This window comes from Halobacillus salinus (genome assembly GCF_004684905.1).
GTDB lineage: Bacteria > Bacillota > Bacilli > Bacillales > Halobacillaceae > Halobacillus > Halobacillus salinus.
Genome location: NZ_SRJC01000001.1, coordinates 1,146,710 through 1,204,380, shown reverse-complemented (window position 1 = coordinate 1,204,380; position 57,671 = coordinate 1,146,710). Strand labels below are relative to the sequence as shown.

The window sequence follows — 57,671 nt, the reverse complement described above, 5'->3', positions numbered from 1 at the left end:
ACGGTGATGGCGAAATTGCGGTTACAGGTAAGACAAAGCATGTGATTGTAAAGAAAGATAATTTTCGCCCCGTTTCGATCCGGCGTAGCTTCCCTGATTGGCATGAAGCCTACCTTAAAGCCATGGAGAATGAAAATTAATGGCATTCGGGCTAAAGAGAGAAGAGTTGAAAGCTTGGAAGGAAAATGTGAAGAGTGGGAATATCTCTTTCCTGACTCACTTTTGGCTGGATGATCGGTTTCCAGGGTGTGACACTGTGACCAAGGTCGGCTGTTCTGATGTTCCAAAACTTATTGAGTGGGGGAAACAATACGGATTAAAGCCTGAATGGATCCACCGTGATCCCCGTTTCCCTCATTATGATCTTTTTGGAAATACACAATACCGAATTTTGCAGGCAGAGAACAAGAAAGATCAGATTGAAAGGTTTAATCTTAGACACGAGTAAGGCGCTTCTTAAAGCGCCTTATTTTTTTAGGAGGTTCACATGGATCCTTGCTTACCAGTACCAAGTATGATCCGTTCTGTGGTACAACCTATTGAAGATGCAATTAGACGTTTACTTTCGGATCAATTTGTCGGATTGTATATCCACGGTTCAGCCGTTACAACTGGCTTCGTACCGGATAGAAGTGATATCGATGTGCTTGTTGTAACAATTGATTCACTGAACGACAACCAGAGAAAAGAGCTTACAAACTTTTTCCTCGGTCTATCGGATAGTCCGTATCCTATTGAAATCAGTATAATCACAAAGGAGAGCCTCAGGAGTTGGTCGCATCCAAGCACTTATGAATTTCATTTCAGTGAAGCTTGGCGGGATGAGCTTTTACTAACTAGAACGTCGTTCTGTCCGGTAGGAGTGGATGGAGATTTGGCGGCTCATGTCACGATGGTGAGACAAAGAGGAGTAAGAGTATCTGGACCGGAGATAAAAGAAGTGTTTCCATCCATTCCAGAAGCCGATTTTTTGTCGTCTGTGGTCGATGACACGTTACAATCTTTAAAGACAATCGGCGATAATCCCAACAATGCAGTATTGAATGCCGTACGGCTATATAGCTATTTGAAGGAAGGAAAATATTTGTCGAAGGAAGAAGGAGGGAGATGGGCAGCAGAACAGTTTGGTGAACCTTTCCGGTCAACTGTTCATCATATTTGGTTAAGGTCTTTTAAGAGAAGGATGTACTTTTTAAGTGAAGGTGAGATTTTGGCATTGAAAGCAGAACTGCTACGACTTCTAGAGGGAGAACTAGGATATCCATTAGGGAGAGGCTGAGAGGAAAGGTATCAAATGGCTGTCGAAAAACAGCGAAGAACCATAACAAGATGAATTCATTTTTCAGCAGGACCTTCCACTTCAAACTTAGTAGCAACTCCGAACTGTAATAAAAAAAAACAATCAATAAGAGAATCAGCAAAGAATAAGGCCAACCCATCACTGGATTGGCCAAGCCTTATTACATATGACCGAAGAATTTCTCTGCTTTTTCTAAATAAGGTTCTTGTTCTGGTGTCATTTCATATTCTTCGACAATAGCATCAACAGGGCAGACCGAGACGCATGCACCACAGTCGATGCATACTTCAGGATCTATATAAAATTGATCTTCACCTTTTTCAATACAATCCACTGGACAAACATCTACACACTCTCCAGCTTGTTCTCCTTTACAAGGACTAGTAATAACAAAGGCCATAATTTCTACCTCCTAAAATTTATTCAGCGGGCGGACCGAACTTACCTGCGTGAAAGTCGCGGAACGCTTCTTTGATCTCATCCATGGAATTCATGACGAAAGGTCCGTACGGAACGATTTCCTCCCGAATAGGTTCTCCCGAATAGACTAATAGCTTGGTACGGCGGTGGTTAGACGAAAGCGATATATCACTAAGTTGATCAGGATTTCCTTCGTCTTTATATGTCAAGGTAGAGACATCATGCTTTTTGAGAGTTTTTTGTGATGTGCCAACATTCACTGAACCTCTTAAAACATAAAGAAATGCATTATGATTCTCTGGAAGCTGTAATGTATAGTCTGCGCCCTCTGACAACTCAATCTCTGATAACGTGAAAGGTACAATTGATTTCATCGGCCCTTCTACGCCTGCGATGTTTCCTGAAAAAACTTTTATCTGCCCACCAGAAAAGGAGACTACAGGAGCGTTCTCATTATATACGTTTTGATACATCGTTTCCGTGTCTCGTTTGTTTTTTGGAAGGTTCAACCATAGTTGAAGCGTGTGTGCAATATCATTCTCCACACCGTCTTCTGCGTGTCTAGCAGCCCAGCCTGCATTCATGTATTGCACATCACCTGGCTCTAGAATATCACGACCGCCTCCGTTATCAATGTGTTCGAGACGTCCATCAATTACATACGTAACGGTTTGGAACCCACGATGGGGGTGATCCGGGAAGGTGCCTCGCTTGAACCAATCTTCCGCCATCAAAATAAAGGGATCGAAATCTTTCCAACGATCTACAGGAAGCACCCAACCTTTTTGAACGGATGGAAACGGCATTTCTTCATATTCTACCGTCCATGAATTTTTTACATCTCTTTCTAAACGATTACTCATGCTTTGCCTCCTTACTTTGGTATTACAGAATTATTCTGAGTCGTATTGAAAATCCGGCTCGTCCCATTTTTCATTCAACTCAACTTGAAGGGAGTGGTCTGCGAAATACCATTCATCGTCTTCTTCAATGAAGAATGTGATGTTACCGACCTCGGTTTGGACGAGTGGTTCTTGTGGTTCTTCGAATTTAATACCTAATGAAAAGCCAGGCTGCAGCCCGCCAACTCCTCCGTAGCGGACATAAAAGCGGAGGCTCGTTTTATTTGTTACATCAAGTTCTTCTTCATACCATTTTGCTGCTTCTTCAGTGACTGTTAAATTCATTGTATCAACTCCTAATTCGTTTACGAATCGTTTTACCGTTAACCTAGGATGGTAAACATTTTATGAAAAAGCACCCTGAGAGAGCCCAGGATGCAGTTAGTGATTTTCTTTCTTATTTGGTACAGGATCGAACCCACCCGGGTGGAATGGATGGCACTTTAGGATCCGCTTCGTCGTTAAATAAAACCCTTTGAAAAATCCGAAACGTTGGAAAGCTTCCAACCCGTAAGCTGAGCATGTCGGTTGAAACCGGCAACTGGGGGGGAAGAAAGGGCTGATGCCTTTTTGATAAAACCGGATCAAGGCAATCATGACGTCCTTCATGTGTTACTTCAGTTCCTGCTTCTTATCATAGCTGAGAGATGCTACTGCATCGTGCAGGTGAATAGACTCTTCGTTTCGGCAAGTTACTTCAAAAGCTTCGACGAAATCATATTCATACAAGTCGGCTGCAACGAGACGGACGATATCTTCAACAAACCTAGGGTTCTCATAGGCTTGTTCGGTCACCATCTTTTCATCTGGACGCTTCAATACTGGATGGATACGTGCACTTGCATTGCTCTCAGCCGCTTCCAGGAGAGCTGCTTTCCAGTCTGTCTTCTGCTCGTCAAAGTCATCGGTTAACTTCACTGACATTGTAACGTTGCCACGCTGGTTGTGTGCACTGTACTCACTGATCTCTTTCGAGCAAGGGCACAATGTCGTGATGGTTCCAGTCAGGGTACAGGTAATGTCATGCCCGGTCTTTTCATCGTACTCGACCCGGATCGTGGCGTGTGCATGGTTCATGCCGGAAAGGTCAGAGTAGGGTCCTTTTCGCTCAAAGAACCATGGGAAACTAACTTCAACTTCTGCGTCTGATTCTTTCAGCCTGCCCGCTAATTCTTCGGTGAACGTTTTTAGCGTCGTAAGATCAATGGCAAAGCCTTCCCGGTGGTATTTATCAAGCTGTTCTGTAAATCGGCTCATGTTCGTGCCCTTGCTTCCTTTTGCGATGGATGAACCGAATGAGAATGTACCTATAGTTGTTTGGATCTCTGGTGTCATCGTGCTCGGTATCGAAATAGGGTGTTTAACATTCGAGATCCCGACCATGTCGATATCAAATAGAAAATCCTTTTTGGAATTTTGTAAGTCTGCCATTTTATTTTTATCGATCGGCTTTGTTCGTGGACCTGGTTCCACTGAGCCGAATAATTTATGACGTTCTTGCTTAGAAGGTAGTGATTTGTTTTGCTGTAGTTCTGTTTTGTTCATAACAAAGACTCCTTTCAGGCCTTTTTTCTATGTGTAAAGTATATAATATGTAAATCCTTATATACAATCGTTTGACTCAGAAGATGTGCTACTTTGAGCTTATTCTGTAAAGTTTTGTCGTTTCTATCCACCAAAGAGGCCTGTGTATCAATGTACACAGGCCGTTGTATTACATCCAGGTGATTTTGGGTTCTGTCTTATTCATAATTCGTTTGATATTGGCTCGGTGCCTATAGATGACGAAAAGAGTAAATAGTGCAATGATTATGGTCAATAAGTAATCCTGAACGACCAATGTCGCGATGATGCCAACAACACCACTTAGCATAGAAGCAAGGGATACGTATTTGCTCAAATAAAGTACAACAAAGAATGTGAGGAGCAAAACGGCAAAAACGAGTGGGTTCACACCGAGGACCACCCCTCCTGATGTCGCCACAGCCTTCCCGCCTTTGAAACCGGCAAATACAGGATACATATGACCGATGACGGCGAATATTCCAATGACAAGGGTAATGACATCTGCCCCTAATAGATAAGGTAAGGAAGCTGCCAATGTTCCTTTCAATATATCGGATAAGGTAACGATAATCCCAGCTTTGACGCCAAGAACGCGAAAAGTGTTTGTCCCACCTAAATTTCCGCTTCCATGTTCACGGATATCCGTGTTGTATCCGATTTTCCCAACAATGAGTCCAGATGGAATGGATCCTAGTAGATAAGCGATAAGTCCATATATTAGATATTCCATGTTTGTCTCAACTCCTTCTTGTCTTATTTTTAGTTTATCACGAGATATGAAAGGAAAGAACTGCATTCCAGCAAAGAAATAGAGCCGCTTTCCGATTTATTTTTTCTACAACATTCGGTATGATTGGACAGGGAGAGATGTTATGAAAAAGAAGAAATTAAAGGCCATCTTCCTCATCGGCATTCTGACCTTTTTGGTGATCGCAGGCATAGTAGTCGCCACTCTTTATCCTTTTCCTTCAAGTGAAAAAGTAGTGGGGATTAACGGTAGCACCTCTATCATCTATCAGAATGAAGTCGTGGAAGGTGCCGCAGTCACCACTTTTGATCGACAGTCTTATGTACCTTTTTCTTTCATTAAAGAGAAGGTCGATTCGAATATTGTGTACGATGAAGCATCACAGTCAGTCATCGTCACCATGCCGGAAAATGTGTACCAATTACCTACCGATGAATTGAAGTACTTCATGAACCAGAAAGAACGTTCTCTCCATTTTCCTGTTACCAAATCTGAAAATAATCAACTCTTTCTTGCAGTGAGTTGGTTAGAACAAGTGTATCCTGTTTATTTACATAGGACGAAGCATGCTTTGGTCTTCTATGAAAATGGCAGTAACAAGAAAATGGGGGAAATCAAATCTAGTTCAGAAGACTATCAGACAAATCTAAGAAAAAGTCCATCCGTGATGTCTCCTTATTATATCAATTTAGAACCTGGTGACAAGGTTTATATTATAGGAGAAGAAGGACGTTTTTTCCACGCCTTGTCGGAGAACGGGACGATAGGATACCTTCCTAAAGATTCTGTTGAGAATCTGAAGTCGCAAAAGGTAGACTCTAAAACCGAGAAGCAAAAGCGCCGAGACATTCATGAAATCGACGAGCCAATTCACGTGGCGTGGGATGCTTTCTACAACTCTGATGCTACTCCTACTGAAGTGAAGCCGGAACGTGGGATCGATGTTCTGTCACCTACTTGGTTCCATCTTATAGACGGAGAAGGAAATATTGAGAACTACGCCAAGAAAGAGTACGTTGACTCTGCTCACGAGAATGGTATAGATGTTTGGGCGCTTTTTTCAAACAGCTTCGATCCTGATCTAACGAAACAAGTCTTGTCCTCTTTCGAGAAGAGACAAGATGTGATCAGACAGCTGCTGGATTACTCGAGGGTCTATAACTTGGATGGCATCAATATTGACTTTGAAAATGTCTATTTGGATGATGGTCCATTGTTTACTCAATTTGTCCGCGAATTCACCCCTCTTGCTCACCAAGCGGGGCTGGTTGTTAGTGTCGACGTAGCTTTTCCTGATGGCAGCGAAAGGTGGTCGCAGTTCCTTGAACACGAACAACTTGCAGATGCATCCGATTATATGATGGTTATGGCGTATGATGAACATTGGGCTAATTCACCAAATCCCGGAAGTGTAGCAAGCCTTCCCTGGGTGCGGGAGAATATGAACAATCTATTAGAACTCGTACCGAACGACAAAGTCCTCCTTGGCATTCCTCTTTATACGAGGTTATGGACAGTAACAAAATTAGATAATCGGGAAACGGACGTGTCATCAGAGTCTATGACGATGGAAGAGGCGAAGAAGTGGATGGCGGACCGTAAGATTGAACCTGAGTTTGAATCATCCACTGGACAAAATGTTGTGACATATGAAGAAGAAAACAAAACGTATTATATCTGGTTGGAGGATAAAACCTCTCTCCAGACACGAATACAACTGATGAAAGAACATAACTTAGCAGGGGTTGCAACATGGAGTAAATCATTTGCTAATAAAGAAGCATGGAGAATTATCGACAGTGCCATGCAGCAGTAATCGAAGAAGCATCTCAATGGAGGTGCTTCTTTTCTCGTCTTTACTCAGAAAGTTGCAAAATGTTTTGGGGTAAGGAAATCTGGGTATTGTAATATTATTTTACTGCACTAAAGGAGGTTTTGGATGATTACGTTTAAAGATGTTACGAAGACGTTCCCAGACGGGACAACAGCACTGAAGGAAATCAACCTAGAAGTCAAAGAAGGGGAATTACTTACCTTAATCGGACCAAGTGGTTGTGGGAAAACGACTACGATGAAGATGATCAACCGATTGATTAAGCCTACTGAAGGAACGATCACGATACATAATAAACCGATTGAAGATTACAACATACACGAGTTGAGATGGAACATCGGCTATGTATTACAAGAAATCGCACTCTTTCCGCATATGACAATCGAAGAGAACATTTCCGTCGTGCCAGAGATGAAAAAGTGGAAGAAGAAAGATTTATCAAAACGGATCGATGAGTTAATGAATATGGTGGGACTGGATCCGACTGTCCACCGTCAAAGGAGACCTAGTGAGCTCTCAGGTGGTCAACAGCAAAGGGTTGGGGTTATCCGGGCATTAGCTGCGGATCCTGATATCATTTTAATGGACGAGCCGTTCAGTGCGCTAGATCCGATCAGCCGTGAGCAACTGCAAAAAGACATAAGAGAACTCCAGCAAAAAATCCAAAAGACAATCGTGTTTGTCACACACGATATGGATGAGGCCATGGCGCTTGGAGACCGTGTATGCTTGATGCAAAACGGGACGATCGTCCAGTTGGATACTCCGCAAAATTTAATTCTCCATCCTGCCAATGAGTTTGTAAAAGACTTTATAGGCAGCCGCAAAACACCTTGGCAGACGGCAGTTGATGTCATCATGGATCAGACAAGTTCAAAGGTCTATTCGGAGGTTGATTGGAATGGAGGCGCTGTTCCTTCAACAGGAGCATTCGCTCTAAAAGACGAGCAGGGAGAATTTGCAGGACTGGTCCATGAAGGAGAACGTCAAGATGCTCCGGTGATCGATAATAGCAAAACATTAAGGGAAGCGATGGATATCTTGAATGAAGCGTCCTATTCGCTGCTTCCTGTCGTCAAAAAGGAACAATTGATTGGTACTTTGTCGTATAAAGACATCGCCCTCTACTTGAAAAGCCAAGTGAAAGAAGAGAACGGGGTGGTGCAGTCATGAATAGTTTTATAGAAGTATTTGAACAACGACAAGGGTTGCTTGTAGAAACACTGTGGGAGCATTTCCAAATATCGATCATCGCTCTCGTAATCGCAACATTGATATCTGTTCCACTTGGTTTGTTGCTCACTCGAAACCAAAGGATCGCAGAACCAATTATCGGTGTAACGGCAGTTTTGCAAACCATCCCGAGCTTAGCGGTGCTCGCTTTTCTCATACCTTTTGTAGGAATTGGGCAGACACCTGCCATCATCGCTTTAACCGCTTATGGACTACTTCCGATTCTTAGGAATACGTACACAGGAATCAAAGAAGTGGATCCTGCATTAAAGGAAGCGGCTACTGGGATGGGAATGAACTCATTTAAGCGTTTAGCTAAAATCGAACTCCCACTTGCGATGCCGGTGATAATGGCCGGGATCCGTACTTCGATGGTGCTGATTGTTGGAACGACGACGATTGCTGCATTGATCGGAGCGGGAGGTTTAGGAGAAATCATCCTGCTCGGATTAGATCGTGGTGGCGATGCGAATCTGATACTGCTTGGTGCCATTCCAGCAGCGCTGCTTGCCATTATACTAGACGTGATTTTACGATTATTTGAACGTACTTCCGCTAAATCTGGATTCCGTTCTCTTGTCAGTCTACTAGTCATAGGTGCACTCATTGCAGTTGGACCGCTTGTCTTCGCTGGCAATCAGAAAAATGACCTGGTACTTGGAGCAAAACTAGGTTCCGAACCTGCAATCTTAATTAATATGTACAAGCTGCTTATCGAAGAAGAGACAGATCTTCAAGTTGGACTGGAGCCGAACTTTGGTAAGACAGACTTCGTTTTCAGTGCCTTGCAGCAAGGAAGCATTGACATTTATCCTGAATTTACAGGAACTGCTCTTGTAGCACTATTAGAAGAACAAGCAAACTCCAATGAACCTGATGAAGTGTACAAGCAGGCTGCGGAAGGTATGGCAGATACGTATGGCATGGCCTTATTGCAACCGATGGAGTATAACAATACGTATGCTGTAGCTACAACTCAAGAAATGGCGGAACGGTACAGTTTAGAGTCCATCGGAGACCTAGAACAAGTACAAGATCAGATTACCGCCGGGTTCACTCTAGAGTTCAAGGATCGCCAAGATGGTTATCAAGGGATGAAAGAGTTATATAACTTGAATTTAGGCGAAGTTAAAACAATGGACCCTGGGGTTAGACAGCGAGCAATTGAGACAGGAGAAGTAGATGTCATTGATGCTTATGCTACAGCAGGTTACATGGTAGATTTGAAACTGAAGGTGTTAGAAGATCCTAAGAATTTGTTCCCGCCTTATCAAGGCGCACCGCTCATGAGACAAGAGACTCTAGATCGTTATCCTGAACTAGAAGAGATCCTAAATCAACTAGGTGGAAAGATTACAGGAGATCAAATGCGGGAAATGAACTACCAAGTAGATTTTGAAGATCGAAATCCTGAAACGGTAGCAAGAGAATATCTGGTGGAAGAAGGATTGATCGAAGAATAGGAGGTCTTATTTGTGTCATTTCAAAACCCATCAAAAGAAACGATAAAAAATGTATTGGAACAATCAAAAACGATTGCAGTTGTTGGGCTGTCGGATAAACCTCATCGTACATCCTATCAAATAAGTGAAGCGATGAAGAACGCAGGGTACCGGATCATTCCGGTTAATCCTACCATTGAAGAGTGGCAAGGAGAAAAAGCCTATCGTTCTCTTCAGGAAGTGGAGGAAGAGATCGACATCATCAACGTCTTCCGTCGACCTGAGCACTTACCTTCTATTGCGGAGGAAGCGAAAGGTGTAAATGCAAAAGCTTTTTGGGGGCAGCAAGGAGTCATTCACCCAGAAGCTTGGGAGACGTTAAAAGACACAGAACAAGTTGTGATTATGGATGTTTGTATCAAAGTCGCTCATGCATTATATTGTTAAAAACTTGTAAAGAGAAGCTGTCGACATTTGTTGGCAGCTCTTTTTTTGCGTCAAAATCAATAATGACAAGGGTTCAGATATGGTATGATAGAAGGTAGACGTGAAAAATAAGGTGCGGATTGGTACAGAGATATTGAAGTATTCCCTTGTTTTTTGGAAGAATTATGTTTGCGAAACCGTATAAAATCGCTACAATATAACAAGCGATAAATATACGGCCGTTTACATAAACGAACGTTTGTTCTATTATGGATTTAGGTAGTTGAAAGGAGCCGATGGTAAATTGTCGAACCAAAATCAATCATATTCAGATGATTCCATACAAGTACTCGAAGGCCTGGAGGCGGTAAGAAAGCGTCCGGGAATGTATATAGGATCTACCGACCATAGAGGCCTTCATCATTTGGTTCATGAGATCGTAGATAACGCGGTCGATGAAGCGTTATCCGGCTTCGGAGATGAAATGACCGTTACGCTTCACAAGGATGGCAGCGTTTCTGTACAAGATGAGGCGCGAGGAATGCCGACAGGAATGCACCGGACAGGTAAACCAACTCCAGAAGTCATTTTGACCGTTCTTCACGCAGGAGGTAAATTCGGTCAAGGCGGATATAAATCCAGTGGAGGACTTCACGGGGTCGGAGCATCTGTCGTGAATGCGCTCTCGGAATGGCTGGAAGTAAGAATTTGTCGAGACGGAGAGAAATATTATCAACGTTTTGAAAACGGCGGGGTACCCGTCACTTCGCTTGAGCATCAAGGCGCAACACGTAAATCAGGAACAACTATCCGCTTCAAACCGGATGCAAGCATTTTTTCTGTAACGAAGTTCAACTTCGAAACGTTATCAGAGCGCTTAAGGGAAGCAGCCTTTTTATTGAAAGGTTTTCGTATCATTCTTGTGGACGAGCGACCTAGTGAGAAAGTGAAGGAAGTTTATCAGTATGATGATGGACTTGAATCGTTTGTATCCTATTTAAATGAAGAGAAAGATACCTTACATCCGGTCGTTTCATTCGAAGGAGAACATACTGGAATCGAAGCGGATTTCGCCTTTCAATTCAACGATGGATTTGCAGAAAACATATTATCCTTCGTCAACAATGTTCGAACGAAAGATGGCGGGACACACGAGTCCGGAGCAAAAACGGCTATCACTAGAATCTTCAATGATTATGCAAGACGTGCCCAGTTGCTAAAGGATAAAGATAAAAACTTAGAAGGTAATGATATCCGGGAGGGCTTCACGGCAATTATTTCGGTCAGAATTCCAGAAGAATTGCTTCAATTCGAAGGCCAGACGAAAAGTAAGCTGGGCACTTCAGAGGCACGTTCTGCAGTAGACGCCGTTGTAGCGGAACAATTAAGCTACTTCTTAGAAGAGAATCCGGATATCGCTTCTATGTTAATCAAGAAAGCGATCAAAGCGAAAGAGGCAAGAGAAGCGGCTAGAAAGGCTCGGGAGGATGCCCGCTCCGGCAAGAAGAAAAAACGTAAAGATACGTTACTAAGCGGTAAACTCACACCTGCTCAATCGAAAAATCCAGAGAAGAATGAGCTTTACCTTGTCGAGGGTGACTCTGCTGGTGGTTCTGCCAAACAGGGACGGGACCGCAAATTCCAAGCTGTTCTTCCGCTTCGTGGTAAAGTCATCAACACCGAAAAAGCGAAAATTGCAGATATTTTCAAGAATGAGGAGATTTCAACGATCATCCATACCATTGGAGCAGGAGTTGGAGGAGACTTCACTTTAGAAGATTGCAACTACGATAAGATTGTCATTATGACAGATGCCGATACAGACGGCGCACATATCCAAGTATTATTGCTTACTTTCTTTTACCGTTATATGCGTCCATTGGTAGAAGCCGGTCGTGTCTTTATAGCTCTTCCTCCTCTATATAAAGTATCCAAAGGAAAAGGCAAAAAAGAGCGCACGGAATATGCATGGGATGAAAACGGCATGAAAGAATTGCTAAAAGAATTCAAGAATGGTTATTCCATACAGCGATATAAGGGTCTTGGTGAAATGAACGCCGACCAACTTTGGGAAACAACGATGAACCCTGAATCTCGCACGTTGATCCGCGTAACAATTGACGACCTTGCCCGCGTGGAACGTCGCGTGACGACTTTAATGGGCGATAAAGTGGAACCTCGCCGAAAATGGATTGAATCCCATGTCGCATTTGGTTTAGAAGACGAAGCCAATATCTTAGAAAACGATAAAATCCAAGCGTAAAAGGGGGATATTCTGTTGGCTGAGGCAGAAAAGTTTTTAGATTTACCATTAGAAGAGGTCTTAGGGGACCGCTTCGGAAGATATAGTAAGTATATTATTCAAGAGCGTGCGCTTCCGGATGCCCGTGACGGGTTGAAACCCGTCCAGCGCCGGATTTTGTACGCTATGCACCAAGAGAAAAACACACATGACAAAGCATACCGTAAATCCGCTAAGACCGTCGGTACGGTAATTGGTAATTATCACCCACACGGAGATACATCTGTGTACGATGCGATGGTCCGCTTGAGTCAGACGTGGAAAGTACGAACGCCGCTAGTCGAAATGCACGGAAACAACGGGAGCGTTGATGGCGATCCTCCGGCAGCGATGCGTTATACAGAAGCACGTTTATCTGCAATTTCATCGGAACTACTGAGGGACATCGAGAAAGAAACGGTGGAATTCATACCGAACTTTGATGATACGCTGAATGAACCGACAGTACTTCCAGCAAAATTCCCGAACCTGCTTGTTAATGGCTCGACAGGTATATCTGCAGGATACGCGACGGAAATACCTCCACACAATATAAGTGAAGTCATTGACGCCGTTATTAAGAAAATTGATAAACCAACTGCGGATGTATCGGATCTCATGGAACATATCAAGGGACCGGACTTCCCGACAGGTGGCATCATTCAAGGAATCGATGGGATCAGAAAGGCGTACGAAACTGGAAAAGGTAAAATCGTCGTCAGAGGTCGGGCTGAGATTCAAAAACAGCGCGGTGGTCGTGAACAAATCGTAATTGATGAAATTCCATTCGAAGTTAACAAAGCAAATATGGTAAAGCGCATGGATGAACTTCGCATCGACAGGAAAGTAGAGGGCATCGCGGAAGTTCGCGATGAAACGGATCGTACCGGTTTGCGAGTAGTGATCGATCTGAAGAAAGATGCCAACAGTGAAGGTGTGCTGAACTACTTATATAAACATACTGATCTGCAAATATCGTATAACTTCAATATGGTCGCTATTCATGATCGTACACCGAAGTTACTGAGTCTGCCGACAATCCTTGATTCTTACATCGAACACCAGAAAGAAGTCGTAACAAGACAAGCACTGTATGATTTGAACAAAGCGAAGAAGCGTGCCCACATCGTAGAGGGTCTGATCAAAGCAATCAGTATTCTTGATGAGGTCATCGCGACGATTCGTAGTTCAAGTGATAAGCAGGATGCTAAACAACGGTTAATTCAAAAGTATGATTTCACAGAAGAGCAAGCAGAAGCGATTGTGACGTTACAACTATACCGCTTAACGAATACAGACATCACTGCTCTAGAAAAGGAAGCGGCGGAACTTCAAGAGCGCATCGCTTACTTTGAGAAGATCCTTGGCAATGAACGAGAACTTCTGAAAGTGATCAAAGCTGACTTGCGTTCTATGAAAAAACATTATAATGCGCCGCGTCTCACTCAAATCGAGGACGAAGTGGAAGAGCTGAAAGTGGATCTCGAAGTAACGGTCGCTAGTGAAGATGTACTCGTTTCCGTCACGAAAGATGGTTACATCAAACGGACAAGCCTTCGCTCTTATGCGGCTTCGAATGGAGAAGACTTTGCCATCAAGGACGGGGATCATCTGCTCCGGTTGATGGAGATCAATACGACCGATAACATTCTCATATTTACGAATTTAGGTAAGTATCTGTTCATTCCCGTTCACAAATTACCCGATATCCGTTGGAAGGACCTTGGGCAATATATAGCCAATATCGTACAAGTAGAAAAAGAAGAGTACATTATCGATGCGATTCCGGTAAGGGAATTTACAGATAATCGCTACCTGTTATTCTTCACGAAAAATGGTATGGTCAAAAAGAGTGAACTGAAACTGTACAAAGCAGCAAGACATTCCAAAGCACTGGTTGCAATCAACTTGAAGGGAGATGATGAAGTAGTCGATGTTCATGTAACAGATGGATCATCGGACATATTCATCGCTTCTAACCGAGCATACGGTCTTTGGTACAAAGAAGAAGAAGTAAACCCAGTCGGTCAACGGGCAGCTGGTGTGAAAGCCATCACCTTGAGAGACGATGAACACGTCGTATCCGGACAAGTGTTCGATGCAGAAGAAGATCCATCCATTTTGATCTCCACGCAGCGAGGGGCTGTCAAACGGATGCGGTTGAAAGAATTCGATACGACATCAAGAGCGAAACGTGGCGTTCTGATGCTCAGAGAACTGAAAAAGAACCCTCACAGACTCATTGACGTCCATCTCGTTCAACGCGAGGATGACTTGATTCTTAAGACGAACAAAGATGAGACCATGTTAGTCCACCCTATGGACTTGAAAGCGAACGACCGATATAGTAATGGTTCGTTTGTCATCGATACTGATGATCAGGGAATAGTTGAAGAGGCGTGGCGTAAGCCTGATTATGAAAAACCATTCGCCCCGCAAGATGAAGAGGAAAGTTCATAGAAATACTCAGAAAAGGACTAAATCACTAAGTGATTTAGTCCTTTTTTCATCATTCTATGGAATGCATTGAGGAAATAGAGTCTACCTTCCAACTTTTTACTCGTTTGTATTTTCAGAAAACTGTGATAAAATGAACCTATATTCAGCAGATTGGGGATGATGTATGAGAGATTTAAAAGAAGACATCATGGAAACATCGCTCGATTTATTCGATCGCTATGGTTTTCATGGCGTCAGTGTGAACCAGATCGTGGAAGCTTCCAACACATCCAAAGGCGGATTCTATCATCATTTCCAGTCAAAAGACGAGCTTCTCTTCGTCATTCACGACACGTTTATTACATATGTATTGAAAGAAGCTCAGGCAGCAAATGTCGTGCATTCGTCTCCAGTTGAGAAGATTCAGGCTATCATCCGTTCGTTTGTTCATGTGTTTGACTTGTATAAGCCGCATATATCCGTGTTTTACCAGGAGAGCATGTATTTGAAATCCCCTTATAACCAACAGATTAAAGAAAAACGTGATGTTTTCAAAGATCTCGTCTTTTCGGTTATCGAAGAAGGCCAAAGAAGCGGACATTTCAGAAAGGAATTGCCGCTTGAAATTACAGGAATGGCGATTCTTGGTATGGTGAACTGGATTTATAAATGGTATAAACAGGACGGCACCTACACAATCGATCAAATAGCAGATGTGTTCACGGACTTGGTACTGCATTTTCTGTTACCGGTTCGAGAAGATGTGGAAGTGAAGGGTGAAATGTTACACGTTCCTTTTTTTTACGAATGTAAGTAAACGCTTACAATTTATTTTTTGTATAAGACAGACCAACCAGTCGGTCTTATGTCTTGAGGAGGACACTCATGAATTTCGAATTAACGAAAGAACAAGAAATGACGAGAAAGATGGTTCGTGACTTTGCAGAAAACGTGATACAGCCAAGAGCGGTTGATATTGATCGCAATGCTGGCTTTCCGGAAGATATCTTTAAAGAAATGGGGAAATTAGGGCTTCTCGGAATCCCTTTTCCTGAAGAGTATGGTGGTGCTGGTGGAGACACCATCACGTATGCTCTGGCAGTAGAAGAAATCGGTCGTGTCTGTGGCTCTACCGGGTTGAGTTATGCAGCGGCTGTCTCGCTAGGAGCAAGCCCTATCTACTACTTCGGTACGGAAGAACAAAAGCGGGAATTCCTTACGCCTCTTGCCAAAGGAGAAGGCTTAGCTTCATTTGGATTAACAGAGCCGAATGCTGGATCTGACGCCGGAGGAACACAAACACGAGCAGAGCTAAAAGGGGATCATTACGTCATTAACGGGGAAAAATGCTGGATCACCAATGCTGAATATGCGCGGTCGATTACGGTTACAGCTGTTTCAGGAAAACGTGAAGACGGGAGGAACATTATTTCCGCCTTCATCATTCCGAAAGATACCCCAGGCATGACGATTACGAGCCCTTACGAAAAGATGGGGGTACGAGGCTCGAACACTTCTGAAATTATTCTAGAAGACGTGAAAGTCCCTAAAGAAAACATCTTGGGAGATCCAGAAAAAGGGTTTAAGCAATTTTTATACACTTTAGATGGAGGTCGAATTTCGATTGCTGCACTGGCGGTTGGAATCGCTCAAGCTTCTCTCGACCGAGCGCTCGCTTACGCAAAAGAAAGAAAACAATTCGGTAAATCTATCTCGAACTTTCAGGCGATTCAATTCAAATTGGCAGACATGGCGATGGAAGTGGAACTTGCGAGAAACATGGTATTGAAGTCTGCATGGTTGAAAGACGAAGGGAAGAACTTCACAAAAGAATCGGCTTATGCGAAATTATTTGCCTCTGAAACGGCCTTCCGTTCAGCAAACCAGGCAATCCAGATCCATGGCGGTTACGGATATATGCGAGAGTATGAAGTGGAACGTTATTTACGGGATGCTAAATTACTAGAGATTGGGGAAGGAACATCCGAAATCCAACGTCTCGTCATAGCCCGCCAGCTTGGATGCTAAATAATAAGGAGGAATCGGCATGGCTTTATTAGAGAAGACCGTAGGACAATTGCTCGAGGACCAAGCAAACGCTTACCCGGACCACGAAGCGTTTGTCTATCCGGAGAAAGAGCTTCGCAAAACCTACAGAGAGTTCAACGAATTAACAGACGAAGTAGCTAAAGGCTTGATGGCGCTTGGTATAGATAAGGGCGATCATGTTGCCATCTGGTCTGATAACAAACCGGAATGGCTTGAGTCTCAGTTTGCTTCAGGAAAGATGGGCGGAGTGCTTGTCACAGTAAACACGAATTATCGCGCACAAGAGCTCGAGTATTTACTGAAGCAGTCGGACTCTTCTACTTTAATTCTAGCAGAGGATTTCAGGGGAACTTCTTATATTGATATTTTAAAAGAAATCTGTCCAGAGCTTGAGTCGTCTGAGAAGGGTGATCTACAGAGCGAACGACTGCCATTTCTTAAGAACATCGTCGTCTTAAGCGAGAAGTCCTATCCTGGATGCTACTCGTGGCAAGATGTCCTGGACATGGGAATGACGATTAAAGATGAAGAACTGGCTGGGCGTAAAGCATCCCTTTCCCATAAGGACGTCATCAACATGCAGTACACGTCCGGAACGACTGGTTTTCCAAAGGGAGTCATGCTCAGTCACGACAACATCGTAAACAACGGAAACCAAGTTGCCGACTGCATGCGACTGACAGAAGAAGATCGCTTGTGCATTCCAGTACCGTTCTTCCATTGTTTCGGCTGCGTATTAGGGACGCTCGCGGCGGTCTCTAAAGGGGCTACGATGGTCATATTAGAACAATTCGAGGCGAAAAAAGTACTCCAAGCGGTAAAAGACGAGTCATGTACAGCCTTACACGGGGTCCCTACTATGTTCATTGCTGAATTGAACCATCCGGAGTTTGAGGAACTGAAACCGACGACGCTTCGAACGGGAATCATGGCAGGATCCACATGCCCGATGGAAGTGATGAAGAGTGTCATCGAAGACATGGGAGCGGAGGAGATTACAATCGCCTATGGTCAGACTGAATCCTCTCCTGTTATTACGCAGACGAAAGCGGACGATCCGATAGAAAGACGGGTGAAAAGCGTAGGGCGGACCCACCCCAATGTCGAGGTCAAGGTAATAGAACCAGCTACTGGAGAAGAAGTAGAACCTGGAATACCTGGAGAGCTCTGTACAAGAGGGTATCTTGTAATGGAAGGTTATTACAAGAACGAAGAAGCGACAGAAGCGGCAATCGACCCAGATGGTTGGCTTCATACAGGAGATATTGCAGTGATGGATGAAGAAGGCTACGTCGAAATCACAGGCCGTATGAAAGATATGATCATCCGCGGTGGGGAGAATGTGTACCCTCGTGAAATTGAAGAGTTCTTATATCAGCACCCTGATGTCTTGGATGTCCAAGTCGTCGGTATCCCCGATCAGAAGTACGGGGAGGAAATAATGGCTTGGATCATTCCAAAAGAAGGAAAAAGCCTTGAGGAAGAGCAAATACGAGATTTCTGCGACGGGCAAATTTCAAAACATAAAATTCCACGCTACATCCACTTTACAGATGAATATCCGATGACGGCTAGTGGTAAAATCCAAAAATTCCGGCTGCGTGAAAATGCGCTGGAGATGTTAAATACCAATAGAACTTGAAAGGAGTGATGTTGATGTTTAAGAAAGTATTAATTGCCAACCGAGGGGAAATCGCTGCGAGAGTCATACGAACTTGTAAGCAATTAGGGATCGCAACCGTTGCTGTATATTCAGAGGCGGACCAACAAGCACCTTACGTCTCTTTGGCCGATGAAAGTTATTTGATAGGTAAGCCACGAGTCAACGAATCCTATTTAAATATCGAAAAAATTGTAAGCGTCGCCAAACAGTCTGGTGCAGAAGCCATCCACCCTGGCTACGGTTTACTTAGTGAAAACACGGACTTCGCTAAACGGATTGAAGACGAAGGCATTACCTTTATAGGTCCTAGAGCAGATGTTATCGCAAAAATGGGGGATAAAATTGCTGCCCGTAAGGAGATGAAGGAAGCGGGCGTACCGATTATTCCTGGTACAGAGGAAGCGGTGGCATCGACGGATGAGGCGAAAACGGTTGCGAATTCCTTCGGGTATCCTGTCATGTTGAAAGCATCTGCTGGTGGTGGCGGCATTGGGATGCAGGCTGTCAATAATGATGAAGAGCTTGAAAAAGCCTTCGAAGGCAACTCCAAACGGGCCAAAGCTTTCTTCGGGAACGGCAGTATGTTCATTGAAAAACTGATTGAGAATCCTCGTCACATTGAAATACAAGTGCTTGCTGATGAGCACGGAAACAGTGTTTATTTATTCGAGCGTGAATGCTCCATTCAGCGGCGACATCAGAAAGTAGTTGAAGAAGCTCCATCCCCTGTTTTATCAGAAAAGACGCGTGAGGAAATGGGAGAAAGTGCAATGAAAGCTGTCCAGGCGTTGCAGTATACCAATGCTGGGACAATCGAGTTTCTAGTAGATGATGAGGAAAACTACTACTTCCTTGAAATGAACACTCGACTGCAAGTAGAGCATCCAGTAACAGAAGAGATAACCGGCATTGATTTAGTCGAACAGCAATTACGGGTTGCGAACGGTGAAAAACTGAAGGTGAAACAAAAAGATTTAACCATTCAAGGTCATGCTATCGAAGTCCGTATTTATGCGGAAGATCCCAATACATTCTATCCTTCTCCAGGACAACTGACGAAATTGCGTCTTCCAGAGGGGCCAGGCATCCGTCATGAACTAGCTGTTCATGGTACCAGTCAGATCACGCCTTTCTACGACCCTATGATTGCAAAGCTGGTCGTACACGGCGAAACCAGGGAAGAAGCGATCGAGCGATTGACGAAAGCGATCCACAATTACGAAATTGAAGGCATCAAATCAAACGTGACAATGCTGAAACGAATCATCACCCACGAAAAATTCAAAGAAGGCGAAACGAAAACAACATTTATCCAAGACTACTATCTACCAACGTTAACGAACCACTAAGGAGGAAATGACAATGACAGAAATCAAAGCATCTATGGCAGGAAGTGTATGGAAACTTGTAGCAGCAGAAGGAGACAAAGTGAACGATGGAGACGATGTCGCAATCCTTGAGTCAATGAAAATGGAGATTCCGATTCCGTCTGAAGCTTCTGGTACGGTTAAAGAAATCAAAGTAAGCGAAGGGGACTTCGTCAACGAAGGCGACGTCATAGCCATAATCGAGTAGGAGGTTCTTTATGCAGGCACTACCTGAACAGGTCACGATCAAAGAAGTCGGTCCACGCGATGGTCTGCAAAATGAATCCGTCGAGGTACTAACAGCAGACAAAATCGCATGGATCGATCAATTGTCGAGAACAGGATTATCCTATATCGAATTCAGCTCGTTTGTTCATCCCAAATGGATACCGCAGTTGAAGGATGCGAAACAAGTCGCACTTGGCATCGACCGGAATCCAGATATCACCTATGCTGCGCTTGTTCCGAATCAGAAAGGACTAGAAGGCGCACTAGAAACGGGTGTTGATGAAGTTTCGGTATTTATGTCGGCAAGTGAGACGCATAACAAGAAGAATATCAACAAATCGATTGAGGAAACGTACCCTGTGTTGAAACCAGTCATCGAAGAAGCGAAGAACGCCGGAAAAACCGTGCGAGGATATGTTTCAACGGTATTCGGTTGTCCTTATGAAGGAGATATTTCAGCTGAACAAGTAATCGATGTAAGCAGCCGACTCTTCGATTTAGGAATTGATGAGCTATCGCTCGGAGATACGATCGGAGTAGCCAATCCACTTCAAGTAGATCGGACACTGACAGAAATAAGAAGCCAGCTTCCCTTTGATCAATTGGCGATGCATTTTCATAATACGAGAGGAATGGCGCTTGCCAATGTCCTCGTATCACTGGAACATGGCATCACAACGTTTGACGCTTCTGTCGGTGGACTCGGTGGTTGCCCCTATGCCAAAGGAGCAACAGGCAATCTTGCGACAGATGACCTTATCCATATGCTCCATGAAATGAACATACAGACAGGTGTGGACCTTGAGAAGCTTACTGAAGCTGGACTATTCATCCAATCAAAACTCGATAAGTACTTACCAAGTCATCAAATGCAGATGTGTACGAAAGAAAGGGTGTAGTCGATTGGCAGAACTCGTCACATTAGAAGAAGTTGAAGAACATGTCTATATACTAACGTTGAACAGACCGGAAGCGGCCAATGCTCTCTCGACGGGACTCTTGGATGCCGTTCAGCAAAAGGTCGAACAAATAGAACAATCAAGTGACATACGTGCTGTGATTATCAAAGGCAGTGGAACGAAAGCGTTTTGTGCCGGGGCCGACTTGAAAGAACGGCGTGGTATGAATGATCAAGAAGTCATCCAGACAGTCCGTAAAATCGGAGATACAAACCGGATGATCGAGGAAATCCCCGTTCCGACCATTGCCATGATCAACGGCGTTGCGTTCGGTGGCGGATTGGAACTCGCACTTGCTTGTGATTTACGGATGATGAGTACATCCACCACTGTAGGACTCACAGAGACATCTCTCGCAATCATTCCAGGAGCGGGCGGTACACAACGATTGAGTCGCTTGATCGGACTTGGACGCGCAAAAGAAATGATTTATACAGCGAAGCCGGTTGAAGCAGACCGAGCTTATCAAATCGGACTCGTTGAATACATGTACGACTCTCAAATCCTTCAACAGGAAGCGATCGACTTGGCTTGTACGATTGCAAGAAACGGTCCAGTCGCAATGAAGCAAGCGAAGAAGGCGATCAACCAAGGGTATGAGACAGACTTGGAATCCGCTTTATCTATTGAACATGAGTGTTATAAAGAAACGATCCCTACCCATGACAGAATAGAAGGTTTACAAGCCTTCAAAGAAAAAAGAAAACCGATGTATAAAGGAGAATAGAGGTGAAGCCTACTATGACTACTATTAATGAAACGTTTGAAGAACGAGTAAAGAAGATTAAATCTGGTGGAGCGGAAAAGTACCACGAAAAAAACAGCGAAAAAGGCAAACTTTTCGTAAGAGAACGGTTGGAATTATTATTTGATGATGACTTATCGATAGAGGATGCCTTCTTTGCGAACTGTCAGGATGGTAAGCTTCCAGCTGATGGTGTCGTAACCGGTATCGGAAAAATCAACGGAGAGCAAGTTTGTGTAATGGCGAATGACTCTACAGTGAAAGCAGGTTCCTGGGGAGCTAGGACAGTCGAAAAGATCATCCGCATACAAGAAACAGCTCTGAAACTGAATGTGCCTATGCTATATTTGGTTGACTCTGCCGGGGCGCGGATCACCGACCAAGTAGAAATGTTCCCGAACCGCAGAGGTGCCGGGCGTATTTTCCATAATCAAATCAAATTATCTGGACGTGTTCCACAGGTTTGTCTCTTGTTCGGACCTTCCGCTGCAGGCGGTGCTTACATTCCGGCATTCTGTGACATTGTCGTGATGGTCGATGGGAATGCCTCGATGTATTTAGGCTCACCACGTATGGCAGAGAAAGTCATTGGAGAGAAAGTGTCACTTGAAGAAATGGGTGGTGCCAATATGCACTGTTCCGTTTCGGGGTGTGGAGACGTGTTAGTAAAAGATGAGCAGGAAGCAGTTGCTTTCGCACGTAAATACTTGAGCTATTTCCCATCCAACTATTCTGAGAACCCTAAGCGAAGAGAGCAACTTGAACCAGCTGAATTTGAAAAGAGCCTGGAAGAACTGATTCCAGAAAACCAAAATGCTCCTTTCGATATGTATCAGCTTATTGATCGCCTTATCGATGAAGACTCTTTCTGTGAAATTAAGAAAAAATTCGCTCCTGAGTTGATCACCGGCCTTTCCCGAATCGATGGCAGGTCAGTTGGAATCATTGCTAACCAGCCAAGAGCAAAAGGTGGCGTGTTGTTTCCGGATTCAGCGGATAAAGCAGCAAAGTTCATCCAATTGTGTGATGCTTTCAATATCCCACTCTTATTCCTTGCAGATATACCAGGCTTCATGATTGGTACTAAAGTGGAGCGAGCAGGAATTATCCGTCACGGGGCAAAAATGCTCTCTGCTATGAGTGAAGCGACCGTTCCGAAAATATCCGTCATTGTCCGTAAGGCGTATGGTGCCGGCTTGTATGCAATGGCAGGACCAGCATTCGAACCTGATGCCTGCTTGGCTCTACCGACTGCTCAAATAGCGGTTATGGGGCCGGAAGCGGCAGTTAATGCCGTTTATGCGAACAAAATAGCAGCACTTCCTGAAGAGGATCGTCCTGCGTTTATTAAGGAGAAACATGAAGAGTACAAAGAAAATATCGACATTTACAGATTGGCTTCCGAGATGATCATTGATGATATTGTAGAGCCGAACCGTCTTCGTATGGAGCTAGCTACTAGATTCGAAGCTTATGAGCGTAAAGACGTAACCTTTACGCATCGTAAACATGGTGTGTACCCAGTTTAAAGAAGCCAATCAGTAAATAGAAAAAGACAGAAGCAATTGATATGCTTCTGTCTTCTTTTTAGTTCAGAAATGTTTAGAGTGCTTAGGATCTTGAGCTTTGTTAGCAGCTCCATCAGAGGTGAATAACTCTTGAACTTGTTCTTTTTCGTTACTTCCTTTGCGCTTTTTTTCAAAATAGACATTCAGTGCAATCAACCCGCCGGGAATGACAAGTAACAACCAGTACATGAGCCTTGCCTCCTTCCTAAAGCTTAGCTAAACTATAACATAATCTGAATGAAATTCCATAAAAAGGATTGGGTGGGTAAAGGTGAAAGAAATTATTAATAATAGCCTTATGGAAGAATCAATCCGACTTTTAGGAGAAGCGACCTCTCTTCTTAAAGCGGAAGAGGTTTACCATGCTTACATAAACTCTTCAAAAGACCAACTTTTTCTTTATATCCATAACGGAATGTGTGTGGGGTGTGTAGGGTTGAAGCAATACAAGGAAGAAATCGTATTGAATCACATTGCTGTAGATGCGAATTTCAGGTCCATAGGAATCGGAAAGAGTATGGTGGAGTGGATAGGCGAGAATTTCAAAGCAAGTATTCTAATAGCTGAAACAGACAGAGAAGCGGTCGGTTTTTACAAGCAACTAGGGTTTGAAATCACATCACTCGGTGAAAAATACCCTGGTGTGGAGCGGTTTCGGTGTCATAAAAAAATAGAAAAACACGCAGGTTAAACGGCCTGCGTGTTTTTTAGTTATGGTCGATTTGATGTCAATCCTAAGGTGCGGATCTGATCAACAGCATCTGGATTCTCAAGTGCACTTAAATCTCCTGATGGTTTGTTCAAGTAAGCAGACTTGATTGCCCTTCGCATCACTTTCGCATTGCGGGTTTTTGGGAGATCGTTTACGGCAAACACTTTTTTCGGGGCCAGTGCTTTCCCTAACTTATGTTGAAGCAGAAGCCTCAGCTCTTCCATAATTACTTCCGTCGACTCCTTCTTTAAAACGACGAAGGCAACAGCTTCTTCTCCTTTTACATCGTGCGGGACACCTATGACACCTGCTTCAATTACTTCGTCATGCTCCACTAGAACAGACTCTACTTCAGCAGGACCTAATCGTTTACCGGCAACATTCAATACATCATCAGACCGACCGGTAATCGTGAAGAATCCATCTTCATTTTCAATAGCCCAGTCGCCATGTACCCATGTATCTTTGAAGCGGCTCCAATAGGTTTCTTCGTATCTCTCCTCATCTTCATGAAAGCCTTTTGTCATTCCGACCCAAGGCTTACGTAAGACGAGCTCACCTACATCACCAAGAACAGCATTCCCATCATCATCATATACACTTACGTCCATACCAGGTAAAGCTGCATTGAACGTTACGGGTTGAATCGGCTTCACTAATACATTACCGAGCATTCCTCCGGAAATTTCGGTGCCGCCGGAGTAATTGAAGATTGGTACCTGGGACTTTCCTGCATGTTTGAATAACCAGTGCCACGGTTCTGGATTCCAAGGCTCGCCAGTCGATCCAATCAACTTCAACGATTGGAGGTTGTGCTTGTCGATCCAAGATTCACCGTGTTTCATCATGGCACGTACAAGCGTCGGAGAAATGCCGAGATGGGTTACCTGATACCGCTCGACAAGTTCCCAGAGTCGGTCGGGTTCCGGATAATCCGGCGTTCCTTCGAACATGACAATGGATGCACCGTTCATGAGACCACCGTATACAAGGAAGGGACCCATCATCCAGCCCATATCCGTGTACCAGAAAAGCGTATCCTCTTGCTTCACATCCATACATATTCCGGCATCGAAGGCAGACTTCACGGGGAAACCTGAGTGTGTATGCACGGCGCCTTTCGGTTTGCCTGTCGTGCCGGATGTATAAATGAGCATGAACGGGTCATCCGCACGCTTTTCTTTCGTTTTGTAATCGTTTACATTTTTCCTGAGAGTTGTCCAAAGAATATCACGATACTCGTTCCAGTCCACTTCGCATCCCGCTCGCTCCACGACAATCACATGTTCTAAAGAGGGACAGAGATCGGCAGCAAGATCGGCTTCGTCTTTCATTCGTACTGTTTTTCCGCGACGATAAAACCCGTCTGCTGTGAGTAGGACTTTCGCTTTTGCTGCTTGGACCCGCGTAGCAACAGCTTCTGATTTATATCCTGAAAAAGCAGGGGAGAAGATCGCACCTATTTTAGAGATAGCAAGCATAGCAATGACGGTTTCTGGAATCATCGGCATGTAAATCGTGACGACGTCCCCTTCGTCAACCCCAAGTTGCTCAAGTCCATTTGCAATTGTATTGACTTCTTGTAGTAATTCTTTATACGTAAACGTAATCTGGTCTCCGTTATCTCCTTCCCAGTACAAAGCGGTGTTGTCTTGAGTGGAAGAGGAGAGAGCCCATTTATCCAAGGCATTGTGAACGACGTTCGTTTTCCCTCCGATAAACCAGTTCGGATAGGCTATTCCTTTAGAAAGATCAAGCGTTTCTTCATAATCATCGTACCATTCAATGCCTAATTCCTTCACAGCTTCATCCCAGAACCAAGCAAGGTCGGTAACGGACTTCTTGTGAAATGCATCATAATCGGTGAAGCCGTGTTTGTTCATCCATTGATACAATCGTGTCTTCTTTTTCTGTTCCTCCGTAGGAACCCAAGCAGATTCATATGTAGACATACACAACACTCCTATAAAAATATTCTGACTACTTCTATTATAACTGAATATCTATTCAGAAGCACGGCAGTCGAAAAAAGGATTTTCTACAAATTTTTTAAAAATATTGAAGGATTTGCGAAACTTTTATACCATGTTAATCGGTATGATAAGTACCGTTTAACAACGGAAATACATAAAAGGGAGTGGCACAAGATGTTAGAAGGTGCACTATTTTTAGTCATTTTATCAGTGATCGGCGTCGTCGCCGTTGTCGGTGGGCTTATAACGTTTATCGTATTCAGAATGAGATATAAAACGGCAAGCTCTAACGAAGCACTGATCGTAACAGGCCCGAAGCTTGGAGATCCTGAGAAGGAAAAGAACGTTTTTGAAGATGATAATGGGCGTTCCGTCAAGATTATCCGTGGTGGTGGGTACCGTTTGCGCATGTTCCAAACGGCGACACCGATTGATTTGACATCCTTCCAGCTGCAAGTAAACTCAGAGAAAGCTTACACGAAGGAAGGTATTCCAGTTCGTGTTGCAAGTACGGCAGTGATCAGTATCGGTAGTGAGCTTGAGATCATGGCGAACTTTGCTGAGAAATTCCTAGGGAAGAAGCAAGGGGAAAGGGAATCGGAATTGAAAGATGTCCTTAATGGTCATCTACGTTCGATCATTGCATCCTTGCCAATCGAGAAGATCTATAACGACTTCAAGGAAGTCAATACACAAGTGAAGAAGATAGCGGAATCTGACTTGAAGGGCATGGGCTTTGAAATTACTTCCTTCGCGCTTAATGACGTGGAGGACGTAGATGAAGAGAATGGTTATATCGATGCGTTGGGTCGTCCTCATATTGCAGAAGTTCAGAAGAAAGCGAATATGGCAGAGTCGGATGCAACGAAAGAGACGCGTATTTATCAGGCGAAAAACGATCAGGAAGCACAAGATGAGGAAAATCGTCGTCTGACAGCAGTCGCTGAATCAACGAACGAAAAAGAGATTAAAGAAGCGGAATTCCAGAAGGAAGCGAACCGTGCTCGTGCGAATGCAGAGCAGGCTGGAGAGATCGAGCGTCAGAAACTTGCACAACAAGTGAAAGAAGAAGAGCTTAAAGTTCAGTACATTGAGAAGCAACGTGCGGTTGAACTAGAAGAAGAAGAAAACAAACGTCGTCGTTCCATTGCAGACGCAGAAGCGTATGAAGTGACGAAGCGGGCGCAAGCAGAAGCGGATAATGAACGAATCAAAGGTGAATCGGAAGCGGAAGTTATTCGTCAGCGTGGTATTGCGGAAGCAGAATCGAAAGAACGAATGGCTAAAGCGATGAGTGAGTACGGCGAAGCGGCTATTATGGAAATGCTGCTAAGTGTACTGCCGGAGTATGCTGAAAAAGTATCGGCTCCGCTATCACAGATCAAAGATATGAAAGTCATTGATATGGGAGGTAGCGACTCTCAAGGTGGATCGGCTAAAATCACGAACAGCGTGACGTCTACGATGCTTGGCATTCAGGAATCTTTAAAAGAAACGACAGGAATGGATCTGAAAGCGATGCTTGAGAGTTACGTCTCCCGTGGTGCGGTGAACGCCTTTGACGATAATTCGTCTAAACGGTATCAGGAAGTATCCGCCACTCATGAGAAAGAAGAAGAGAGTGTAAGCGATGAAGAAATCAATGAAGACGACATAGAAATGAAGCAGGAAGAGGATAAATAATCCCAGTTTGAGGCATGTAAAGCGTAAAGGCTTTACATGCCTTTTCTTTTGAGGTAAGGTATTTTACGAGAAAAATTATTGTAATTATACATGACAATAACACTGTATTAATTGTTTATATAGGGATTTAATGATAAAGTCTAAACCGAAAGACATGCTTAACCTTGCATCAGAACGAATGTAATTCTATGAAGCAGAATAAATACAAGTAGTCATTATTATTTTGAAGTAAGGAGTTTTCACTTTGAAAATCGCCATCATAACCGAGACATTCCTTCCGTCAACGGATGGAGTCGTGACCAGATTAAAAGAAGCTGTGAAATACTTGAGAAGCCAAGAGCATGAAGTAGTAGTCATTGCTCCTGACTTTGGTGTCACAGAATATGAAGGGGCGATTGTAGAAGGCGTTAAAACGACGAAGATGCCTTTTTACCGCTATCGGGAATTCTCTTTGCCACAACGAAAAGTCAAAGACCTGCTACTGAAGCATGACCCTGATCTCGTGCACGTCGTAAACCCAGCCCTCGTTGGCGTATCCGGAGTGTACTATGCGGATAAGTTAAATTACCCTTTAATTGCGTCTTACCATACGCATGTACCTAAATATATGGATTATTACCGCCTTTATCCACTGAAACCTGCTGTATGGTGGTATTTCAGAAAGCTTCACAATTACGCTGATGTGAACCTTTGTACTTCGAATGCTGTTAAGAAAGAGCTCGTTGCAAAGAACTTTCACAATGTCAGCGTATGGGACCGTGGTGTAGCTGTCGATCACTACCATCCGCGCCATAAAAACGAGGCGATGAGAGAGCGTCTGACGGACGGAAAACCTGAAAACAAACTGCTCGTCTTTGTCGGTAGATTGGCTCCCGAAAAAGAAATTCACAAATTGCGTCCATTACTGGATGAGCGAGACGACATATCCTTAGCGATTGTCGGAGATGGTCCAGTCAAAGACGAACTTGAACAGACATTTGAAGGTACGAACACTACGTTTACAGGATTACTGCACGGAGAAGAGCTTGCTCAAGCCTTTTCTTCATCAGATGCACTGATTTTCCCTTCTGTAACTGAAACTTTAGGACTTGTTATTTTAGAAGCGATGGCTTCTGGATTACCCGTTATTGCTGCGAAAAGTGGTCCCACGATGGAACAAGTCGAGGACGGTCGCACAGGCTTGCTATTCGAAAATGAAAACACAGAAAGTATTATCCAAGCGATTAATCGCCTAGAAGACGAAGAACTCTATCAGCACATGTGCGAGAATGCGAGAAAAGAAGCAGAGAAGTACAGCTGGCAGAAGCCTTCGGAACAGATCCTGGATTACTATTTCGAAACGCTAGAAGTTTTTCAAAAAAACCAGGCCAAAACGTCAAAAAAGTCTAAAGTGAACGTCACAGAGTAAATGGACTCTGTGACGTTTTTTTCACCTTCCAAGTTCCTCTTAACCTGTCTTACTTCAAACTTAGTAGCAACTCCGAATACATATAAAAAACAATCATCAAGTCACCTTAAACCGTCGAAGATAGTCAACAAAACCACTAATTTTTTGATCATCGCTATTAAATAAGGCGAATATAGACGAGGTGGGAAGCTCTAAAAACGGTGTTTCAACTGGCAACAGTCTCCCTTCTTGAATCTCACGCCTAGCTGTGAAAAGGGGGAGGAAGGAGACGCCCATGCCCTCTAAGATGAATCGCTTCGCTGCATGTGATTGCGAGACCTTAACAAATCGATATGAAGAGACGTTATCTTTAATTTGTTGTTTTAAAGATGGCCAATAGGAGGGATGGTGATCTGTGAAGATTATGCTAGTAGCCATTATCTCAACTGGATCCAGTACTGGAGCTGTTTCGGTATCCCATCCATCATGAGCGATGACGAGGGATATCGGTTCATCTACTAGGTTGACGCACGACATATGTACCGCCGTAGATTTCAAACAAGATAGAGCCACATCTACTTTTGCATCTTCCACCAGCTCCTGCAAGTCAAATGACTCTGCAACCGTAATCTCCAATTCGACCTCAGGGTGATCCTCCGCAAATTTTCTTAATATGGCAGGAAACACACTATCGACTAGTAAAGGAGTAATCGCAATAGACAAAGAAGAGTTGTATCCCTGTTGCATTCTGCTCGTTCGATGCATCATATCCTCATAGTGAGCTATCAGACTTTGAGCTTCCGGAATAAAGCTCCTTCCGAACGATGTCAAAGTGATGCGTCTGCCTTCTTTTCTAAATAGGGACGCACCGAGAGATTGTTCTAGTAATTTGATCTGAGAGCTTATTGCAGGTTGTGTCATATGAAGCGACTCCGCCACTTTGCGGTAATTTTGAAGCTTTGCTGTAAGTAAGAATGTGCGCAACCATTTCAATTCCATAGTATCTCTCCATAAAAATTATTTATTGATTCAATAAAAATCTGAATATTTTATTTATTGAATTCCTATTTTACACTATTAACAAGACGATGAGGAGGGGTTGAAATGGAAGTAAGTCGTGGATTGAAAGGTGTAACAGCTGTAAAAACGAGCATTAGTGACATCGACGGGGAAGAGGGAGCGCTGCAGTATCGAACGACAGGGTTAGCGGAATGTATGAAACATTCGTTTGAAAAAGTGTCTCATTATATATGGGAAAATGAGTGGAGAGAGCAAAAGATTTCATTTGAGGAAAATCGCTTTCTATCTAATTCTGTAAAAACCATGATTCAGACACTTGCTGCAGATCAATCCCTGATTGCAACGATTCGATCTGCTGTATCAATGGTCGACATCTCAGTGGATGAATGGCCGGTTTCACGGAAAACTGCAGAACGGTTAACGGCCGTTATGCCAAGTATTGTAGCTTGTGCCTATAGGGCGAAGCAAGATAAATTATTCGTTGAACCACGGACTGATCTTGGCCATGTAGAAAATTTTCTCTACATGATCAATGGCCAAATGCCTTCTGAAGAACAAACAGCAGCCTTGGAATCCTATATGATTGCTACAATGGAACACGGTTTGAATGCTTCAACGTTCACAAGTCGGGTCGTAATATCCACACAGAGTGATGCATATTCAGCCGCAGCAGCTGCCATTGGAGCATTAAAAGGGCCATTACACGGTGGTGCGCCAACTGGAGTCATGGCTTATTTAGATAAAGTTAATAAGTCATCTGTAGCAACCGTGATTGACGAAAAGCTGCAAAATGGAGAGAAAATTATGGGTTTCGGTCATAGAGTTTACAATACGACGGATCCTAGAGCAACAGCGCTTAAAGAACAGTTGTTGCAAATTAGCCCTCGACCAGCCTGGGTTGATCGAGCCGTAATGATCGAAGAAGAAACGGTTGAACATTTGAATCAACGAAAACCTGGAAGAAAACTTTATGCTAATGTAGAGTTTTACGCAGCAGCATTAATGAAGGCGATCGGAATACCTGCTGAATTGTTTACACCGATTTTTTGCTGCAGTCGAATGGTTGGCTGGACAGCGCATATGATGGAGCAATCTAGAAACAATGTTATTTTCAGACCAAATGCAAAGTATGTTGGAGATCAATAATATTTCATTCCGTCTCACTATCAAGAGTATACTTAGGTATTGAGACGGGAAATGTTTTTATTTACTGACTTCCTATAATATAAATTATGTTAACTAGAATTTTAGCAAAAAAATTAGGGCATTATAATCTGCCCCTCTACCTAATATTTTGGAATGAACGCCTAAATTTTTCGTCTTTTCGCATCCATACGTGGAAGGTTTCTTCTTTTATATTTAGTTCTTCGCATATCATCCTTATAGAATAATTGTTTTTAATTAACTGTAAAAACCGTTCTTTTCTTTCTTTGATCGCTAGTGATGTATATAACTTATTTCGATCCTCAAGTTTAGTATCAGCCAAAGTCTCTCGTTCAAATTCTTTCCGTTTACGATTTAAGTGCAAACTGCTGGATTGATACATCCAGTTTGCAAAAATCCTAATTGATTTCCTACCACTTATAATCATTCTACTGTACTTAGATTGAGGTCTGACATAAACTCTAATACCCAACTTCTCTATATAATTTTCCAACTCTTTTAAGAACTCATGAGAACCACTAACGATACTCACATAGTATTTATCAAGATTTACATAACCATCTCCATCAAAATAGCCTCTTACGAAGTGACTAACGTATTCTTCTGGAATGTTTGGAAACACCAATGTGTTTGATTTTTCAGAGGTCATTCCATGGATTTGCATTAAATCATTCTTCATTATTTTACTATTGATATTCATTACATGGACTTTAGTTTTTGGGTTAAGAGTTATCGGGTGCTCAGAGTCCATTTCTTTTCTTATCTCTTCAAGAATGTACTTCTCTTTTTGAGCAAAGCTCACTAACTGCAGATTACTCGCTATATAGCCATCTGCAGCAAAAAAACCTAAAATATAGGCCATATTATTAGACCAAGTCTTGAAGAAATGTTCATTAACTTTGTATTTGCGCTTCCGACTCCCCCGCTCACGCATCTCCACTTTCTCTTTTTTTAAGATATCCCGTATGTACCTGGGAGACACATTCGCCATTTCAGCAATTACTACCGTTCTTTCACCAGATTCATACATTTGCTTTATTTCCTGATTCGACATACTCCGTTTACTCAACTTGTCCACCTCCATTTTTTACTAATCTCATTATACCGAACATACGTTCTAATAGCGAATTTTTAGCAACTTACCTAGTAAATCAGAGCATTTTAAAGAAAATAAAAGAAGACTCTTTGCTAAAAGAGCCTTCTTAGGATTATTTCTTGAGCATTTTTTCGATGGCAGACATATCAGATGGTACGTTTCCGTTGATGATCGCTTTGACAAGCATATCCTCTTTTTTCTTTGAAACTGGTTTCCCAGCAAGTTTTGATACTTTGTTAATGACTTTACGGACCGTCTTTTCATCTTGGAAGTCCGCGTTTTGAAGAGACTGTGCAAGCTTCATAACATCTTCCATTTTAACGCCTGTCTTCTTCTCTAAGTTTCCAAACATAAGATCACTCCTTTTCTAATGAAACTATGAGTATCTTATGGGTGGACAATGGAAATGGTATGAGCGTTTGTACTAGTTGTTCTTAATTTCTATGGAAATATGTAACTTTTCACAGGAACAGACGTCTAATTCAACAAAACCAAATATAGGAAGGTGATGGTATGAAAAAATCGCTTCTTCTCAGTGTATTCAGTTTAATTGCCCTGGGGCTAGTCTTATGGTTTGTTTCAACCAGTTCCCAAGGCATTGCAACCGAGAATGCTGACTCAAAGCAAGATGTACCTATTGATAAAACGTGGGAAGTTACCTTCTCAAATCCTATGGATCCAGCCACCTTTGGTGAAGACGCTGTTACTGTCACAGATTCCACAGATAACAGCGTGCCAATAAGCTATGAATTGACTTCTGACAACCGTAAGCTTATCATTCACCCGCCCGAAAATCTCTACATGCTTAATAAGGCGTATACGGTAACATTATCGGAAAACGTAAAAAGCGAGTCCTCCAAACCACTCAAAGACAAAGTCCTGTTTAGCTTTCATACGATCAGGAACTTACCAACTGTGAAAGATGCCAGCCACTTCAACAAGCTGTTAGCGTCAGATGAAGAAAAACGTACTCTTACCCCCTTTGGAGATACAGGCAGCGAAGCAGTTATTACCGACTCAGAAAGCAGCAAATCCGTATCTGAAACGAACACGCAGGTAGAAGGCGTCGCGGAAGCTGACACCATTAAAGCATCAGAAGGCTACACATACTTCATTAGAAATAATGAGGTAAGTATAACTAGCAATGACGCACCTAATGCAAAGCTTGTTACTACGATAAGAAACGAAAATTTTTGGCCGAGTCAACTATACCTTCAGGATGATCAGTTAGTCATTCTCGGTCATGGAGAGTTTGTTAACCTTCCGAAAACAAAAGAAAAGCGAATCTCTTCTCCATCCATTCGTTATGATGGATCTTTAAAAGTATTCGTATATGATATTAGCTCGCCGGAGAATCCTAGCTTGCAAAGAACGCTACAACTGTCAGGTAGGTACTTCACTTCCCGAATAGTCAACAACCACATGTACATCGTAGCCAACCAACTTACCAATCCATATCTGAGAAATGCAGAGAAACTGGACCTTAGGCCATTTGTGTTAGACTCAGCTGCAGGTGAAAAACTTGAGAAGGTCGACTACGATTCGATTCGTTACTTTCCTAACAAATCCGTGCATAACGTAATGACACTGGCATCCATTGATTTAACTAATCCAAACAAAGAAGCTTCTATCGAAAGTTATCTAGGGGCTTCCGAGAATGCTTATGTAACAAAAGATCACTTGTATATCACATCAACAGAGAGAACGTATAAAGAAAATGACTCCATGCTATTCGTTGAAGATGAATTTACTACTATCGAACAGTTTGACCTCGATGATGGAGATATCACTTTTAAGAATGAACAACGTGTTCCTGGAATGATTGCCAATCAGTTCTCAATGGATGAGAGAAATGAAGTATTCTCAGTTGCTACTACCACAGGAGGGTTCGGAGAGTCACAAAACCCTTCCAGCAACCACCTCTATACGTTCGATTTATCTCTAAATCAACTAGGTGCCGTTGAAGGACTAGCTGAGGGTGAGCGAATTTACAGTGTACGTTTTATCGATAATAGAGCATACCTTGTCACGTTTGAAGAGGTGGATCCGTTCTTTGTGATCGACTTACACAAACCCAAAAATCCGACCGTTTTAGGGAAATTGAAAATCCCTGGTTTCAGCAATTACCTTCATCCTGTTGGTGAGGATCGAGTACTAGGTTTCGGGCAACAAACGAAACTAGAGGAAAACCCGGATGGCGGAGAGCAAATCGTTCGCACCACTGGGTTAAAGATATCCTTATTCAATGTGGAAGATGTCCAAAATCCGATCGAGCAAGACTCCATCATTTTAGGAAAAGCGGGATATTCTGAGTTGAACTACAACCATAAAGCTCTTTATCAGCATCCAGAACAAGATATATTCGGATTACCAGTTCAAGTTATTAAGAAAGATGGTTCCTCTATGTTTAACGGCGGTTATATATTTGAATTAGGTGCAGAACGAAGGTTGGTTGAAAAGGGAAGAATTTCGCTTTTCACGGAGGGTGATGAAGATCAATGGGGTCACTCTCTAAAAAGAATGATTTCTGTTGGTAAACAATTGTACGCTTTTTCCGACCAAACCATGAAAGCCTTCGACCTGGATTCTCTCAACCTGATACAAGAACTTGAGTTACCCGTAATGGAATAGAAATAAAAAGGAACAAGGTCCCCCCTTGTTCCTTTTTGCTATATACTTTGCTTTAAAGAGTATCTCACTTCTAATAAATAATCCCATACTTTACTCTCCACTGGAGATGGAAAATCGAACTCGCGAGCAACCTCTTCCCCGACTTCCGAAAACAAGTCACACATGAGTAGAAGACCGTCCCACGTTTCTTCATAATCGGAATTTCTATATGTGCGCTCATATTTCTCCCATAAATCTACAGGGAGATAATCCTCCAAGTATTTACTAAGGCTTCCCAAGTTTACTTGGAAATTCGAGTGGATGCCGACATACCAGGCAAGCATCTGTTTCAGAGATTGTCTCACTGGACCTTCATAAGTTCCCCTGGCATAGGGCATCTGTCTTCTCCATAACCCTTTTGCAACATAGGTACTCACCCACCAAAATTCGTTGCTGCAGGCTTGAAACTCTTCTATATCTGGTTTTTTTATGACATAATCTTCTTCATTAGCTGCTGACACGTCTGCCCAAATACCATCCTTATCTAACAATACTTCTGTTAAACTGTCTATAGAGTCGTCTTCGGTTGGTATATGTAACGTGAGGTCGATGCGGTTTCCATCTGTGAACTGCATTAAGTAAGCAAACGAGTGGCTGCGTTTTTGCTCTTCATATAAAGAGTTTTCGTCGGGGCGCTGCATAATTAGAATTTCTCCGAAGTGATCCACCCAGGAGTGATCTTTCGTAAATGATTGAAATTCATTTACAATATAGACAATATCATAGTCTTGGAATCGATCTCTCTTTGCATTGGGGTTTGCACGTGAGCCGTTAAGCAGTACCGCCCTTATTCTGTCATCTTGCTTCGCTGTGCCGACGATCAGATCTAACATTTCGTGTTCACTTCGCATTCTCACACCTCATTTTTGCTAATTTCTAATAAAAAAACGTACACTACATAGATAAGGAGGATTTGTATTTGAGAAAATTCATATCGATTTTGTTAGCGGTAACCTGGATACTCCGATTGGTTTCAAGAAAAGTACTATCGCCTACTCTTCCCAATTCGACACTTAACCCCGGAGACCTTCTTTTTTCACCAATAGGAAAAAGAGAATCGAAATATATAGGCCATGTAGGGATTGTATCTACGGATCAGCATATCATCCACTCCATACCGTCAGGTTTAGTAAAAGATCCAGCTCCACTCTATTATAAGAAATTCCGTAGAGTTCATCTCTATCAGCCAATCCAACAGCAAGCAGGTCCATTGGCTGCCGAATACGCTGAGTCCTTGTTTCACCGATATCCGAAAGCAGCTTATAAAGTGAATACACGGTTAGGTGAAGATAGCTATGTACAGTATTGCACTAAAATTGTTTGGCAGTCCTATTACTACGGAGCGGGTGTGAACTTAGGGAATTTATCTGAGAATATGCGAGCTGTACACCCCGTCCTTCTAAAAAGGAAAAGCCAGTTAACGAAGAGGAATTAACGCTCTTCGTTTAACTGGCTAATGAATTGCTCTTCTGGTACGAGTTCAATAGAGTGCCCTTGTGCTAGTAAGTTTTCTGCCTGTTCAATTTTCACCGTTTTTGATCCATTTCGGTAGTTGTGATACGTCTTCTCACCAAGAATTACATAATTCGTTGTTGCTTCTACATTGGTTTGAACGTGACCGCCTTTTTGCTGGATGCGTTCTACTGCAGCTTGTCTGTTCATCCCTTTCAATCTTCCAGTCAGAACAAAGCTGGCACCATTAAATGGGTGCTCAGGGTCAGAGTGTGCAGCAATCATATCGGTTCCTTGGGGCTTTTTAGAGCGTTTGGGTGCGTTCTTACGAGCTGGCTCATACCCATTTTCATACATCATGCCATTTGCCGTCTGGCTCTTATCGACAAGCTCTTTAGCTGTAGATGCTCCAAGTTCTCTCGCTGCTTCTATGAATATTAAGGCAGCAGCACGTGCATCATCTAACGCTTGGTGGTGGTTCAGTTTGATCCCTAAGTGATCGGAGACAGCTTTAAGATTATATTTTGGCAGTCTCCATGTTTTTTTGGATATATTGACGGTGCAATTATAAGCTATCATTGGAAAAGGTAAACCATAGTCACTTAACACAGCACGAAGTACGGCCATATCAAATTTGGCATTGTGTGCAATGATAAGCTTACCTTCTACCATTTCCTTGATCTCACTTTCCCACAGTTCATGGAACTCGTAGGCATCTTCTACATCTTCCCTCTGTATTCCATGGATTTGGACATTGATAGGCGCAAAATAGTTACGTTTCGGTTTCACTAATCGGTAATATTCTCGTTTTAGTTGTCCATTTTCGTATTCGACCATCCCTATGGAACAAACACTTCCTCTTGAATTATTAGCTGTTTCAAAGTCAAGAGCGATAAAATTCATAATGTTCCCCTCTCTACCTTTTTCCTTTTACATCTCTTCTTTACATACCCAGTTCATACAGTCGTTTAACTATAGGCAATAAGAAACAAACCCACTTCATTCGTGAGAAGTGGGTTTTGTCATTTAATAGACTGAGAAGATATCATCGACAGGTTTGCGGGTTTTATCTTTTGGCTTCTGGTCAAAGAAGCCTAGGTTGATGAATCCTACTATTTTTTCCCCTGGTTGTACCCCAAGCATGTCACGTACTTTCGGATCTGTGATTTGTGGAGGTGTTTTCCAAACGACACCAAGATCTCTTTCCCAAGCAAGCAGTTGGAAGTTTTGAATCAAACAACTGATTGCTGCGAAGTTCTCTTCCCACTGTTTTTGACGCGGATCCTCATTCATAACAGCGAATAGGTAAGCAGCCGGTTGATTGAAGGCGACACGTTTCGTTTCTTGAGTATCTTTTGGAAAATGCTTAACGAATTCATCGATAAAATCATTTTTTCTTTCCTTTGAGATAAAGATAAAACGCCATGGTTCTCTCATACCATGAGTCGGTGCGAAACGAGCATCTTCTAATAGCTCTTTAACAAGCGAAGCAGGCACCTCTTGCTCTGTATATCCATTCTTAACGGAGCGGCGCTCTCGGATAATATTTGCTAAATCTGTTCTAGTCTTTTCCATAATCTCACCTACAATTTTAGTTTCTATCTAGATGATAATGTTTCTCAATTTTCCTGTCAACTCGACTTTCATAGACTTTTAGACATATTGATGTCTGTAACTTGGAATTGTAGTTTCTGATAAAGGTTGTAAGCACGTTGATTGTGACCGAAAACGTGTAAGGACAATTTTTCCGCACCTTGCTCTTTTGCGTAAATTTCCAGTGCTTGCAATGCTGCCTTGCCATAACCTTTCCCTTGCATAGGTTCGAAGATAAGGAAATTATAAATGAAAGCGTTCTTTTGCTTGTGTTCAGGATTGAAATTGACCCAGAAATATCCGACAGATTCATCCTCACGAATGATCGACAGGAATTGGTGATGGTCTGTGTTTAATCCATCAGGGAGCAAAGACGCGAAAGTTTCCTTAGATTTAGGAAGAGCTTCATCTTCCATCCATGTTCCAGCTTTCACTTTTTCTTCAGCATAATGCTGAATTTCTTCATCAATAATAGCATCATATTCACCTTGCTTCATGGGCGTTAATGTGACCATATGAGACCTCCTATGTATTTCCTTCTATCATATAACTAGGTGGAAAAAAGCTCAAATAAAAAAGGGAGCCATCAGACTCCCTTTCATCTCATTCAAACAAATCCGAATATTGCCCGTACCCACGTGACTCTAGTTCATCTCTCGGAATAAATTCCATTGCAGCTGAATTCATGCAATAACGAAGGCCTGTCGGTTCTGGGCCATCTTCAAAAACGTGACCTAGATGGGCGTCTCCGTATTTACTGCGTACTTCGGTGCGAACTCCGAAAATACCGGGATCATCTTTCGTCACAATGTTTTCGGATTCAAGCGGCTTCGTAAAACTCGGCCAACCTGTTCCTGATTTATATTTATCAGTAGAGCTGAATAGAGGTTCTCCTGATAATAAATCTACATAAATCCCTTCTTCTTTGAGGTCCCAATAAGGATTTTCGAATGCTTTTTCCGTTCCGTCTTCTTGGGTCACTTTATACTGTATTGGCGTTAATTTGGACTTCAAATCTGAGTTCGTATAAGTTTCTGTTTCTCCTTGATATGTTTCAATTGTTTTTGTATCCGAATCAGAGGAATCCTTACTCTCCCCTGACAATCGATTCACCGTCCAAGGAGCTATGGCTAAGATTAACACAATCAATAGGACGCCTATCCATATCATCGGCTTCTTCACTCTTTTCCCTCCTGTGAGGAATGATTAACCGTATTCTAACACTTACGAATCTCTTCATAAAAGAATCTGCTCCGATCGTTATGATTGTTTGAAGTTATGGGCATCCTGAAAGAAAACCAGCTGAAAAGGAGGTTCAAAATGAAGATTATGAAGTGCTGTTTTCTATTAGTACTGCTTTCCATATTATTGTTGGGATGCGGGCGTTATCAAGAAGCACCCCTCGACCAACAATTAGTGACACAGACTAATTATGGTGAGAACGAGGAGAAAGAACCCGATTTCAACTATGAAAAATTTCTGCTGCGAGTCGATTATGAAAAAGGTTTAAGCTATGAAGTGCTATTTGATCAACATCAAAAAATTGCCCAAATTCATGAATTGAAGGATCAAACTGTGTTCGGAACAGACGCGTTCGACCAACTTTCACCACATTTGATGGAGATGAGTTTTAATGAAGATACACAGGAAGACCAAGTGATAGAAGATGTCTTGCGAACGTTAGGGTTGAAAGAGTCATACAAAAGGTTTATGCTGGACGTCCAGTTTGCGAACGGCTTGCAAAAATCCTATCAGAGATAGACAAATAAGCCTCTGGATCAGTGTCCGGAGGCTTATTGATTGTTTTTTTATTTTTTGTTCGGAGTTGCTACTAAGTTTGAATCAAGAGTCGTGCTTGATTACGGTACGTCCTTCTTTTTGTTCGACACGATTCTCCTTCAGCAGTTTTCCTAGAGCTCTTTTAAATGCTCCTTTGCTGATCTGGAAGGTTTCACGGATCTCTTCTGGGTCACTCTTATCATGAAAGTCCATCACACCGTCATTCTCCACCAGGTAGTCATAAATTACTTCCGCATCTTCTTTACGGCTCTCCTGTTTTAATGGACGTAGGGAAAGGTTTAAGGTACCATCCTCTTTTACTGCAATCACCCTTGCCTCGACGGTCTGGCCGAGTCTTGGCTCTTCTTTACGTTCTGTTGGATGGATGAAACCACGGTGTCCATCACCTGTCAGAACAGCAGAACCGGCCTTGGTAGCCTTGTACACTCTTGCGACGACTTCTTCCCCCATGAGAGTCTCTGGTGCCCTCTCAAGGTCGTCCATTACCTCTTCTTCCGATATTGGCTCTGCCAATAGGCGGCCTTTTTTATCAACCTCTAAACTGACAAATAAGTTGTCTCCATTTTGTGGCCAAACGGAATTAAGAAGTGGTAGGTCATCAGAAGATACGAGCATTTCTTTACCTTCAAGTCCGATATCTACAAATACTCCCATATGGGGAACGACTTCTTGGACTTCTGCCCATCCGTACGAATCACGTGAGACGTGCGGCTCTTCCATCGTCGCGGTTAGTCTACCCTTTTTATCTAGGTAGAGAAAAACCTCAATCTCCTGGTCCAATTCAATATCTTCTGTAACCGACTCATCCGGCAGTGTCACTTCATCTTCAAATACATTAACAACGAATCCATTCGTGATTTTTTTCTTTACTATAGCTTGTTGGCTGGTGCCAAGATATTTTTGATTCATATTTATTCGCCTTCCTTCATTTCGCGAGTATCGCTTCCACACTCTAGTGTACACAAAAGTAAGACAGAAATCGACAAGGATCCTAATATGTACATGAAAAAAGGTACGGCAGCAGCCGTACCTTTTCTGGATGGTGGATTAATACCACCAAGAAGCTCCAATAATAACTAGGAGAATGAACAAGACAACGATTAGAGCAAATCCTCCACCATAACCTTCACTCATTTCGCATTACCCCCTTTCCTTCTTGTATATGAAAGGAGATGGTAATGTGTATGGGTGAAAGGATTAATTTTCATTTAGAAAGTGTTGAATGCATCTGAAATCAACTTATAACTTGTTTTTTTCTTTTCAAAGTCAAAGATGTTCGTAATGATCAGAAATTCGTCCGTTCCATAACGGGAGGAAAGCTCTGTCAATTGTTTATACACTTGGTCAGGATTTCCGATAATACACCTTTTACGGTTTGCCTTCATCTTAACTTTCTCAGTCTCAGAAAAGGACATCGCCTTAACTTCTTCAACAGAAGGTACTCTGGTTTCCAGGCCTTTTTCAACTTGAAGTAACCAGAGATCTTGGCTCAAAGCAAGCTCCTCGGCTTCTTGCTCCGTTTCCGCACATACCACAAATATACAAGCATTGGTCACTGGCTCTGGGCAATGTGGAGAAGGTTTGAAACGATCCCGGTAAGCCTGGAATGCTTCTTTAGCATGATCAGGGTTGATGAAGTGGCCGAAAGTAAAACCTGTTCCGTTAACAGCGGCGTGTTTCGCTCCACGTTCTGTCAACCCCAGTATCCATGCTTCTGGTTGTCTTGGTGTATCAGGCCTTGCATGTACACCGTAGTAATCATGACCTTTGGGTAAATCGTCATTCAAGTAATGAATTAGATCCTTCACTTGTCTTGAGAATGAGCTTAGCGGCTTATCGTACCCATCTGTCAATGCGGTCCTCGTCTTCTTACCGCCTCCCGGAGAGCGCCCCAATCCAAGATCGATCCGTCCCGGATAGAAAGCTTCTAACATTCTGAACTGTTCAGCTACTTTAAGAGGACTGTACTGTGGAAGGAGTACACCACCAGAACCTACTCTAATACGATCGGTAGCTGCAGCAATCTGCCCAATCAATATCTCAGGTGAACTACCTGCAAGTCCATTCGTGTTATGGTGCTCAGCAACCCAGTACCGGTGATAGCCCAATTGTTCTGTCCATTTTGCTAATTCAATGGTATCGTGAAGGGACTGTGTGGCAGTTTGCCCTTTCGGAATGGGACTCTGGTCTAATACGCTGAGCTTTAAGTTCATCGGTGATCCTCCTAGCGGTAAACTTCTTTCATGATTTTATTTAGAATATCGATTTGTTCTTCAAAAAGTATTTTATAACGTTTTTTCAATACATCGAACTCTTCTTTTCCGGCATCGGACAAGTAGTACCAATACACTTTCTGCCTTTTTTTATCGTGACTTTTATAATCTTCCTTACGGTACAATAAGCCCTCTTCCGTCATATCATGCAGGGTGTCTAGTAACGTAGACGGTGCAGGTATCCAGTTTTTTGTGAGTTTCTTGAATTCTTTCTTAAATTGTTCACTGATCATCGGTTGAGAGACTTGCAATAAGTGCATAATATAGAACTTCGTAAATTGAGCTGCACTCATATTCAGAGCGAAGCGCTTCGGGTTGTTTTTATGAGACATGACGCATCCTCCTCTATGTACCTTTTATACATATTTTACTATACACAGAGGGTTGGTTGTCCACTATTACGCACATTCGTTCGGTTGTTAATCATTCGTTCGGTTGTTAATCATTTGTTTGGTTTTATGATTCGGAGTTGCTACTAAGTTTTAAGAAAGAGCATTAATCGATGATGAAGCCAATTTTTCCGAAATTCTTGCTGTTCTGTAGGTATTGAAAAGCTTCTTGGTATTGATCCATTCGAAACATCTGGTCTAATTGAGGTTTGATGTCGTGTTCTGCTACATAGGCCAACATGGCTCTTAATTCTTCTGCGCTGCCCATTGTTGAACCAATCAGTTTGTATTGACCGTAAAAGAAGCTGCGGATATTGATGGAGACCTGGTCTTCTGTTGTTGCTCCGAATGTTACGATGGTCCCGCCTTTGCGAATAATGCCAAGTGATTTTTCGAAGGTAGCTTGTCCGATACTTTCAAGTAACAAATCCACTTGTTCTCCTTCTAATTCCTCTGTCCAATCACTGCTAGTGGAAATAGCTACATCCGCTCCGAGCTCAAGTGCTTTGTTGAGCTTTTCTTCCGAACGAGACGTTACGATCACACGCGCTCCCCTCGCTTTCGCGAAAAGCAAAGCATATGTCAGCACACCGCTCCCGATGCCAGGAAGCATGACCGTTTGCCCTTCTGATAAGTCTCCTCTTGAGAATAAGGCACGATAAGCCGTAAGCGCAGCAAGTGGCAGTACAGCCGCTTCCTCAAACGATAAATGATCCGGCTTTTTCTCTACATGGTCTTCCGTGCACGTGTAGTACTCTGCAAACGTTCCATGGTAAGGTAAACCAACGATCTCAAACCCCTCAGGAGGTGCCTCACTACGCTCCTTCCAACCAAGTCCAGGGTTTACGATCACTTCATCCCCTACAGAGAAACGAGTAACGTCCTCCCCGACTTCCTCGACAATTCCAGCAGCATCCGATCCAGGAATAAGGGCAGGATCCTCCGCTTTATGCCGCTTCGTTACAACAGCTAAGTCCCGGCGATTCAACCCTGCAGCTTTTACTTTGACTTTCACCTCGTTAGATGACACAGAAGGTGCTTTCATGTCCTGTATAGATAGGCCTTCCAATCCGTCTTTTCCTTTATGTACAATAGCTTTCATAAACAATTCCTCCTCATTCCTAACAGTTTGAGTCTAAGTCTATCAACAACGAATTAAAAAGGCTAGTTATACCTTTTGCACATAGAAAAACTCCACGCTGCATAGAGCGTGGAGTCCTTTGTTATTTACTTAGTACTTTTACTGTTACAGATCTTCTTCCAAACTTCAAAGCTTCACTTTTATTAGGGATGAAGACGTCAATTCGATTTCCGTTAATGGCGCCTCCAGTATCTCCTGCAATAGCCGTTCCGTATCCCTCGACATAAACCCTGGAACCTAATGGTATCACACTTGGATCAACGGCGATGACCTTCTGATTAGGATTTGCTCTCAAATCAATTCCTGTAGCAGTAACTCCGCTGCACCCATTACAGAAGGCCGTATAAGCCGTTGCTTCTGCAGTGAATGTATGGACCGCTTCACTTGATCTTGAAGGCTCATTGGTAGAAGAAGATTTCACAGTGGATTTCTTCTCATTTGAACTAGACTTCTTAGGTGCGCTTGCCTTTTTAGTAGGTGAATTCGATTGTACTTCAGCAGATGCTTGACCACTCATTACCAACCGATCTCCTGGATAGATCAACGTAGAGCTTAAGTTGTTCGCACTCATCAACTGGTTGACCGATACGCCGTTTGCATTAGCAATTTTTGATAGCGTATCCCCTCTACGTACTGTGTAAGCAGAGGATGTATTACGTACGACGTTAGCAGATATCTCAAGAGTCTGATTAGGATAAATAAGATTGCTGGATAAGCTGTTGCGCTCCTTAAGTTTCTGGACACTCACATTGAACTTCTGGGAAATGCCCCAAAGTGTATCTCCTTTTCTGATTGTATAAGAGTCTGCATGAACCGTACTACCCATTACCAAAATAAAAGCGACAGTAAAGATTAGTGAAAATATCATTTTTTTCATATTTCTGCCTCCCCCTGAGTTAGGTGCTATCCGGTTCGGATAACCTCTTCTGGGTACAAGATTACCAGAATCTAGATTTATAGGAAGAACAGTAGCATGACAGTTTCTTATCAATCGTGACACCTATATTTCGTCAAGATTACATGTCGACTATTGTACAAGATTATCTACTACAAGCGGACGCAATACCTGTCCATTCGTCATTTTCTGACTGCGAACCGTTTATGAAAAGTAACAAATTCGACTTTTGAAGAATTTATAAAAAAACAAAAAAAGTCTGCCAAAATAGGCAGACTTTTTGAAATTACATAGAAGCTAGCTGTTTTTGAACGTCACTATCCGCTAGATATTCATCATACGTCATCTCTTTATTCATGACCTTACCGCTTGGTGTAATTTCTACAATACGGTTAGCGATCGTTTGGACGAATTCATGGTCGTGTGAAGCGAAAATGACCGATCCCTTAAAGTTGATCAATCCTTTGTTCAAGGAAGTGATGGATTCTAAGTCTAAGTGGTTCGTCGGTTCGTCAAGGACAAGCACGTTTGCGCCTGAAAGCATCATTTTAGATAGCATGCAGCGCACTTTCTCGCCACCTGATAGGACACTTGCATTTTTCAATGCTTCCTCCCCTGAGAATAACATTCTACCAAGGAAGCTGCGCAAGAACGTTTCCGTTTCGTCTTCAGGTGAATATTGTCTCAACCATTCGACGAGGTTCAAGTTGGAACCTTCAAAGAACTCAGAGTTGTCTTTAGGGAAATAACTTTGAGATGTAGTGACACCCCACTTATAAGTCCCTTCATCCGGCTCCATATTGCCCATCAGAATCTCGAATAGAGTCGTTTTTGCAATTTCGTTCGCTCCAACTAGCGCGACTTTATCATTTGGATTTAAGGTGAAGCTGATATTGTCCAGTACCTTCACACCATCGATCGTTTTAGAAAGATTCTCTACGACCAGCATGTCATTACCAATTTCACGGTCCGCTTTGAAAGCAATATAAGGGTACTTACGAGAAGAAGGCTGAATATCATCTAAAGATATCTTCTCTAATTGCTTCTTACGGGACGTGGCTTGTTTGGACTTCGACGCATTGGCGCTGAATCGTGCGATAAATTCTTTCAGTTCGTTCATTTTTTCTTCTTTTTTCTTGTTCTGTTCTTGAGACATCTTCATCGCAAGCTGACTGGACTCATACCAGAAGTCATAGTTACCGACATAGACTTGAATCTTCCCGAAGTCCAAGTCAGCAATATGCGTACAAACATTGTTCAAGAAGTGACGGTCGTGGGAAACGACGATGACCGTGTTCTCAAAATCGATCAAGAAGTCTTCCAGCCACTGAATAGCTTTGATATCCAGGTGGTTGGTCGGCTCATCGAGTAGAAGCACGTCTGGATTTCCGAATAGAGCTTGGGCGAGAAGCACCTTCACTTTTTCAGAAGCAGCAATGTCCGCCATCTGTTTATCATGAAGGTCTTCTGAAATGCCTAGACCTGTAAGGAGACGGGCAGCATCAGATTCTGCTTCCCAACCATTCATTTCAGCGAACTCTCCTTCGAGTTCCGCTGCGCGCATTCCATCTTCTTCTGTGAAATCGCCTTTCATATAAATAGCATCTTTCTCCTGCATTACTTCATAAAGACGACTATGGCCCATAATTACGGTATCCAGCACTTTGTACTCATCATATTCGAAATGATTTTGTTTCAAGACAGCTAAGCGCTGATCTTTTTTAAGCGAGACGTCACCTGTCTGTGGTTCAAGTTCCCCGCTCAAGATTTTTAAGAAAGTAGACTTCCCTGCACCGTTCGCACCGATCAATCCGTAACAGTTACCAGGAGTGAACTTTATATTTACGTCTTCAAACAGTTTCTGATCACCGAAACGAAGACTTACATTATTTACGTTTAACATATAGATAATCCTCCAGTTAATGAATATACACCAAGACGATTATATCATTGTTCTTTAGCTTATGACAGGTGTCTGCTACGATTTAAAGTATTCCTGTTCAATCAACCATTCTTTGAACAATTCAAAGTCCTGTTCTACTACCGTTTGGTAATACTTAGACCAAACGCTCAGCTGGTGGCGGAACAGTTTTTTGCTCGAGCCGATCGCTTCGAGTATAGCCTCTTCACTATGATAATCCATTACCCCTTCATCAATGTCGACATCTGCCCTTGCATGGGCTTTAGCACTGATGGCAGCCATCGTCTTCATTGTTCGTTTTACATCTTTGTGGTCCTGCCAATGTTTATCTTTCAATTCCTTCGAGAATGGCGACCGCTCTCTTACATAAAAGTCCTTACCATGGAAGGAGAAGTAGCCAAGATAAGGGTCTTCTTTATGGTGCATGGCCTTCTGGGTGTGAATGACTCGTTTTCCTTGGTGTTTATTATCTTGCCAAAACTGCTCATCGTACGGGAAGAAGTAAGCAGGAATCGGTGTTCTCGCTTCTTTCGCCTCTAGAATGATGTCATCATGGTTCCCTTCTGCATCACTACCTTCGATCAATATATAGAATCGTTCAAGACCAGTCGAGCCGATTCCTGACCCTTTCTTCTTCACTACGTCCTTAATCTTATAAAAAGAATCCTCGTGCCTGTCATCCTGATCTAGAGATACGATGTAATCGTTCCATGCTGCAGATAAGTCGTTCCTTTCCTGCTTGGAAACAGAAGATAGTTTATCTTTTCCGATATCAAAGGAACGAATCGAATCATGGTCGACTACTGTTTGTTTATCCAGTTCATGCGAGTGCTTGCGCTTTTCTAATTTCTTAAGAGTTTTTTTGATTGGCCCTTTCGTGTTCTCTACTGTGAAGAAGAAATCTTTCGGGTCATCTTCCCCTTTATGAAAAGCCTCGAGCTGCTTCACATATCGTTTTAAATATGCGTCGACGAACTCATCTTGTTCTTCCTCAAGAAACTCGTGTTGAGAAGTCATAAGTCGGATGCTTGTTGCCATCCGCAGTACATCGTATAGGTAAGATCCTAAGTATCCCTCATCGAAGTCGTCCACATCAAAGACGATGTCGTGATCCTCATTCTGGAAGCCGCTGAAATTGTCAGCGTGCATATCCCCCATGATCCAAGTCGGTTTGTCCTTCGGAGTATGGAAGGCAAAGGGAAGGTCTGTTACATCGTAGAAAAACAGGTACGCACTCCCTCTGAAGAAGCTATAGGGGTCTTGACGCATTTTGTCATATTTTTTCTTCCGACTACCTTGAGACAACTTCATATGTTTTCCGTCGAATTGTTCCAAAATAGTATGGATCGTCTGCTTTCTCAGTCGTTGCTTGGTTGTAATAACTTGTTCTAGTTGGTGGTCCATTGTCGTCCCTCCTATTCGATACGAATCATTTCCCTTTGGCCATTTCAGGTAAACAAAAAGCGGCTGTCTTATGTAAGACAGCCGCTTCGTGCAATTATTTCTGTTTATAATATAAACTATTATTTTCGACTACTTGAAGCACTTTGTTTTCTTCTACCATTTTGCTCCCGCACATCGGACAAAGATTTTCTTCGTTTGTTCGGAAGTTATCTCTCATCCAGCAATTGCAATCGTCAGATTCACATACCCAGATTTTTGTTTCTTCTTCTTTAATTTCTGCCTGATTCTTTTTACCGAATGCCATCGGTTAAGCCTCCTCTAGACATAAATTATGTAAAAAAGACTGACATTCAAAGCCAGTCTTTTTTTATTTGGACTTACAATTTAGTTACGTTTGCAGCTTGTGGTCCGCGGTTGCCTTCTGTAATTTCGAACTCTACAGATTGACCTTCTTCAAGGGATTTGAAACCTTCTTCGTTGATCGCACTGAAGTGAACGAATACGTCGTCTTCTCCTTGAACCTCAATAAAACCGAAACCTTTTTCCGCGTTGAACCACTTAACTGTACCTGTTTTCATAGGAATGGATCCTCCAATATTTCTTAAAATTAATATGCGTTTTGCAAGATAGAAAAAATCACATATTATAAAAAGTACCAAATAGTTGATCACTCTTTATAATAGGTGATAATGTACCTTGGTATTCTCTTCCCTATAGACTACTTTACTATGACTCACCGGTGAAGTCAAGTTAGCGTCCTTAACAGCCTACATAAACAGTATATACGATACCTCTTCCATTTATACCATATTTTTATCCTCTTTCAATAATTCCACATGCGATTCTTTTTCCAGATGCTCCACTTGGTTGGGATTTATAGTCGTCCGGCCCCTCATGGATGATGACAGACTTACCTATAATATCTTTCACTTGAAAACGGTCCGTAAAGAAGATCATTCTGGCGCGCCCTTGATTGGAAAACAGTACAGGAAAATCGCCAGCGTGATTTCCGTGAGGCTGATTATCCGGATTCCAGTGACCACCAGCGCTACTAAAGGGTTCTTTACCGTCTCCGATTTCACAGACACCCTTCTCATGAATATGGAAACCATGAGGGCCGATTTGTTTGGACTTTGTTTTCTTGAAGCTCGGAAGCCCTTCGAGTTGAACAAACACTTCTACGCCATATGGCATCTGATAAAACTGCATCGTACCTTTTAAATTCGGTGCAAGAGGACTCGATAGAAAGTTCACTTTTGCCACCTCTGATGCATACGTTTGTCTATAAGGCTGTGCGTACATAAACCTATCCCTCCTTGTCGTTACAATGTATGTGATACTACTCCTCCATATGAATAAAAAAGACCCCCGAAGCGAAGAAGGAGGAAGGATCCTTCGCTTCGAGGGGGTGTGTAATAAGTGTATGTCACTTCTACATTAGTTAGAACGTTCCACTAAATGTTCTACCTGTTCTTGTGTCCTCTCAAGCTCAGCAATCGAAACAGGGTGACTGAGGCGATACTGAAGTCTGTCAAAACTGGATTCAAGTTGCTTCGACCATTCTTCAAGAGCTCGATTGTACCGCTCGTTCCAATACGTTTGATAGTATGTCCGAATCGTCAGTTCATCTTCATTCAGTACCTCTTTTAGTTTCGGAGCTAACTGAATCAGCAAATCTTCTTTCACCAGCTCTTTCTCATTCTTTTCAAAAAAGCTTTTCGTATTACGGAAAGACTTAGATAACGCTTGGATCTCTTTGTCTGTAAAGAAGTCCGCTTCTTTGAATGTAGGCACTGTAATCGGTTCCCAATCCGGCATTTGCAACGCCAATGAATCTTGTATGGTACGAAGGTCTTTCATCAAACGTTCCTTCTCTTCTTCCAAACGTTCTTGAATCATTCGCTCCAACCTTACACTGACCGCCCTTAGTTCCTGCTTTCTCTCCTCATTTACTTCTTCACTGAAATGGAAGAGCGCTTGTTTCAACTGTTCTCTCGGAGAATCGCTCTGGCCGTCGATAGTTGCGGGATTAACGTGTTGCTTGAACAGGTCGTTCCCGTTTAGCATCATGCGCTCGTGTACGTAGTGAACTTGTTTCTCTGTTTTATTTTCAATTGGTGCAAGTTCGGATGAAATGTGGACGTTTTGCAACCGTCTCTCGGCCCGGTCTCTATCTTCTTCCAGACGCTGAAGTTGTTCTTTCCGCTCCTCTTCATTTAGCTTTCCATATTGAATGAAGGAATGAATCGTATGGGTGATGGTGTGCATATCTTCCCACATCGACTCGATCAGTACCTGCTGGAGCTCTTCTTCCAAAAACATTTCAAACCTATCTTCAAATGCTTGAATTCCTGAATCCTTTGAAGAGGAATTAAATCGTTTCTCCTCCAACGCCCTTTTACTCGATAAGGAGAAGAGTCGCGGATTTCGTATTTGGAACCGCTCCAATTGTTCCGATATATAGGATTCTACAAAAGCAAGTTCTTCTTCAGAAGCTGCTAAGTCGCTCGCATTGACCAAGAAGAACATCTTGTCCATAGCAAAGCTGTCTTTCACTCTCCCGAGCTGAGTGAGGAAAGATTGGTCTGCTTTAGAGAAAGGGTGATTGTAATACGTCACAAACAGAATCGCATCTGCATCTTTGATGTATTCAAATGAAACATCCGTATGTCTTGCATTGACCGAGTCTGCACCTGGGGTATCAACTAAGGTGATGCCCTTTTTCGTCCACTCACAATCATAAAAGAGCTCCATTGATTCCACAAAGCAGGAATATCGTTCGATTGATACATAGGATTCAAATAAATCCCACTCCACGATGAACGACGTTCCGATCCTTTCCTCAAGCTCCGAATACCCTTCTCGGAAAGCTTGAAGGAATCCGCGCTTTTTCTGACTCAATTGATTCCAGTCTTTCTCGGAAACCAAATTTAACTGATTGAAAACTGCCTCTAAGTCCGTCGTGTCGATATGCAATAGTTCTAAGGCCTCTGACAGATCCTCAAGCATGTCGTGTTCTGTCTTCATGAACACTTTTACGGTTTTGTGCGCATGCGTACCTGGTGGAGATATCTTATTGATAGTCGCCGTTGTCGGATTCGGTGACGAAGGGAGCAACGATTCCCCCAACAAGGCATTTGCAAAAGAAGACTTCCCTGCACTGAATGCACCGAATAGAGCAATGGTAAAGTTACGGTGTTCCAACCGCTCCCTTTTCTCCTCCAACTGCTTGAACAGTTCTTCCAGACCGTCTATGTGACCGGCATGCTCAACAAATTGATCCATCGTTGTAAGAAGCTTCTCTTTTGTAGAACGGGAGCTAGAAACATCAACACATTCCGTTTCCTTTTCTTCCTCTTTAGGATCAGGTGTAGAATTTCTAGAAAACGGGTCGGCTACCTGAATAGATTCTTCACGGTTCCTTAAAGCCGTTTGCACTTCTTTTTCCATTTCGACCGTAGCGAGTGGAGAATGGAACCAGTTTTCATAAGTAGTAGCTAAGTGCTTCCGCTCTTGTTTAAGTCGCGCTTGTATCTGCTCTATTTCCTGCATACGATGAACAACATCATACGCTTCCGTATTTTCGCGCTCATTTTGTTCGCTATTTCGCTCTAATGCATTTACAAAAGTGTCCCACCAAAAAGTTACATGAGACTTCATCTTCTGCTGGATGTCGTTTGCCACTTGATCGGTATAGCGTAGAACGTAAGCGCCTGTCACTTCAGCACCAGACTCAACCAGGTCGTGGAGTCGCTCCTTATCATATTTGAAAGGATTTTGTTGGATCGTTTCCTGCACAGCAGCCCCGACATGGTAATCATCTGCTAGTTTACCCATCCGATCCCGCAATGGCCATAGCAAGTTCTTCTCTACAATTTCGAGCAGCGCTTCATAGAAATTATTTTCACGTTCAGATTGAGCTTCCTCCGTTTTCCGCTTCGAGAATAAGAGACCTACTTTGAATTTCGGCTGTACAGAGTGTAAAAAGGCCTCTGCATCATCCCGCAGTCTACCTGGCATCAAATAAGCGTTGGGAATGAAAGAACGAACCTCCTTTTGAAAACGTGCCTCCGCTTCCTTCTTAATCTCTTCGAAAGATCGAAAGCTCTCCTTAGCCTGTTCGGGTACTTGGGTGGACAATTCATCATACCGCTCATTCTGTTCATCCAATTGCGCATCGATGTCCGTCTGCTTATCTTTCAGACTTTCGTTTAACACGTACTCTGCCTGATGTAATATACTGCTGTCCAAATTCCCCTCGAGTTTATCAAAAAGCATACGAAAATCGTTGCTAACTGCTTCCCATTGATTATGCTTGGCAGTAAGGTCCTTTAAGGAAATGTAGTAAATTTGTTCAGGCTCTATTCCCCACTGCCGTAGTGAAGAAGCGACACTGCTCGTGAACCCTTCAAAAGACAATTCTTGTTCGTCATGCTTATCGATTTGATTTATGACGACGGAGAATGGAACCCCTCTACCTTGCATTTCAGACAAAAACTTCAAGTTCACTTCTGATTGAACGTGATTATAATCCATAACGTAAAATAAATAGTCCATTGTATGAAGGGAGGACTCGGTTATGAGACGGTCTGCGTCATTCGTAGAGTCGACGCCTGGTGTGTCGAGGAGAGTGATGTCTTCCGGAAGACCGGTTCGGCACCTGCTAATATCGACCCGGGTGATGCGATCTCCATCTTTACATAGCGACTTAACTGTATCAAAATCGATATCCCCCTCAAACTTAGCTGGCGGATCGTTTTTAAAATATGCCGTCGTATATGGCTCTCCTTCTTTCAAGTGGACAATATTCGCACTAGTAGGTATCGGACTCGAAGGAAGTAACTCTCTTTCCAGCAGCTTATTGATTAAAGTGGATTTACCAGCAGAAAAGTGGCCGGCAAACCCAATCCTTTTTTGACGCGCTTGGTATTTTTCAACTAGATCAAGAATTTTTGTTCTAGCATTTTCATCCTGATTTCGTAATTGATGATATAAGTATGATAAAGTTTCTTTTGTATTAGTCATAGTGGCAGTCATTAGTTGTCTCCTTTTAGAGAATATGCTTCCACTATAGTTTACTTGTTGTGTAAAGGTTTTCTCAAGTATTTCTGCTAGTCAGTCCGTCCATATAGGGAATGGGTACGGACGTGTCTAGGATACCAAGGATTTTCTTCACTTGATTTCTTTCCCCTTGTAACCAGCGACGAAAATCAAACTTCACGGGGGTAGCATCTCCACCGACCCCGAACCATACGTTTAAATTCGACGTTTGATACGTACTAGTGTGAATCGTCCCATCCCACCGATCGTACTTTTTCGAGAAAATCGGTCCATTTGCTTCGTTTAGATAAAGGAAAGCCTCTTTTGGAGTTTCTACTTCGCTTACATCACCCTCCATTATCTTGAGCCGTTCCTTAGAGCTTCCTAAGTGCCGCCTGTTCTCACCAGGAATGTCGTTAAAGTGGTTCGTACACACAAACCCATCCCTCGATTTCACCCCTCGTGGTGATCCTTCCACGATGGCCGAACGACGGTGTCGGTCGAAAATGACATAATTAAAAGAATGACGATGCGGTAGGTCATGCAGCAGATCCACCGCTTCTTCCGTCGTCTTACACGTCTCCAATATAAATCTGGTAATCGTACAGCAAATCAAGCCATCCAGCGGCTTTATCCGGTTGACGAAATTGTATCCGACCGATAATCCATGCTCATTCATCCCGTCTGTTCGTCCAATAATCCGTTGAGCAGGACCGATGGTTGCATAGCCATCCGTTGGATCAAACAGCATGAACCGACCTTCATATGTTTTCGGATAATAATCGTAATTGCGCGCCATGAAGTCTTTCGACGTGAATATGGAGCACCCGCTTCCTTCCCATTCCTGTTGCCATCCACTGTATTCATGAGCGACTTCCTCTATCGACCATCCAAGACCATCTGCTAATCCCTCAAGTTCCTCCCACAGCCCTGGTACATAACGTAAGAAGATTTTCCTTGCTTCCATAAAGTCGACTGAATATTTACGCTTCGATTTCTTCCTTCTTCGCTTATGATACTCAAACAACAACGATTCCTTTAAACGTGAGCCCTGCATCTTACCGAAGTCATAATAACTTCCTCGGAATGAAATGACATCACTAAATATTTTGCGACCAGTATCCGCTTCTATGATAACCACCTTGCAATCGAGCGATGAGCCTCTTCATCATGTAATATCCGGTTATGATCCGTATCTGGTATGATTTCTACTTCCAGGTCGAAAGAATCCTTATACCAACTTGCTAAGGCTTCTGCATCTACTACTTCGTCATCAGCACCTACCAAAGTTTTGATTCGATCCGAATAACCCTCAAATAAATCAGGGGGCAGCTTCTCCAAAAATCTTGATGCCAACAGACGGAAACTCAATGACAGGACTCCTTGTGCATCAAATTCATCTGGAATTTCTGCGACGGTTTTATGGGAGAAATGTGGAATGTTTAGTTTATATAACGTCATCAAAAGCCCTGCTTTCTTGCTATATACTGTATAATGAACATCGGTTTCAGGCTTGAACTGTTCTGTTGCATCATCCCGGTAGACAGGTAAAGTAGGGTGGAAAAACGGGGAAATAAATAGAATACGGTCCACTACTTCCGGATTATTCTTTAACAAGCGGAGGATATTCGCGCACCCCATAGAATGTCCGGCAAGTACGATACGATCATAGCCGAGCTTTTCTACATAATGAATAAAGTCCAATAAATCGTCATCGTATTGAGCGAAATAGTCAAGATCCCCTCTCTTATTCAGACGGTCATACCCTCTTAGGATCGGTAAAAATAAATCCGCATTCACTTGGAGCGCATCCACCATCTCTTTATGGTGTTCAAGTTCCGCCGTGATACCGTGGATCATAATAAATGCAGTCTTTTGTTTTCCTTTACTGTGCTCGAAATAGGCGTACTGTAATTTTGCAAAGTCTCTACCTCGATACGTAAGCCAATGTTCTTGTCCCATACCAACACATCCTTCTTCATTAGAAAATTGTAATGTTCTCATCACTTATTCATAAACGTATTTCATTTATTCCCTTACCTCTTCAGATCCCGAGAAGCTGTGATTCCGTGCAGGGAATCAGCGGACTTCAAAGCATCAACGACGGCACGTTCTACTACCATTGCAGCCAGTGATGCTAAGCTGTTGAGATCCACCTGGATATCACCGGAAGAAAGGCAAAAAAGTGTATCACCATCCACAAATGCATGGGAAGGGCGAACGGTTCTTGCTAAACCATCATGAGCGATGGAAGCCATTTTCGTCGCTTGTGACTTCGTGAGCTTTGCATTCGTAACGATTGCTCCGATGGTTGTGTTTTCACCAAATCGGTTCGTCTTCTCTTCATGCATTTGGCGGATCAACAGGTCTTCCGTGTTCAAAAATTGCCCCTGGTCTTGAACGCCGGCAATCAATGCGCCGGACTCTGTGTCCACGACGTCTCCAAAACTGTTTACTGCGATAACCGCTCCGATCTGCAAATCTCCAACTTGAATGGCATACTGTCCCATGCCCCCCTTCATAGAATAGAGAGGTCCTTTGATTTTTCCAACGGTTGCTCCTGTTCCCGCTCCGATATTTCCGGAGGAAAATGGAATCCTCTTCATAGCATTCCTACATGCCTCGTAACCCATGGCAGCATCCGGTCTTACATCAGCCCTTCCAATCGTTAAATCGAAAAGAATTGCACCTGGAACGATCGGAACTTTTGCAACCCCGACGTCAAATCCGATGGAATCTTCCTCTAGTGCCTGCATAACTCCTGTGCCGACTTCCAACCCATATGCACTGCCACCTGAGAGAAAGATGCTATGTACACGTTCGACTAAATTTTCAGGTCTGAGTAGATCCGTCTCACGAGTCCCAGGCGCACCTCCACGGACATCAACACCTGAAACCGCGCCTTGCTCAGAGAAAATGACACTGCACCCTGTTGCAGCTTCTTCATCTGTAGCATGACCAATTCCGAATCCTTCCACTTCACTGATTGAAATCTGCTTCATCGATTCATCTCCTTTGGTTTTAGGTTTCTATACCCCTGTATTTAGGGAAAGCTATCATACGTAGAGCATACAAGGAGGTGTTTCTCTGTGGAGAGAAGACATATTATCGTTCACGGCCGCGTCCAAGGCGTTGGATTCCGTGCCAGTGTCCAACAAGTGGCCGTTCGACTCGAGGTGAATGGCTGGATTAAGAATAAATCAGATGGAACGGTCGAACTGGAGGCTGAAGGGAATTCGGATCAGCTTGACCATTTGGAACAGGAAATAGAAAAAGGTCCAAGCCCATTTGCTAAAGTCCGCCATATGGACGTTTCGAAGAAAGAGCCCACTCAAAAAGAGAATAAATTTCAAGTAATACATTAATGGACCGCAGTTCAATGCCTGCGGTCCTTTTCTCTTTATGATTGGTTTAACGGTCTTACAATCACTTCATTCACATTTACATTTTTAGGTTGTGTGACAGCATACGTAACAGCTGCAGCAATATCTTCTGCATTTAATGGCGTCATACTGCGGTCTTTGAACATTTCTAGAACATCATCGTCTGTTATGTGATCAGTAAGTTCGGTATCTACCGCACCTGGAGAAATGTTAGTGACTCTCACGTTTGTAGATGCCAATTCTTTTTCCATCCCCATGGACAATGCTTTCACAGCATATTTGGTAGCACTATATACAGTACTTGATGGGAATACTTCGTGGCCCGCCACGGAAGAAACGTTGATCATATGGCCTGAACCTTGTTCAAGCATTGTTGGTAAGGCTGCATGGATTCCGTAGAGTACTCCCTTAATATTCACATCAACCATCTGTTCCCATTCTTCGACGTGATCGTTTTTCAAGAATGACAAGAGCATGACTCCTGCATTGTTCACGAAGATATCGACGCTGCCAAACGAGTCATATGCTTCCTTGACAAGGTTTTCCACCTCTTCCTTGTTCGTTACATCCGTTTCCACGACCTTCGCTTTTGTTCCATATTGTTTTTCAATATCAGCACTAAGCTCTTGCAAGCGCTCGGAACGGCGGGCTGCCAGGACGACGTTCGCTCCTTGATCCGCTAAGCGATGGGCAATAGCTTCTCCGATCCCACTGCTTGCACCCGTGATGATTGCTGTTTGATTGCTAAGTTGAGTCAATTGCAGTCCCTCCTCATTAGAAATACTTTATGTATTTACCCTTTAGCCTTTCGTGTTATGCATTTGACTATAGAAAAACCGCCCTGCAATGTGCAGGGCGGTTTTATTATGTGCTTTATTGTTCTTCAAAGAACTTCTTGTTAATTTCGATGTATTGCTGCTCTTCTTCCGGCACCTCGTCTTCGATATAAATCGCTTCTACAGGGCAAACCGCTTCGCAAGCGCCACAGTCGATGCAGATAGCCGGGTCGATGTAGAACATATCTTTTCCTTCTTCAATACAATCGACAGGACATACGTCCATGCATTCCGCTGCTTTTTCATCTTTACACGGAGATGTAATTACAAATGCCAACGAATTCTCCTCCTTTGTTCCATCTATTTATGTGCTTATTCCTACTATTCACCGGTTAAGGTTTAAGTAAACACCACAATCTATCATAACGATTCTCTACAAAAATCGCAATTCTTCGCGTCTTCTTTTCTTATTGGTCCCAGACTCGTTCGACGGTATATTCGCCACCTTGTTTCTGAACAACGAAAACATCTGGATTCGATAACCTCTTCCAGTGGTAGAAACCGATCTCACGGTTATACTTCTGTAAGAGTAAAGCGAGTAGGTTACCGTGTGTCACAAGGAGGACATTTCCGTTGTCGTGCTGTTCGCACTCGTCAACGAGTTCGTTGATGCGCTCTTTTGCTTCTTTAGAGGATTCTCCGCCACTGAACTTAAGGTCGTGGTCTTGG

The 57,671-nt window shown here is 42.9% G+C and carries 59 protein-coding genes (2 of these 59 running past the window's edge); 25 read left to right on the top strand and 34 right to left on the bottom strand.

The features are described 5' to 3' along the window. The 3 genes in view from E4663_RS06585 to E4663_RS06575 are tightly spaced (at most 39 nt apart) and all read left to right on the top strand, a layout consistent with a single transcriptional unit that may run on beyond the window. Nucleotides 1-140, top strand: the 3' portion of a protein-coding gene (locus E4663_RS06585) for an acyl-CoA thioesterase (protein WP_135327018.1). It extends 286 nt beyond the left edge of the window; only the last 140 of its 426 coding nucleotides appear in the window; its start codon lies off the left edge, out of view; its stop codon occupies nt 138-140. Then, the gene (locus E4663_RS06580) at nt 140-448 is read left to right on the top strand and encodes a hypothetical protein (RefSeq protein WP_135327017.1); all 309 of its coding nucleotides are present in this window, start codon (nt 140-142) and stop codon (nt 446-448) included. Before E4663_RS06585 ends, E4663_RS06580 begins: the two co-directional genes overlap by 1 nt. Nucleotides 449-487: 39 nt before the next feature. After that, a complete protein-coding gene (locus tag E4663_RS06575) occupies nt 488-1,279 on the top strand; it encodes an aminoglycoside adenylyltransferase domain-containing protein (protein WP_135327016.1) in 792 nt (263 codons plus the stop codon). 181 nt (nt 1,280-1,460) lie between these two features. Here E4663_RS06575 and E4663_RS06570 read toward each other — a convergent pair whose 3' ends face one another. The 6 genes from E4663_RS06570 to plsY all read right to left on the bottom strand — a co-directional run bounded on the left by E4663_RS06570 (nt 1,461) and on the right by plsY (nt 4,918). Then, complete coding sequence (locus E4663_RS06570; RefSeq protein WP_135327015.1) at nt 1,461-1,700, bottom strand: indolepyruvate ferredoxin oxidoreductase subunit alpha; 240 nt, start codon at nt 1,698-1,700, stop codon at nt 1,461-1,463. 19 nt (nt 1,701-1,719) lie between these two features. Further along, nucleotides 1,720-2,583 carry a pirin family protein gene (locus E4663_RS06565; protein WP_135327014.1) on the bottom strand — a complete coding sequence of 288 codons (864 nt, stop codon included), beginning with the start codon at nt 2,581-2,583 and terminating at the stop codon, nt 1,720-1,722. 30 nt (nt 2,584-2,613) lie between these two features. Then, nucleotides 2,614-2,907 carry a HesB/YadR/YfhF family protein gene (locus E4663_RS06560; protein WP_135327013.1) on the bottom strand — a complete coding sequence of 98 codons (294 nt, stop codon included), beginning with the start codon at nt 2,905-2,907 and terminating at the stop codon, nt 2,614-2,616. 96 nt (nt 2,908-3,003) lie between these two features. Next, on the bottom strand, nt 3,004-3,231 hold the full coding sequence (gene yidD / locus E4663_RS06555) for a membrane protein insertion efficiency factor YidD (RefSeq protein WP_135327012.1): 228 nt from the start codon (nt 3,229-3,231) through the stop codon (nt 3,004-3,006). Between the two features lie 3 nt (nt 3,232-3,234). After that, complete coding sequence (gene folE2 / locus E4663_RS06550; protein WP_135327011.1) at nt 3,235-4,167, bottom strand: GTP cyclohydrolase FolE2; 933 nt, start codon at nt 4,165-4,167, stop codon at nt 3,235-3,237. 169 nt (nt 4,168-4,336) lie between these two features. Further along, entirely contained in the window at nt 4,337-4,918 is a 582-nt protein-coding gene (plsY, locus tag E4663_RS06545; RefSeq protein WP_079480074.1) for a glycerol-3-phosphate 1-O-acyltransferase PlsY, read from the bottom strand. A gap of 142 nt (nt 4,919-5,060) precedes the next feature. Here plsY and E4663_RS06540 point away from each other — a divergent pair, with 142 nt between their 5' ends. The 14 genes from E4663_RS06540 (at nt 5,061) to E4663_RS06475 (ending at nt 23,131) form a co-directional block, all read left to right on the top strand. After that, nucleotides 5,061-6,752, top strand: coding sequence for a glycosyl hydrolase family 18 protein (locus tag E4663_RS06540; protein WP_135327010.1), 1,692 nt, complete (start codon nt 5,061-5,063; stop codon nt 6,750-6,752). A gap of 123 nt (nt 6,753-6,875) precedes the next feature. Continuing rightward, nucleotides 6,876-7,943 carry an ABC transporter ATP-binding protein gene (locus tag E4663_RS06535; protein ID WP_135327009.1) on the top strand — a complete coding sequence of 356 codons (1,068 nt, stop codon included), beginning with the start codon at nt 6,876-6,878 and terminating at the stop codon, nt 7,941-7,943. Beyond that, the gene (locus E4663_RS06530; protein WP_135327008.1) at nt 7,940-9,466 is read left to right on the top strand and encodes an ABC transporter permease/substrate-binding protein; all 1,527 of its coding nucleotides are present in this window, start codon (nt 7,940-7,942) and stop codon (nt 9,464-9,466) included. Before E4663_RS06535 ends, E4663_RS06530 begins: the two co-directional genes overlap by 4 nt. A gap of 12 nt (nt 9,467-9,478) precedes the next feature. Beyond that, nucleotides 9,479-9,892, top strand: coding sequence for a CoA-binding protein (locus tag E4663_RS06525; protein WP_135327007.1), 414 nt, complete (start codon nt 9,479-9,481; stop codon nt 9,890-9,892). Between the two features lie 283 nt (nt 9,893-10,175). Next, entirely contained in the window at nt 10,176-12,134 is a 1,959-nt protein-coding gene (parE, locus tag E4663_RS06520; RefSeq protein WP_135327006.1) for a DNA topoisomerase IV subunit B, read from the top strand. 15 nt (nt 12,135-12,149) lie between these two features. Next, nucleotides 12,150-14,612 carry a DNA topoisomerase IV subunit A gene (gene parC, locus E4663_RS06515; protein WP_135327005.1) on the top strand — a complete coding sequence of 821 codons (2,463 nt, stop codon included), beginning with the start codon at nt 12,150-12,152 and terminating at the stop codon, nt 14,610-14,612. A gap of 163 nt (nt 14,613-14,775) precedes the next feature. Continuing rightward, nucleotides 14,776-15,408, top strand: a complete 633-nt coding sequence (locus E4663_RS06510) for a TetR/AcrR family transcriptional regulator (protein ID WP_135327004.1) — start codon at nt 14,776-14,778, stop codon at nt 15,406-15,408. 68 nt (nt 15,409-15,476) lie between these two features. Further along, nucleotides 15,477-16,619: an acyl-CoA dehydrogenase gene (locus E4663_RS06505; protein WP_135327003.1), complete on the top strand. Its 1,143-nt coding sequence runs from the start codon at nt 15,477-15,479 to the stop codon at nt 16,617-16,619. 19 nt (nt 16,620-16,638) lie between these two features. Beyond that, a complete protein-coding gene (locus E4663_RS06500; protein ID WP_135327002.1) occupies nt 16,639-18,282 on the top strand; it encodes an AMP-binding protein in 1,644 nt (547 codons plus the stop codon). A 14-nt stretch (nt 18,283-18,296) separates the two neighbouring features. Then, nucleotides 18,297-19,652, top strand: coding sequence for an acetyl-CoA carboxylase biotin carboxylase subunit (accC, locus tag E4663_RS06495; RefSeq protein ID WP_079480063.1), 1,356 nt, complete (start codon nt 18,297-18,299; stop codon nt 19,650-19,652). A 13-nt stretch (nt 19,653-19,665) separates the two neighbouring features. Continuing rightward, complete coding sequence (locus E4663_RS06490) at nt 19,666-19,878, top strand: acetyl-CoA carboxylase biotin carboxyl carrier protein subunit (RefSeq protein WP_079480062.1); 213 nt, start codon at nt 19,666-19,668, stop codon at nt 19,876-19,878. Nucleotides 19,879-19,888: 10 nt separating this feature from the next. Next, nucleotides 19,889-20,797 carry a hydroxymethylglutaryl-CoA lyase gene (locus E4663_RS06485; protein WP_079480061.1) on the top strand — a complete coding sequence of 303 codons (909 nt, stop codon included), beginning with the start codon at nt 19,889-19,891 and terminating at the stop codon, nt 20,795-20,797. A gap of 4 nt (nt 20,798-20,801) precedes the next feature. Continuing rightward, nucleotides 20,802-21,584 carry an enoyl-CoA hydratase gene (locus E4663_RS06480; protein ID WP_079480060.1) on the top strand — a complete coding sequence of 261 codons (783 nt, stop codon included), beginning with the start codon at nt 20,802-20,804 and terminating at the stop codon, nt 21,582-21,584. A gap of 14 nt (nt 21,585-21,598) precedes the next feature. Further along, complete coding sequence (locus tag E4663_RS06475; protein ID WP_135327001.1) at nt 21,599-23,131, top strand: acyl-CoA carboxylase subunit beta; 1,533 nt, start codon at nt 21,599-21,601, stop codon at nt 23,129-23,131. A 63-nt stretch (nt 23,132-23,194) separates the two neighbouring features. On the opposite strand, the gene E4663_RS19745 is transcribed toward E4663_RS06475, so the two are convergent. Then, entirely contained in the window at nt 23,195-23,359 is a 165-nt protein-coding gene (locus tag E4663_RS19745; RefSeq protein WP_158290436.1) for a hypothetical protein, read from the bottom strand. Between the two features lie 109 nt (nt 23,360-23,468). On the opposite strand from E4663_RS19745, the gene E4663_RS06470 reads away from it, so the two are divergent. Further along, complete coding sequence (locus tag E4663_RS06470) at nt 23,469-23,861, top strand: GNAT family N-acetyltransferase (protein WP_079480899.1); 393 nt, start codon at nt 23,469-23,471, stop codon at nt 23,859-23,861. Nucleotides 23,862-23,881: 20 nt separating this feature from the next. Here the strand turns inward: E4663_RS06470 and E4663_RS06465 are convergent, their stop codons facing one another. Continuing rightward, complete coding sequence (locus tag E4663_RS06465) at nt 23,882-25,834, bottom strand: AMP-binding protein (protein WP_135327000.1); 1,953 nt, start codon at nt 25,832-25,834, stop codon at nt 23,882-23,884. 195 nt (nt 25,835-26,029) lie between these two features. Between E4663_RS06465 and E4663_RS06460 the strand changes: the two genes are divergently transcribed. Together E4663_RS06460 and E4663_RS06455 are read left to right on the top strand one after the other, a co-directional pair. Then, nucleotides 26,030-27,538 carry a flotillin family protein gene (locus E4663_RS06460; RefSeq protein ID WP_135326999.1) on the top strand — a complete coding sequence of 503 codons (1,509 nt, stop codon included), beginning with the start codon at nt 26,030-26,032 and terminating at the stop codon, nt 27,536-27,538. Nucleotides 27,539-27,782: 244 nt separating this feature from the next. Next, a complete protein-coding gene (locus E4663_RS06455) occupies nt 27,783-28,946 on the top strand; it encodes a glycosyltransferase family 4 protein (protein WP_135326998.1) in 1,164 nt (387 codons plus the stop codon). A gap of 96 nt (nt 28,947-29,042) precedes the next feature. Here the strand turns inward: E4663_RS06455 and E4663_RS06450 are convergent, their stop codons facing one another. Continuing rightward, entirely contained in the window at nt 29,043-29,924 is an 882-nt protein-coding gene (locus E4663_RS06450; protein ID WP_135326997.1) for a LysR family transcriptional regulator, read from the bottom strand. A 105-nt stretch (nt 29,925-30,029) separates the two neighbouring features. Here E4663_RS06450 and E4663_RS06445 point away from each other — a divergent pair, with 105 nt between their 5' ends. Beyond that, nucleotides 30,030-31,091: a citrate/2-methylcitrate synthase gene (locus E4663_RS06445; RefSeq protein WP_135326996.1), complete on the top strand. Its 1,062-nt coding sequence runs from the start codon at nt 30,030-30,032 to the stop codon at nt 31,089-31,091. Nucleotides 31,092-31,227: 136 nt separating this feature from the next. Here the strand turns inward: E4663_RS06445 and E4663_RS06440 are convergent, their stop codons facing one another. Together E4663_RS06440 and E4663_RS06435 are read right to left on the bottom strand one after the other, a co-directional pair. Continuing rightward, the gene (locus E4663_RS06440) at nt 31,228-32,163 is read right to left on the bottom strand and encodes an LAGLIDADG family homing endonuclease (protein ID WP_158290435.1); all 936 of its coding nucleotides are present in this window, start codon (nt 32,161-32,163) and stop codon (nt 31,228-31,230) included. Nucleotides 32,164-32,317: 154 nt separating this feature from the next. Next, nucleotides 32,318-32,557 carry a stage VI sporulation protein F gene (locus tag E4663_RS06435; protein ID WP_079480054.1) on the bottom strand — a complete coding sequence of 80 codons (240 nt, stop codon included), beginning with the start codon at nt 32,555-32,557 and terminating at the stop codon, nt 32,318-32,320. Between the two features lie 161 nt (nt 32,558-32,718). Between E4663_RS06435 and E4663_RS06430 the strand changes: the two genes are divergently transcribed. Beyond that, nucleotides 32,719-34,836 carry a beta-propeller domain-containing protein gene (locus E4663_RS06430; RefSeq protein ID WP_135326994.1) on the top strand — a complete coding sequence of 706 codons (2,118 nt, stop codon included), beginning with the start codon at nt 32,719-32,721 and terminating at the stop codon, nt 34,834-34,836. Between the two features lie 38 nt (nt 34,837-34,874). On the opposite strand, the gene E4663_RS06425 is transcribed toward E4663_RS06430, so the two are convergent. After that, on the bottom strand, nt 34,875-35,726 hold the full coding sequence (locus tag E4663_RS06425) for an aminoglycoside 6-adenylyltransferase (RefSeq protein ID WP_135326993.1): 852 nt from the start codon (nt 35,724-35,726) through the stop codon (nt 34,875-34,877). A gap of 68 nt (nt 35,727-35,794) precedes the next feature. Between E4663_RS06425 and E4663_RS06420 the strand changes: the two genes are divergently transcribed. Further along, on the top strand, nt 35,795-36,310 hold the full coding sequence (locus E4663_RS06420; RefSeq protein ID WP_135326992.1) for a C40 family peptidase: 516 nt from the start codon (nt 35,795-35,797) through the stop codon (nt 36,308-36,310). Here the strand turns inward: E4663_RS06420 and E4663_RS06415 are convergent. The 4 genes from E4663_RS06415 to msrB all read right to left on the bottom strand — a co-directional run bounded on the left by E4663_RS06415 (nt 36,307) and on the right by msrB (nt 39,102). Beyond that, nucleotides 36,307-37,230, bottom strand: a complete 924-nt coding sequence (locus E4663_RS06415) for an exonuclease domain-containing protein (protein WP_135326991.1) — start codon at nt 37,228-37,230, stop codon at nt 36,307-36,309. The two genes, E4663_RS06420 and E4663_RS06415, sit on opposite strands and share 4 nt — an antisense overlap. 123 nt (nt 37,231-37,353) lie before the next feature. Then, entirely contained in the window at nt 37,354-37,902 is a 549-nt protein-coding gene (locus tag E4663_RS06410; RefSeq protein ID WP_135326990.1) for a nitroreductase family protein, read from the bottom strand. Between the two features lie 68 nt (nt 37,903-37,970). Continuing rightward, nucleotides 37,971-38,435 carry a GNAT family N-acetyltransferase gene (locus tag E4663_RS06405; RefSeq protein ID WP_135326989.1) on the bottom strand — a complete coding sequence of 155 codons (465 nt, stop codon included), beginning with the start codon at nt 38,433-38,435 and terminating at the stop codon, nt 37,971-37,973. A gap of 88 nt (nt 38,436-38,523) precedes the next feature. Then, nucleotides 38,524-39,102, bottom strand: a complete 579-nt coding sequence (gene msrB / locus E4663_RS06400) for a peptide-methionine (R)-S-oxide reductase MsrB (protein WP_277752100.1) — start codon at nt 39,100-39,102, stop codon at nt 38,524-38,526. Between the two features lie 138 nt (nt 39,103-39,240). Between msrB and E4663_RS06395 the strand changes: the two genes are divergently transcribed. Then, entirely contained in the window at nt 39,241-39,681 is a 441-nt protein-coding gene (locus E4663_RS06395; protein WP_158290434.1) for a YusW family protein, read from the top strand. A gap of 81 nt (nt 39,682-39,762) precedes the next feature. On the opposite strand, the gene E4663_RS06390 is transcribed toward E4663_RS06395, so the two are convergent. The 15 genes from E4663_RS06390 to E4663_RS06320 all read right to left on the bottom strand — a co-directional run bounded on the left by E4663_RS06390 (nt 39,763) and on the right by E4663_RS06320 (nt 55,785). Continuing rightward, complete coding sequence (locus tag E4663_RS06390) at nt 39,763-40,629, bottom strand: CvfB family protein (RefSeq protein WP_135326987.1); 867 nt, start codon at nt 40,627-40,629, stop codon at nt 39,763-39,765. A 138-nt stretch (nt 40,630-40,767) separates the two neighbouring features. After that, nucleotides 40,768-40,854 carry a YjcZ family sporulation protein gene (locus E4663_RS06385; protein ID WP_079480045.1) on the bottom strand — a complete coding sequence of 29 codons (87 nt, stop codon included), beginning with the start codon at nt 40,852-40,854 and terminating at the stop codon, nt 40,768-40,770. Between the two features lie 74 nt (nt 40,855-40,928). After that, entirely contained in the window at nt 40,929-41,933 is a 1,005-nt protein-coding gene (locus E4663_RS06380; protein WP_135326986.1) for an LLM class flavin-dependent oxidoreductase, read from the bottom strand. An 11-nt stretch (nt 41,934-41,944) separates the two neighbouring features. Further along, nucleotides 41,945-42,325, bottom strand: coding sequence for a helix-turn-helix transcriptional regulator (locus E4663_RS06375; RefSeq protein WP_135326985.1), 381 nt, complete (start codon nt 42,323-42,325; stop codon nt 41,945-41,947). A gap of 163 nt (nt 42,326-42,488) precedes the next feature. Beyond that, complete coding sequence (locus E4663_RS06370; RefSeq protein ID WP_135326984.1) at nt 42,489-43,484, bottom strand: zinc-dependent alcohol dehydrogenase family protein; 996 nt, start codon at nt 43,482-43,484, stop codon at nt 42,489-42,491. A 121-nt stretch (nt 43,485-43,605) separates the two neighbouring features. Then, nucleotides 43,606-44,400, bottom strand: coding sequence for a LysM peptidoglycan-binding and 3D domain-containing protein (locus tag E4663_RS06365; protein WP_135326983.1), 795 nt, complete (start codon nt 44,398-44,400; stop codon nt 43,606-43,608). 304 nt (nt 44,401-44,704) lie between these two features. Beyond that, nucleotides 44,705-46,321 carry an ABC-F family ATP-binding cassette domain-containing protein gene (locus E4663_RS06360; RefSeq protein ID WP_135326982.1) on the bottom strand — a complete coding sequence of 539 codons (1,617 nt, stop codon included), beginning with the start codon at nt 46,319-46,321 and terminating at the stop codon, nt 44,705-44,707. Nucleotides 46,322-46,396: 75 nt separating this feature from the next. Further along, a complete protein-coding gene (locus E4663_RS06355) occupies nt 46,397-47,743 on the bottom strand; it encodes a DUF2252 domain-containing protein (RefSeq protein WP_135326981.1) in 1,347 nt (448 codons plus the stop codon). A gap of 94 nt (nt 47,744-47,837) precedes the next feature. Then, on the bottom strand, nt 47,838-48,047 hold the full coding sequence (locus E4663_RS06350) for a cold-shock protein (protein WP_079480038.1): 210 nt from the start codon (nt 48,045-48,047) through the stop codon (nt 47,838-47,840). A 73-nt stretch (nt 48,048-48,120) separates the two neighbouring features. Then, nucleotides 48,121-48,321 (bottom strand): cold-shock protein, encoded by a 201-nt coding sequence (locus E4663_RS06345; protein ID WP_079480037.1) that lies wholly within the window; start codon nt 48,319-48,321, stop codon nt 48,121-48,123. Nucleotides 48,322-48,556: 235 nt separating this feature from the next. Then, nucleotides 48,557-49,045 (bottom strand): superoxide dismutase family protein, encoded by a 489-nt coding sequence (locus tag E4663_RS06340; protein ID WP_079480036.1) that lies wholly within the window; start codon nt 49,043-49,045, stop codon nt 48,557-48,559. A gap of 135 nt (nt 49,046-49,180) precedes the next feature. Next, nucleotides 49,181-52,768 carry a dynamin family protein gene (locus tag E4663_RS06335; RefSeq protein ID WP_158290433.1) on the bottom strand — a complete coding sequence of 1,196 codons (3,588 nt, stop codon included), beginning with the start codon at nt 52,766-52,768 and terminating at the stop codon, nt 49,181-49,183. 73 nt (nt 52,769-52,841) lie between these two features. Next, the gene (locus tag E4663_RS06330) at nt 52,842-53,924 is read right to left on the bottom strand and encodes a C45 family autoproteolytic acyltransferase/hydrolase (protein WP_241657121.1); all 1,083 of its coding nucleotides are present in this window, start codon (nt 53,922-53,924) and stop codon (nt 52,842-52,844) included. Continuing rightward, nucleotides 53,912-54,787 (bottom strand): alpha/beta hydrolase, encoded by an 876-nt coding sequence (locus E4663_RS06325; RefSeq protein WP_241657120.1) that lies wholly within the window; start codon nt 54,785-54,787, stop codon nt 53,912-53,914. Before E4663_RS06325 ends, E4663_RS06330 begins: the two co-directional genes overlap by 13 nt. A gap of 32 nt (nt 54,788-54,819) precedes the next feature. After that, the gene (locus E4663_RS06320) at nt 54,820-55,785 is read right to left on the bottom strand and encodes a P1 family peptidase (RefSeq protein ID WP_135326979.1); all 966 of its coding nucleotides are present in this window, start codon (nt 55,783-55,785) and stop codon (nt 54,820-54,822) included. 87 nt (nt 55,786-55,872) lie between these two features. Here E4663_RS06320 and E4663_RS06315 point away from each other — a divergent pair, with 87 nt between their 5' ends. Next, nucleotides 55,873-56,148: an acylphosphatase gene (locus E4663_RS06315; protein ID WP_135326978.1), complete on the top strand. Its 276-nt coding sequence runs from the start codon at nt 55,873-55,875 to the stop codon at nt 56,146-56,148. Nucleotides 56,149-56,183: 35 nt separating this feature from the next. Here the strand turns inward: E4663_RS06315 and E4663_RS06310 are convergent, their stop codons facing one another. The 3 genes from E4663_RS06310 to E4663_RS06300 all read right to left on the bottom strand — a co-directional run. Further along, nucleotides 56,184-56,924: an SDR family oxidoreductase gene (locus E4663_RS06310; RefSeq protein ID WP_079480031.1), complete on the bottom strand. Its 741-nt coding sequence runs from the start codon at nt 56,922-56,924 to the stop codon at nt 56,184-56,186. Nucleotides 56,925-57,039: 115 nt separating this feature from the next. Then, nucleotides 57,040-57,279: an indolepyruvate ferredoxin oxidoreductase subunit alpha gene (locus tag E4663_RS06305; protein WP_079480030.1), complete on the bottom strand. Its 240-nt coding sequence runs from the start codon at nt 57,277-57,279 to the stop codon at nt 57,040-57,042. 130 nt (nt 57,280-57,409) lie between these two features. After that, nucleotides 57,410-57,671 carry the final stretch of a histidine phosphatase family protein gene (locus E4663_RS06300; protein ID WP_079480029.1) on the bottom strand. The gene runs 287 nt beyond the window's last position, so only the last 262 of its 549 coding nucleotides appear in the window; its start codon lies beyond the right edge, outside the window; the stop codon is at nt 57,410-57,412.

Bases quoted from the DNA above. Each gene is read 5' to 3' on its own strand.
- E4663_RS06580 (WP_135327017.1), top strand. From the start codon at position 140: ATGGCATTCGGGCTAAAGAGAGAAGAGTTGAAAGCTTGGAAGGAAAAT.
- E4663_RS06575 (WP_135327016.1), top strand. From the start codon at position 488: ATGGATCCTTGCTTACCAGTACCAAGTATGATCCGTTCTGTGGTACAA.
- E4663_RS06570 (WP_135327015.1), bottom strand. From the start codon at position 1,700: ATGGCCTTTGTTATTACTAGTCCTTGTAAAGGAGAACAAGCTGGAGAG.
- E4663_RS06565 (WP_135327014.1), bottom strand. From the start codon at position 2,583: ATGAGTAATCGTTTAGAAAGAGATGTAAAAAATTCATGGACGGTAGAA.
- E4663_RS06560 (WP_135327013.1), bottom strand. From the start codon at position 2,907: ATGAATTTAACAGTCACTGAAGAAGCAGCAAAATGGTATGAAGAAGAA.
- yidD (WP_135327012.1), bottom strand. From the start codon at position 3,231: ATGAAGGACGTCATGATTGCCTTGATCCGGTTTTATCAAAAAGGCATC.
- folE2 (WP_135327011.1), bottom strand. From the start codon at position 4,167: ATGAACAAAACAGAACTACAGCAAAACAAATCACTACCTTCTAAGCAA.
- plsY (WP_079480074.1), bottom strand. From the start codon at position 4,918: ATGGAATATCTAATATATGGACTTATCGCTTATCTACTAGGATCCATT.
- E4663_RS06540 (WP_135327010.1), top strand. From the start codon at position 5,061: ATGAAAAAGAAGAAATTAAAGGCCATCTTCCTCATCGGCATTCTGACC.
- E4663_RS06535 (WP_135327009.1), top strand. From the start codon at position 6,876: ATGATTACGTTTAAAGATGTTACGAAGACGTTCCCAGACGGGACAACA.
- E4663_RS06530 (WP_135327008.1), top strand. From the start codon at position 7,940: ATGAATAGTTTTATAGAAGTATTTGAACAACGACAAGGGTTGCTTGTA.
- E4663_RS06510 (WP_135327004.1), top strand. From the start codon at position 14,776: ATGAGAGATTTAAAAGAAGACATCATGGAAACATCGCTCGATTTATTC.
- E4663_RS06505 (WP_135327003.1), top strand. From the start codon at position 15,477: ATGAATTTCGAATTAACGAAAGAACAAGAAATGACGAGAAAGATGGTT.
- E4663_RS06500 (WP_135327002.1), top strand. From the start codon at position 16,639: ATGGCTTTATTAGAGAAGACCGTAGGACAATTGCTCGAGGACCAAGCA.
- accC (WP_079480063.1), top strand. From the start codon at position 18,297: ATGTTTAAGAAAGTATTAATTGCCAACCGAGGGGAAATCGCTGCGAGA.
- E4663_RS06490 (WP_079480062.1), top strand. From the start codon at position 19,666: ATGACAGAAATCAAAGCATCTATGGCAGGAAGTGTATGGAAACTTGTA.
- E4663_RS06485 (WP_079480061.1), top strand. From the start codon at position 19,889: ATGCAGGCACTACCTGAACAGGTCACGATCAAAGAAGTCGGTCCACGC.
- E4663_RS06475 (WP_135327001.1), top strand. From the start codon at position 21,599: ATGACTACTATTAATGAAACGTTTGAAGAACGAGTAAAGAAGATTAAA.
- E4663_RS19745 (WP_158290436.1), bottom strand. From the start codon at position 23,359: ATGTACTGGTTGTTACTTGTCATTCCCGGCGGGTTGATTGCACTGAAT.
- E4663_RS06470 (WP_079480899.1), top strand. From the start codon at position 23,469: ATGGAAGAATCAATCCGACTTTTAGGAGAAGCGACCTCTCTTCTTAAA.
- E4663_RS06465 (WP_135327000.1), bottom strand. From the start codon at position 25,834: ATGTCTACATATGAATCTGCTTGGGTTCCTACGGAGGAACAGAAAAAG.
- E4663_RS06460 (WP_135326999.1), top strand. From the start codon at position 26,030: ATGTTAGAAGGTGCACTATTTTTAGTCATTTTATCAGTGATCGGCGTC.
- E4663_RS06450 (WP_135326997.1), bottom strand. From the start codon at position 29,924: ATGGAATTGAAATGGTTGCGCACATTCTTACTTACAGCAAAGCTTCAA.
- E4663_RS06445 (WP_135326996.1), top strand. From the start codon at position 30,030: ATGGAAGTAAGTCGTGGATTGAAAGGTGTAACAGCTGTAAAAACGAGC.
- E4663_RS06440 (WP_158290435.1), bottom strand. From the start codon at position 32,163: ATGTCGAATCAGGAAATAAAGCAAATGTATGAATCTGGTGAAAGAACG.
- E4663_RS06435 (WP_079480054.1), bottom strand. From the start codon at position 32,557: ATGTTTGGAAACTTAGAGAAGAAGACAGGCGTTAAAATGGAAGATGTT.
- E4663_RS06430 (WP_135326994.1), top strand. From the start codon at position 32,719: ATGAAAAAATCGCTTCTTCTCAGTGTATTCAGTTTAATTGCCCTGGGG.
- E4663_RS06425 (WP_135326993.1), bottom strand. From the start codon at position 35,726: ATGCGAAGTGAACACGAAATGTTAGATCTGATCGTCGGCACAGCGAAG.
- E4663_RS06415 (WP_135326991.1), bottom strand. From the start codon at position 37,230: ATGAATTTTATCGCTCTTGACTTTGAAACAGCTAATAATTCAAGAGGA.
- E4663_RS06410 (WP_135326990.1), bottom strand. From the start codon at position 37,902: ATGGAAAAGACTAGAACAGATTTAGCAAATATTATCCGAGAGCGCCGC.
- E4663_RS06405 (WP_135326989.1), bottom strand. From the start codon at position 38,435: ATGGTCACATTAACGCCCATGAAGCAAGGTGAATATGATGCTATTATT.
- E4663_RS06395 (WP_158290434.1), top strand. From the start codon at position 39,241: ATGAAGATTATGAAGTGCTGTTTTCTATTAGTACTGCTTTCCATATTA.
- E4663_RS06390 (WP_135326987.1), bottom strand. From the start codon at position 40,629: ATGAATCAAAAATATCTTGGCACCAGCCAACAAGCTATAGTAAAGAAA.
- E4663_RS06385 (WP_079480045.1), bottom strand. From the start codon at position 40,854: ATGAGTGAAGGTTATGGTGGAGGATTTGCTCTAATCGTTGTCTTGTTC.
- E4663_RS06380 (WP_135326986.1), bottom strand. From the start codon at position 41,933: ATGAACTTAAAGCTCAGCGTATTAGACCAGAGTCCCATTCCGAAAGGG.
- E4663_RS06375 (WP_135326985.1), bottom strand. From the start codon at position 42,325: ATGTCTCATAAAAACAACCCGAAGCGCTTCGCTCTGAATATGAGTGCA.
- E4663_RS06370 (WP_135326984.1), bottom strand. From the start codon at position 43,484: ATGAAAGCTATTGTACATAAAGGAAAAGACGGATTGGAAGGCCTATCT.
- E4663_RS06365 (WP_135326983.1), bottom strand. From the start codon at position 44,400: ATGAAAAAAATGATATTTTCACTAATCTTTACTGTCGCTTTTATTTTG.
- E4663_RS06360 (WP_135326982.1), bottom strand. From the start codon at position 46,321: ATGTTAAACGTAAATAATGTAAGTCTTCGTTTCGGTGATCAGAAACTG.
- E4663_RS06355 (WP_135326981.1), bottom strand. From the start codon at position 47,743: ATGGACCACCAACTAGAACAAGTTATTACAACCAAGCAACGACTGAGA.
- E4663_RS06350 (WP_079480038.1), bottom strand. From the start codon at position 48,047: ATGGCATTCGGTAAAAAGAATCAGGCAGAAATTAAAGAAGAAGAAACA.
- E4663_RS06345 (WP_079480037.1), bottom strand. From the start codon at position 48,321: ATGAAAACAGGTACAGTTAAGTGGTTCAACGCGGAAAAAGGTTTCGGT.
- E4663_RS06340 (WP_079480036.1), bottom strand. From the start codon at position 49,045: ATGTACGCACAGCCTTATAGACAAACGTATGCATCAGAGGTGGCAAAA.
- E4663_RS06335 (WP_158290433.1), bottom strand. From the start codon at position 52,768: ATGACTAATACAAAAGAAACTTTATCATACTTATATCATCAATTACGA.
- E4663_RS06325 (WP_241657120.1), bottom strand. From the start codon at position 54,787: ATGAGAACATTACAATTTTCTAATGAAGAAGGATGTGTTGGTATGGGA.
- E4663_RS06320 (WP_135326979.1), bottom strand. From the start codon at position 55,785: ATGAAGCAGATTTCAATCAGTGAAGTGGAAGGATTCGGAATTGGTCAT.